Here is a 50,382-nt window from a genome sequence, read left to right on the forward strand (position 1 = left end):
CGGACTACTGGTCACGAAATGCGCGAGCGCCTGCCGGTTGCCGTCCTCGCCCAGCCGGGCCGCCATCGGCTCCACCGACTTGCGCCCGCCGTCCAACAGCAGCCCACGCACATAGACCTGTCCCCAACGGCGCTGATCGTTGCGGGTAAACGCCTCGAACAGCTCCGCCGTGAACGCCTCCAGGTCCTCCCGGACCTCAGCCATCTCCCCAGGTGTCACACACCCTCAACGACGCAACCCACCAACGGACACGCCATACCAAGACGAACCTGACCAAGCCCTACTAGCTCCGCATGGCAGAAGTCCAGTTACTCCGCCGCAAACGACAACTGCCTCGAAGCCCGCACGACCGACGGGCTGGTCGAACTCCGCGAGTCCGACGACGGCGACACAGTCGTCCGCACCACCTCCGCCTCCGAACTCCTCCAAGGCGTCAAAGCCGGTGAGTTCGACCACCACACCACCTGACCGGGCGGCCCTTCGCTCCGCAGAGCGAAGGCCGCCCTCGACGGCAAAGCCGGTGGCCCGACTGGTTGCCGGTCCCCCGTAGTCGATCTGCTGGGAACGCCGTGTCATGCTGACCGACACCAAGCGACCATGATCACCGTCGCTGCAAGCAGACAGGGGGATTGCCGATGCGGCTCCCATGGCGCCGTCGCCCCGTCGGGCGCTCCCAGCGGCTCCTCGACCTCGCGGGCGTCAAGCCCGGATCGGTGGACGACACCGACGATCTGGAGGTGTCCCGCCAGGTCGCCTTCCGGGCGGCCCGGCGGGATCACGGCGCGACCGCCGAGATCCTGGCGGCCGTCGAGGAACTCCTGGAGGACCAGGCCGAGTACGGATTCGTCGTCGCGTTCCTGGAGAACCTCCAGAACCTGGCGTCCCACCGCCTCGACACCTTCCGGCCGCTCGACGGCATACGCCCGCTGCTCGGCCCCCGCAGCGCGATCTGCTGGGACACCGTGGGCGACTTCTGGTCTGCGGTGGCCGACTGGCGCGCGGGCACCGGCGTACCGCTGGAGTCGTCCGCCCGGATCCTCGGCGTCGAGAACGAACAGCTGCGGATGCTTCTGTGGACGACGAACCGGACCCTCGCCACCGGCGAGAAGCTCGGGCTCGCCGACGCGGTGCGGTACGAGAAGGCCGTCGGGTCGCCCATCCCCGGGTACAGCCACATCGATGTCGCGCTGCGGATCGCGGCGCAGGGCCCAGCCTGACCGCAGAACGGTTTGACCTTGTCACCGTGACAAGGTGTCCACTGGGCGCAGGAGGTGGTCCCGATCAACACCACAGACGGAACCGAGCAGCACACCCGCATGGTCAAGGCCCTGGGCACCGAGGACTCGTCGGTGCGGCTCCAGGCGGCCCTGGCGGTCGGCTCGAACCCCGACCCCGGCCTCCTGGAGGCGCTGGTCGAACGGTGCGCGGTCGAACCGGACTTCTTCGTACGGGACATGCTGTCCTGGGCGCTGACCCGCCTCCCGTCCGAGGTCACCCTGCCCCGGATCCGCCGGGAACTCGACTCCGAGCACGCCCAGGCCCGCAGTCAGGCCCTGCACACGCTCTCCAAGATCGGCGACAAGAGCGCGTGGGCCTGGATCACCCGCGACATGCTGCGGGACGCCGACGACGAGGTCGCGCGGACGGCGTGGCGGGTCGCGGTCGTCCTCGTCCCCGAGGACGGGAAGGCGGACCTGGCCGACGAACTGGTACGGCAACTCGGCCGCGGCGACCGCAACGTCCAGCTCAGCCTGAGCCGGGCCTTCGTCGACCTCGGCCCCGTGACCGAGCCCGCCCTGGAGCAGGCCGCGGCCGACCCCGACCCGGCGGTGGCCGAGCACGCCCATGCCACCGTGCTGCTCCTTCGGGACCCGGAGACCGGGTTCGACGCGGCGCTCTTCGAGGCGAAGCGACTCGCCGCCCTCGGCCCGGAACGGGCAGCCGTCATCGCTTCCGCCGCCGAGGCCGCGGAGACCCCGGCGTGCTGATCGGTGACGTCGCCCGCCGCTCGGGGGTGAGCACGCGGATGCTCCGGCACTACGACGCCCTCGGCCTGGTGCGACCCACCGGCCGCACCGTCGGCGGCTACCGCGAGTACTCCGACGAGGACGTCCGCAGGATCTTCCACGTGGAGAGCCTGCGGTCCCTCGGGCTCTCGCTCAAGCAGGTCGCCCGTGCGCTGGAGGATCCGGCCTTCACGCCGTCCGAGCTGGTCAGCGACCTGATCCGGTGGGCGGAGGACCGTCTGGAGCGGGAACAGGAACTGCTCAGGCGGCTCCGCACGGTCGATGCGTCGGCGCCCACCGGCTGGCAGGACGTCCTGCGCATCGTGGAGCTCCTGCAAGGGCTCGACTCGACCAGCGCCGCGCGCCGGCAGCAGGCCGTCCTCACCCGGCCGGAGGGTGTGCCGGTACCCGCGGAGCTGCTGGCCGGGGCCGTGCTGTCCGAGTCCGACCCCAACGTCGCGGGCGCCCTGCGCTGGGCGCTCGCCCGCTCGGGCGGGGACGGCATGGCGGCCCTGGCCGCCGGCCTGCGGTCGGACGACGTCGACGTCCGGCGCCGCGCGGTGCGGGCGATCACCGAGATGCCCGAAGCCCCGGGCACGACCCCCGTACTCGCGGACGCCCTCGGGGACCGGGACCCGACCGTACGCAGGCACGCCGCGCTCGCCTTGGGCAGGCGCGGCGTGACCGCGGCCGTGCCGACGCTCGTCGCCATGGTGGTCGAGGGCTCCTACGACGTCGACGCGGCGGAGGTCCTGGGCACGCTGTCCCGGGACCCAGGCTCCCGGCACCCCGGCTCCCGGGACCGGATCACCACCGCACTGGCCGACGAACTCGCCTCCCCCGCCGCGGACTCCGCGACCCGGATCCGCCTCACCCAGGCCCTGGTCGAACTGCCGGGCACCGATGCGCAGGAGGTCCTGCGCCAACTGACCCACGACGAGGACCGCGCCGTCGCCCTCGTCGCCTCGGCCCTCCTCGGAGCCCTCGAAGAGCGGTCCTCCGACGAACCGTCCCCTGGGGCCCGAAGCGCCGACTGAGCCTCATGCCCGGAGGACGTGCCCCGCCGTCTCCCGGATCGCGGAGGCCAGCACGGCGGGAGCCACGACGTGGGCGACGTGCCCCTGGCCGACGAGCGTGACGACCCGCGCGTTGGGCAGGGTCGCCGCCAGGTCGGACAGGCGCTCGCGCAGGTGGGCGGGGCTCTGGTCCCCCTCGATCAGGGTCGCGGGGGTTTCGAGGCCCGCGAAGCGCTCGATACCGACGCCGAGCGCGTCGATCGCCTCGTCGTCCGCGATCTGCGCCGCCGCGAAGGCGGAGCACGCGGCTCGCGCACCCCGGTCGGCGAGCAGCGCGTCGACCATGCTCGCGGGCACCCGGACGATGTCGCGCAGGTGGATCCGCACCGCCTCGACGGGGTCACCCGCCTCCAGCGCGGCCCGGGCCCGCACTCCCGCCGCCCCGGCGACCAACTCCCGGGTGGGCAGCGGTGGTTCATAGAGAAACAGCCCCGCGAACGCCGACGGGTCGAGCAGGGCGGCCTCCAGCGCGGCGACGGCGCCCGAGGAGTGCCCCACCAGAAGCACCGGGGCGTCGAGGAGTCCGGCGACCCGGACGACGTCGGCCGCCTCGACGGCCATCGAGTGGGGTAGCGCGATATCCGCGCCGGGAGCGTAGATCCGTCGGTGGATCCTGACGACCCGGAAGCCGTCGGTCAGGTGACGGGTCACGGCGTCCCAGGCCGTCGCGTCTCCGCCCCCGGGGTGGACCACCAGCAGAGTGGGCCCGGATCCGTCGTCCAGGGCCGTGGTGACTCCTCCCCCGGCTGAAGCCGGGGGCTTCTCGCTAAGCCGGGTTGGCGTCGCGACGGACCAGCCCGGCCCGTAGAACGTTGGTGGCTCCCACCGTGTCAGCGTGCGCCTGGTGGCCACAGCCAACGCAGTGGAACTTCTCCTGAGTGGTCCGGTTTTCCGCGCTGGTGTGCCCGCATTCGGGGCATTGGCGGGACGTGTTGCGGGGGTCCACGGCGATCACTTCCCGTCCGGCGCTCTCAGCCTTGGCGTGCAGGATCGTCAGGAACACCCCCCATCCGGCATCCGAGATCGACTTGTTCAGTCCGGCCTTGGCGGCAGCGCCGTTGGGCAGGAAGACGCCCGGTTGTCCAGGGTCGGGCCTGGGCGCGGGGGTGCGCACCATGTTGCGGATCCTGAGGTCTTCGTGCGCGATGAGGTCGTGCCGGCGCACGAGGTCAAGGGCGGTCTTGTGGGCGTGGTCGAGCCGCTGGCGGCGGACCTTGCGGTGCAGGTCGGCGACGCGCTGAACCTGCTTGCGGCGGCGGTTGCCGCGCCGCTTGCACCGGGAGAGGGCCTGCTGCGCGGCTTCGAGCTTCGCGGCGGCCTTCCGGCCGTGGCGGGGGTTGGGTACAGACCCGCCGTCGGAGTCGGCGAGGAAGTTGGCTATGCCCATGTCGATGCCGACCACGCTGCCGGTCGCGGGCAGCGGATCGGGCTGCGCCTGTTCGGCGGTGAGGACGACGTACCAGCGCTGTCCTTCGTGCTTGACGCTGACGGTCTTGACCTTGCCGACCACGGGCCGGTGCTGGTTGACCTTGACGTGCCCGACGCCTTGGAAGCGGACGCGGGTGACCGGGTCGTGCGGGGTGGAGTCCCAGCGGCAGCCGTCGCCGTCCTTGGGGAAGTCCACCGTGTCGAACCAGTTGACGCCCCGAAAACGCGGGTAGCCAGGCTTCTCACCGGACTTGACACGCCGGAAGAACGCCGCGAACGCCTTGTCCAGGCGTCGCAAGGTGGCCTGCTGACTGGAGAACGACCAGCGGCCCTGCCGCTCCGGGTCGAACGCCCGGATCTCCTTGAGCTGCGCGGACTGCTCCCCGTACCGGACGGTGGTCCTGGAAACATGCCGGTAGGCGTCGCGGCGTTCCTGCAGGGCCCCGTTGTAGAGCGAGCAGTGATCCCGCAGCATCTCGGCGAGCGCCAGCGCCTGGCCCACGGTGGGCCGCATGAGGAACTTGTACGCACGGATCACCCGGCTCACCCCCTTACGGTCGACGTGATCAAGCTAGAACACGCCACTGACACTGATAGTGCTCATGGGTCCCCGATGGTCGTGGCTCTGCCACTGACTGACGCCCTACTGGGCTGTCTTCGCGTTGTTCTGTCCGGCTGCCGGGGCCCGTTCCCAAGGCCCCGGCCGGGCGGAGCAACGCAGCGAACTCCGCCGCTTCGCGGCTCCGGGCCAAGGATGCATTCCCTCCCCGGCTGAAGCCGGGGATACCCTGCAAGATCAGGGATGGAACAGACGCCATCGGATGATGCGATGAGCTCGGTCATGCGCACCATCGTCCACCCGGCCGCCGCCATCACACCGGCCGACCGCTGCCATCGCACCGTCAAGCGCCGTACCCTCCAGCGAGATCGCGGCCGTCGGCGGCACGGCTATCAGGGGTGAGACCGGTGTACTCGACGCCGGTGATCGATTGCGGTTTCGAATCTGCTAGCTTTTCGACCTCGGTGCCCCTGTGCGAGACGTGTGACCTGCTGTTGTACGACATCGGCCAGATCGTGGCGGGCACGTACGACGACGTGACGAAGCAGGGAGGGCCGATGAACAGTTCATCTCGGGGCACCCTCGGGCTGGGCACCGCGGTCGCCGCCCTGGCGCTCGCCCTGACCGCCTGCTCGTCCGGCGCCGGGGCGCCCAAGCAGCTCGTACCGCCCGAGCAGGCCCTCCAGCGGATGGACGCCCTCCTCGACGAGTCGCTGACCGACGTCCAGCCGGCCCTGCGGTACTGGGACGACAACCCTGACGCGGTCGAGCAGTACTCCAAGGGCCTCGACGAGCACTCGCTCGGCTACGCGAACGCCGACCGCCGGCGCCACATCACGACCAGGATCGCGCCGGCCAAGTACGGCGCCCTGCTGGACATGGTCGAGCGCGGCTGGAAAGCCAAGGGGTACACCGTCACCAGGACCGACTCCACACCGCCCGGCAGCGTCGCCAGTGCCCCGGGCGGTGCGAGCGTCGGGATCACCGTCCACTCTTCCGGGCTCATCGACATCACGGCGTGGGTCTCCCCCGTCCCAGTGGTCCACGGCGCCTTCGGGACCCCCACCCCCGTTCCGACCATGCCCAACGGCAACCCCGACGACGTCCCCACGTACGAGGACCCCTTCTGGTCCGCATGACCGGCTGATCCCCGGGCAGCCGCGTCACCACCGGCAGTACCGGTCCGGGTCCTTCCCCGTGGCGGAGCGGGCCCACCGGCACACGATCAAGCTGCCGGTCTGGCATCGTGAGCAGGATCTCGCGCTGGCCGAGCAGTACGTGCGCGCGGCCGCGAAAGTGAGCGAGCACCACGAGGAGCTACTGCCATGACCGATATCTCCGATGCCCTGCTGGCCGCCCTGGTCGATCAGGCCGAACAGGAGGGCGTCACGGGGTTCGTGGCCGCCGCCGTCGTCCGGGACGCCGGCGGCCGGGTCCTGCTGCTGCGTCGGAAGCCGGACGACTTCATGGGCGGGCTGTGGGAGGTCCCCTCCGGCAAGGTCGACCACGGCGAAGGTGTGCTGGACGCCCTGCACCGGGAGACCGCCGAGGAGACCGGGCTGACCGTCGAGGCGGTGAACGGGTACCTCGGGCACTTCGACTACGCCAACAGTCGTGGCGGGACGACCCGGCAGTTCAACTTCTCGGTCACCGTGGTCGAGCCTGAACCGGTCCTCGTCACCGAGCACGATGCCTATCAGTGGGCGCGTCTGGGCGACCTCCCGCCGGTCAGCGACGCGGTGCGGGAGCTGATCACCCGCTGAGCCGCCCTGAGACCGCCGCGCTCGGGGTCCGAGCGCGGCGGGCAGACGATCCGGGCGGTCAGATCTTGTACTGCTCGTGGTCGATGGCGCGGTCCCACACCGCCTCGAATGCGGAACCGCACAGCTTCAGGACGGCCGCATCGGCGGTCGTCTCCATGTCCGGGTCGGCGCACTGCCCATCGCCGGTGAAGTGGTTGAAGAGAACCACCTGCCCGTCGAAGAGCCAGAAGTCCACACCCGGCAATGCGAGGTCCTTCGCGTCCCGGCGGGGCAACCAGCGGACCTGTTCGCCGGCCACGATGTTCGGGAACGTGACGTCGTACTCGTACCGGATGTAGTCGTGCACCGGCTCCGAGACGATCCGGGCCCGGCGAAACTCCACCCCACGGCCGACGGCCTCGGCCACCGTGTCGCACCACGGCCGCCACCACGAGGCCCGGTCCTGGCGGTCAATCCGGAACCCCTCCTGCCAGCGGATGAACTGCGGGTCATCCAGCATGTAGGAATCGCGCATCTCCAGGTGCAGCGCGGAACGCTTCGCCCGGGCCAGGTGCTCAAGAAACATCGTCGTCCTTCGGGCGCGGGATGAACTGAATCATGTTGGCGGGGAGCCGCTGGCAGGACACGGTTTCGCGAAGCCGGTGCACCGTCAAGAGCACGTGACCCGAGGGGGTCGATCGTATGGTCGTCACTCGTCCAGCCGTTCCTACCGGCTGTCGCTCGGAGGACACCATGCCAAGGTCCATTGGCAACACCGCTCTCAAGGCCGCCCGACAGGCTCGCGGCCTCTCCAGCCAACAGGCACTCGCGGCCGCCCTGCACGACGCAGCCCGCCAACTCGGCCTGGGGGAAATCGTCGTCAGTCGCAAGCAGATCGGGCGGTGGGAATCCCCCACCCCGCCTTGGCCGCGCGATGATCACCAGCAGCTTCTCACCTACGTCCTGCGCCTGCCGATCGAGGACCTCGGATTCCGCGCGCCGTGGGATGACAGCATCCGACCGGCGCCGGACAAGGTCACGCCCACGGGCCGTCGCCCTTCGGCCACCCCTGCGCTGCCGAGGCCGGTAGTCGCATCCGCAACTCAACCACCGACTGTGGGCGCGGACTTCGCGACGGTCACAGAAGCCCATCGACGTCTCTACTGGAGCGTTCCGCCCGCGACGTTGCACCAGGCGGTCGTCGAGCACGCCAACCTGGGTGCGGCTCTGCTGGGCGAGACCGACGGAGTCGCCCGAAGGGTGCTCGCGTCCGCACTCGCGGAGAGCCTTCTTCTCGCGGGCCGGATCCAGTTCTTCGACCTCCGCCAACCAGAGGTCGCCGACGGCACGTTCGTGCGTGCCCTGCAAGCTGCAGGTGCAGCCGACGACCCGCTGCTCGGCGCCGCCATCCTCGGGCACTCCGCGTTCGTCCCGGGATGGGCGGGGCATCGCGAGGACACTGCCGAGCGGATGCGAGCCGCCCGCACGTACGCCCGGCGGGGGCCCGCCTCAGCAGAGCTGCCGGCGTGGCTCGACGCCGTGGAGGCGGAATGCCTGACCCGCTGCGGCGACCACCGGCAAGCGCTCACGCTCCTGCGTCGGGCAGAGGAGACCATGAGCGCTGGTGGCGAGCACCGCAGCCCCGAGTGGTTCACCTGGTTCTCGTCCACCCGACTCGCGGCCTTCAAGGGCAACACCGAACTGGCAGCCGGCCTGATCCCCCAGGCCCGAACCACCCGTGAGGCGGTGCTCGCCGATCTGCCCGAGACCGCCGGCAAGCAGCGAGTAGTGGTTCTCGGCGACCTCGCAGCCGTCGAGGCCGCCGCTCGACGGCCTGATACGGCGTGCGCTCTGCTGGAGCAAGCACTCGATCAGCTGGGCGCGACCTGGTACGCCACCGGCATGGATCGCATCCGAGAGGCCCGCCGGGCGCTCGCGAGCTGGCAGGACTCGGACTCGGTACGGCGCGTCGACGACCGCCTCTACTCCTGGTCGGCGACGCTCAGTTCGCTCCAGCGTTAGCCTTCGCGATCAGCTCCGCCAGCTCGCTGAGCGAGTCGATCCGGAAGGTCGCACGATCGGCTGCGGGGTCGTGCTGCTGGATCCAGCCCCACGGCCCCCGGCGGATCAGCGCGGTGCACATCCCGGCCCGGGCAGCGGGGAGTACGTCGTTGTCGAGGCGGTCGCCGACGTAGAGGATCTCATCCGGTCGAGCCGGGACCGCTTCCGCCACCCGCTCGAAGAACGCCGGATCCGGTTTGCTCGCGCCCCAATCGTCGGAGGTGCCAATGAGGTCGACGTCGTCCGTGAACAACTGGCGAAGGATCTCACCGGCCCGCACGGTCTGGTTGCCCGCGATCGCGAGCCAGAGCCCGTCCGCCCTCAACCGTACAAGGGCCGGGCGGACATCGGGATACAGGTCGTCCTCGCCGAATGCCTCGGGCTGACCGGCCGCCGCCCGCTTCTCGCGCTCCTCGTACAGGTCGAAACCCGGCCGAAAGACCTGGAACGTCTCGCGGTAGTCGCGGCCCTCCGCGATCACGGCACCGAACTGGGCCACGAAGGTGTGCCGAGGCACGCCCAGCCAGTCCGCCCAGGTGCCGTACTCCCGGGTCTCGTCCACCAAGCACTCACCGACGTCGAACACCACTGCACGAATCATGGTCGCAGCCTAACGAAGCCATCGGGCCCGCCGCGCTCGGGGCGAGCGCGGCGGGCCTGACCGGTGCCGCTCAGTGGCGGTGGTGGTTGTCGGGTTGGGCCGGGTCGCCGGGGTGTTCCAATCCCGGTACCAGGGTGAGGCGTTGGGCGCGTTGGTAGTCGAGCCAGCGGACGAACTCCGCTCGGCGGGCGGCTTCGCGGAGGGTGGGGGTGGGGTCGGGATTCTGCGGTATGGCGAGGGTGGCGAGGAGCATGGCCGTCCAGGGGCCGATGGTGACCCACTCGCCCGGCGGGGCGGTGCGGAGGGCTTCGGCGAGGGCGGTCGGGAGGGTGTCGGGGTCGGCTTCGAAGCTGCCGTCGGGGAGGGCGAGGTGCCAGCGGGTGGCCGGTGGGCGGGCGGTCATGCTCCGGTAGTGGGCCAGGTCGGCGGGTGAGGGGTCGATGCCGGCGGTGACGTCCTGGTAGACGGCCCGGACGGCGGCGCTGCCCTCGTAGGCGGCGGCGGTGATGGAGCCGAGTTCGACGGCGGCTTGTTGATCGAGCCGGGCGGGTCCGACCGGGGCGACCGGCAGGCCCCGCTCGGTGGCGACCGCCTCGCAGAGGGCCTCGGTCAGCAGCACCTGGGCGACCCACCGGACAAGCTGGCGGTCCTCCGAACTACCGGGCTGGGGCAGGGCGGTGGAGCGCGGGCCGGTCCGCAGGGCGGCGAGGCGCTCGTCCAGAGCCGCCCGGGAAAGGGGCTGTCCGTCGAGCAGGCCGAGACTCATGCCTCCACCACCAGGGCGACGGCCGGGGCGTACTGGCAGCGGCCGAACCACATGATCTTGGCGAGGGCCCAGTACGCGCCCGGGTCGATGGACTCGGGGGCGGTGACGGCGAAGTCGACGGTGACCGAGGAGTCCGCCGGGACGGTGAAGCCCCGGACGGGCTCGGCGATCGCCTCCCAGGTGCCCCACGGGGAGACCAGCTGCAGCTCGCCCCGGATCTCGCCTCGGGTGCGGTTGGTCAGCGTCAGGGTGAGGTCGGCCCGGCCGCCGGGGGCGACCCGCAGCGTCTCGGCGGAGACGTCGACGGACAGGCCGGTGTCCCGGCCGGTCGCCGCCTTGGTGCCCTGCGCCGCCGTCCAGTCCTCGGGGGCCTCGCCGGGGACGGGCAGCAGCTCGGGCAGGTCGCCGACCGCGATCGTCACCACGTCCTCGATCTGCTGCCCGTCGTGCTCGATCCGGACGGCGGCGAAGTGGAGGCCGGCCGGAACACCGGCCGGCGGGGTCAGGGTCACCGGGAAGCGCAGGTGTCCACCGGCCGGGAGCCGGTACGGTCGGCTGCCGACGCTGGTGGTCCACCCCTTGGGCGCCAGCACCGCCGCCGTACCCTCCACCGCCGCGTCCCGCAGCTGCGAGGAGAGGGCGACCGACAGCGTCACCGCCTCCCCCGCCGTCCGCAGCAGCCCCGGCGAGGCCCCGACCGACACCGGCAGGTAGCCGAGCGGCGCCGGGCCCCGGTTGTGCAGCCAGTAGCGGGCGTGGACGGGCTGGGCGGGTTCGGCGACCGGGCCGAGCACGGGGCTGCCGGCCCGGCCCGTCACCCCGGGTAGCGCCAGCAGGGTGGCGATCTGCGACCCGGCCAGGTCGAGAGCGTCAGCGGTGGCGGCGAGCGGCCGTTCGAGCAGGTCGGCGGGCCGTACGTCGTCCAGTCCGAGTGCGCCGCCGAGGCGCGCCGTCCGCCCGAGGCCGGTCGACTCGACCAGCCGGACGGTGAGTTCGCCCCCGGTCGGCGCGGCCGAGCCGTGGGCGATCGGGTTCCCGGCCGGCTTGAGCGCGCCCAGCAGCACCTCGCGCTGCGGTTCGACCCGCAGCCAGGACAGGGTCCGGGGCAGCGGCCCGTCCTGGGCGTCCAGGAGCCGCGCGTACAGCGGGTGGTTGAACTCCTGCCCTCGCGCGGGCAGGGTCTGGGTTCGCCAGTCACCGTCGCCACCGACCAGCGCGTAGCTGAACTCGTGCGTCCAGTGCTGGAGTTGGAAGGAGGCTCCGTCCGGCAGGGTGCGTCGGGGCGGGTCGATCCAGACGCCGGACGGCCAGCCGGTGCAGGAGCGCATCAGCGACAGGTGGAGCGCGCCGGTGGTGTCCACCGCGAAGCCGGGCAGACCGAAGCTGAGCAACGCCACGGTGTGGTCGGCGAGTTCATCCGTGACGGGCACCGGGCAGACGGCGGTGATCCGGGCGTCCGCGAGGTCGTCGACCAGGGCCGGCACGTCGGTGACCACCAGGGCCGGCAGCGCGCGCAGGTCCCGCAGGTCGGCGTCCGGCCGCCACACCTCGGCGAGCGGGGTGAGCGCGGGCACCCACACCGCGCCGTGCGCCTTCAGCGCGGCGGCGTACTCCTCACCGGCGCGTTCAATCAACTCCCGTGCGGCGTCGTTGACTTCCGGTCCACCGACGACGATCCGGAAGTCCGGCAGGTTGGAGTCCACGTCCAGCCAGCCGTACCGCGCCCAGTCCGCCCCCGAGGTGGTGGCGGTGACGCCGACCCGGGCCAGGGCGACCACCAGCGGGCGGGCGTCGGCGGCGTCGTCCAGCGTCGGAACGACCACCTCGGCCACGCCGAGTGCCCGTGCCCCGGTGACCTCGCCGGAGGCGGAGGTGAGGACGGCCCGCGCGGTGGCGCCCAGCCCGAACCAGGTGTTGGCCGGGTTGTCCAGCGTCCACGGCGCCTCCGCCGAGTCGACGTCGGGCAGCGCGAAGCCGCGCCCGACGACCGCCCCGGCGACCTCGCTGACCGGCAGTCCGCCGGGGACGTCCACCGGAAAGCGCAGTCGCAGCAGCCGGTCGGCGCCGGAGTAGTCGAGGACCCTGGTCCGGCAGTCGACGCGGTCCAGGCCGCGCCAGAGCGTCACCGTCTGCTCGTAGCGGACGTCGTCGACGGTGCCGGCGATCACCAGCCGCTCGCCGAGCGGGCCGGTCTCCCACCGGACGGACGCGGCGGTGCTCCCGGAGCCGACCACCGGCCCGCTCGGCACCAGGTGCCAGGGGCCCTCGCCGAAGTCGGGGTGCTGCGGGTACTCCTCGTACACCCGCAGCTCGTTGCCGATCCGGCCGTCCTGGATCAACTCCCGGTCGTGCAGCCGGTCGTAGACGGAGGACAGCCCGCCGCCACGCGCCGGGTCGGCCGTCACCCGGTACCGGCCGCCCTCGATGGTGCAGGCCCCGCTCGTGCCGCCCTGGATCGGCACGTCCTCCGCCGCCGTCCAGACCGGTTCGGCGGCGCCCTCCACCAGCCGCCAGGTGCGCCAGCCGAGCGCGGGTACGTCCTGCGCCAGGAACCGCAGCGTCCCCCGGTCGACGGCGCTCGGCACCGGCGCGCCCGTCTCGTCCAGCACCCGCACCGACCGGGCACCGTCCGGGAGTTCGAGGGCCACCAGGTCCGTCCGGTCGAAGGACAGCGTGTTGGTCACCACCACCGCCGCACCGAAGTCCGCCGGACCCGAGCCCGCCGCCCCGAAGTCCGCCGTGGAGATCCGGGCCGTCAGCGCGTCCAGCGCCGCGTCCCGGACGGCGGAGGCCAGGTCGTACGCCTCCCGCCAGCCGCCCAGCAGGTCCAGGTACACCTGGTCCGACTCGGAGCCGGTGATCGCGTCGTGGTGCGCGCCGTAGGCGAGTTGGCGCCACACCTTGTCGAGCGCGGCGGCCGGGTAGCTCCCGAGCCCGTTGACGACGGCCAGCGCGGCGAGCTTCTCCGCGTCCACCGCCGCGACCTCGCCCGCCCGCTGGGCCTGCTTGGTGTCGATGTAGGAGACGTCCTTGCCGGTGTACACCGGGTTCATGTCGCGGGTCTGCGGGCTGGGCCGGCGCCCGGTGGCGGCGAGTTCGGCCCGGACGGCGTCCAGGAAGTCGCGCGGAGTGGCGCAGACGAAGCGCGGCCACAGGTACTTGTCGGCCCAGGAGCGGTGGATCGCGGTGACCCACTTGTTCGGCGGGGTGTAGTCCGTCCCCACCGGCAGCAGCAGGTTCTTCGTCGCCCCGACCGGCTTGAGCTTGCGGTACAGCTCGTACACGGCCTGCTCGGCGGTGGCGAGGTCGGGCGAGGAGTCCATCCACCAGCCCGCCGAGTAGTGGTGCGGCATGTAGTGGGTGAGCACGCCCTCCCCACCGGGCGCGATCCACTCGAACTCGCTGGGGAACTGCATCACCCGGGCGTCGTCCTTGCCCTGGCGGAAGTTCTTCTGGATCGGGCCCCACTGGTGGAACGGCCCGCGGGCCCAGGCGCTACCGGTGAGGCCGGCCGCGGCGAGGTGACCGGGGAACTGCGGGTCGTGCCCGAACACGTCGAGCTGCCAGGCGGTTTGCGGGTCGCCGCCGAGGATGTCGCGCTGGTAGCCGATGCCGTAGACGAGGTTGCGGATGGTCGTCTCGGCGCCGGTGAGGTTGGTGTTCGGCTCGTTGTAGGTGCCGCCGACGAGTTCGACCTGTCCGCGCTCCATGAGCGCCCGAAGCACCGAGCGCCGCTCCGGGTGCTGGTCGAAGTACGGCTTGAGATAGTCGACTTCGGCGAGCACGAACTTGTACACCGGGTCCCGCAGGGCGAGGTCCAGATGGGCGTCGACCAGGGCGAAGCCGTTGCGCTCCCACAGCGGCCGGGTGGTGGCGTCGGCGGCCAGCAGCTCCCACGGGGAGGTGTAGGCGGCCTGGGTGTTCCACCAGACCGGGTCGTAGTGGAAGTGGGAGACCAGGAACATGGTCCAGCCGGGCTCCGCCACCTCCACCACGGCGGCGGCTTCACTTGACAACGCCCGGACGGTGACGGGAAGTCGGGTGCCGACGGCAGCTCCGGTGATCTCCAGGGGGACTTCGACCAGCCCCGTGCCGGTCGCCTCGCCGCGCACGCCCGTCCCGCTGACGGTGATCCGGGCGGCCGGCCCCTCGATCGTCACCCGCAGCAGCTGGCGCGGGGCGTCCTCGGGGCCGGTGAACAGGTCGGTGCTCTCGACGGCGGTGATGGTGGTGACCGGCACGGGGGTGATCCTTTCGGTACGGAGGCCTACTGACCCCAGGCCTCGAACTCGTAGATGCGGGCGGCCGGATCGCTGTTCTGGGTGGGCTTGGTGATGGCCAGCCGGACGTAGCGGGCGGTGGTGTCCACCGGGTGGGTGGTGGTGCCCGCCGTGTTGCCGGTGACGTTGGCGACCGTCGTCCACGGGTCGGTGGTCCTGGAGCGCACCTGGATGGTGAAGTCCCGGGTGTTGTACGCGGCGCTCTCGCCGCCCGCCTGGGCGTGCTGGACCACGAACCTGTTCAGCTTCTTGGCCGAACCGAGGTCCACCTCAAGCCACTTGGCGGCCGTCAGGGTGCACCACTTGTCGCTGGTCCCGCCGCTGACGCTGCCGTTGACGGCCTTGGCCGGGCCCTCGTCGGCGTTGCACTGGCCGGAGGCGGTGGCCGGGCGCCTCAGCGCCAGGTCGGTCGAGGTCGACGGCGGGGAGCCGTCCCAACTCACCGTGGTGGACGCGACATCGGAGCGGCCGTAGGTGGTCGACACCGCCTCGACGTCCAGGGTGGTGCCGGTCTCGGTGCCGGCCCGGTCGAGCCGCCCGACGAAGTACGCGTCGTTGGGCGTGGCCCCCAGGAAGGTGCGGCTGCCGTCCGCGTTGCGCCGGTACACCTCGTAGTGGTGGACGTTGCCGCCGGGCGCCGCCGTCCAGGAGAGCCGCAGCGACTGGCTGGCACCGGCCGTCACGTCGCTGGCGCCGAGGACGGTCAGTGCGCTCGGCGCGGCCGGGGCCTTCACCGACCCGTCGTAGAGGGCGACTTGACCGACCCGAAGGTCGTACGCCGGATCCGAACCGTCGACCTGAAGCGCGAGCTGGGAGATCGTCCGGCCCGCGTACCGGGAGAGGTCGAGGGTGTGCCGCTCCCAGCCGGTACCGGAGTTGCCCCCGACGTCCACGGTGGTGAAGCTGCCCGGGGTGTCGGTGAAGGAGACCGCGGCCTTGAGCTTGGTCGGGCCGGCGGCCGGGGTCTTGACCACCAGGTCCAGCTTGGTGTTCGCGGCGACCGGCAGGCTGGTCTGGTACAGCCGCACGGTGTTGGTGGAGTCCAGGGTGCCGGTCAGCCGCAGCGAGGAGCCGCCCTGGTAGGCGTCGGTGAAGTCGACCGACGGACTGAGCTTGCTGCCACTGGAGTCGACCACCCAGCGGTACGTCGGCGGGACGTCCTGCAACGAGAGGTTGTTCCAGCCGCCAGTGGCGACCCGGGTGCCGGCCGCGTTGTAGAAGTCGCCCTGGCCGGTGTCGAAGTTGGTGACGAAGGGCTTGGCGGTGATCGGCGAGGACTCGGCGACGTAGCCGGCCAGGCCGGGCCAGCTGCTGGAGAGGTCGGTGCGGGACGGGTCGTTGTCGGCGCCGACCCAGTAGCGGGCGTCCTTGGCGTAGAAGTCGGCCCGGTCGGTGGCGGACTTCCAGGTCCACTCGGGGCGGTAGAGGCCGAGCGAGGTGGTGTGCGGCTGCCCGGACGGGAAGAGGGTGTTCCAGTCGACGGAGGTGTTGTAGCCGTTCGCCTCGGTGTCGATGCCGGAGTACAACTCGTACTCGCTGCGGCCGAGTTGCCGGGCCAGGGTGCGGGAGGCGTCCAGACCGCCGGGCGTCCAGCCGAAGTTGAGGAACATCGAGTCCGCGGTGCGCTTCGGACCGTCCTGGAGGAACGGCGAGTTGGCGGAGGTGAGGGCGTTCTGCCAGTCGACCGCGCCGGAGGTGGTCATCGCGTCGTACCACATGAACTCGGTGTCGCTCTGCGCCTTGGTGTACTGCATCAGGTCGCGCACGTCGCCCGCGAGGGCCTGGTCGCCGCCGCCGGTCTCCTGGTTGATGAACCAGCCGTCGAATCCGTAGTACTTCGCGGCCTGGGCCAGCTTGTCGGCGACGGGGTAGCGGCCGCCGGACTTCTGGACGAAGTCGCGCACCCACTGGAGCCGGCCGCCGTACGCGGCGGGCGGGAAGAAGACGGTGCCGTAGACCTTGACGCCGTTGCGGTGGGCGGCGTCGATCACGGTCGGGTTCGGCGCGAGGATCAGGCCCTCGCCGGCCGAGCCGCCCCAGAACACCAGCTTGTCGACGTACTGCCAGTAGCCGAAGGCGTAGTAGTTGGGGTCGGCGGAGCCCTGGGAGGGGTTGTTGGAGGTGGGGCCGAAGGAGACCAGCGAGGCGATCTTCCCTTCGCCCGCGCGGGCGTTGGGGTTCGCGGCCAGGGCCGGGTCGCTGGTGCGCGGCTGGAGCGGGACGCGGGAGCGGTTGAACCGGGCGTCCGGGTCGGTGGCCGGGTCCCAGGTGAGGATCGAGCTGGGGTACCAGTACGAGGCGTACGGCTGGCTGCCCGAACCGGTGGGAGCGGCGGCGGGCGCCGGGGCCGGTCTCGGTGCGGCCCCGGCCGAGGGGGCGGCCGTCAGCGTGGCCGCCAGCGCGGCCGTCGCGAGCGCGGCGCTGAGCAGCAGGGGGAGGCGTCGTGACATGCGGTGGCTCCGATCGAGCGGAGGGGGTGGGGGCGGGCCCGCCGTCAGGGACGGGGGCCCGGCTGCATGCGGAGGTGCCGGTACCGAGCGGGGGAGGCGCAACGAGCAGCCGGGCGGGCGGGCGGGGCCGGTACGCGCCCAGGGCGGAGCCCGCTCGGCGCAGCGAGGCTAAACCGGTTCAGAACGACTGTCAACGGCCCGCGCAGCAACCACTCGACCGAGCTACCCGCCCTGGGACGCACCCGCCGGCGGCGAGGTCGACTCCCGTACCGTCAGCCGGGGCGTCGGCATCTGCAGGTCCCGCCCGGCCCCCGCGCCGTCCACCGCCTCCAGCAGGCTGCGGGCGACCTGCTCGCCGAGCGCGAAGGTGTCGCGGCTGAGCGCGGTCAGCGGCGGGTGGACGATCCGGGCGAGCACCGAGTCGTCGAACGAGACGATGGACAGCTCCCCGGGCACCGCGACGCCCATCTCTCCGGCCACGCCGAGCCCGGCGACGGCCATCACGTCGCTGTCGTAGACGATCGCGGTGGGCCGTCGGGGCCGGGAGAGCAGGGTGCGGGTGGCCGCCGCGCCCTCGGCGTCGCTGAAGTCGGTGGGCACCGACACGGCCTCCTCCAGGCCGAGCCGGCGCGAGGCGTCACGCAGCGCGCGGATCCGGCGCTGGGTGTGCTGGAAGTGCGGCAGCCCGGCGAGGTGGGCGATCCGGCGGTGCCCGATGGCGGCCAGGTAGTCGACGATGGAGAGCATCGCCTCCCGGTCGTCGGCCCAGATCCGCAGCTGGTTGCCGCCCTTGCCGGGCCCGCCCAGTACGACGGCGGGCAGCCCGAGTTCGTCCAGCACCGGCAGTCGCGGGTCCCTGACCTGGAGGTCCACCACGATGAAGCCGTCCACCCGGTGCTCGGAGGCCCACCGCCGGTAGACCTCGATCTCGGCGGCGGTGTCCTCGACCACCATCAGGTGCAGGGCGACCGAGCTGGCCGAGAGCACCGCCTGGAGGCCGGAGAGCAGTTGGCTGAAGAACGGCTCGACGCCGATGGTGCGGGCGGGGCGGGCGATCACCAGGCCGACCGCGTCGGACCGGGCCCCGCCGAGGGCCCGGGCGGCGCTGTGCGGGCGCCAGTTCATCTCCTCGGCGACCCGCAGGATGCGGTCCCTGGTCGCCTCGCTGACACCCGGGCGGCCGTTGAGCGCGAAGGAGACCGCGCCCTTGGAGACACCGGCCTGGCGCGCGATGTCGGCGATCGTCGGTCTGCCCACGGAACCCGACTCCTCTCTTGACAGCCAAGTTTAGGCGGGAGCATAGTCCCTGCCAGAGCTAGACCGGTTTAGTTAGTCAGGTTCCGAAACCCGACACAACCCAAGAACACGCAAACCCCGAGCTCGGCGCGGTCACCCACCCCGGACGCACCACCACCGGTACACCACGCCCGGTACACCACGCCCGGTGCACCACCCCCGGTGCACCACCCCCGGTGCACCACCCCCGGTGCACCACCCCCGGTGCACAGCCCCGAGCCCGGCGCGATCCCCCACCCACCCCCAGGACCGGGAGACCCTCATGCGAAGAATCTGGGCGGCACTGACCACGACGGCCCTCACCGCGGCGGCCCTCACCGGCTGCGGACTCGGCTCCGGAGACACCAAGAACAGCGACAGCGTGGCGAGTGCGGCCGCCACCGGCGAGGTCAAGGGCAAGGTCTCGATCCAGACCTGGTCGCTCAAGCCCAAGTTCACCGACTACATGCAGGGCGTGATCGACGGCTTCAAGAAGAAGTACCCGGGCGTCGAGGTCGACTGGCTGGACCAGCCCGGCGAGGGCTACGCCGACAAGGTGCTCAGCCAGGCCGCCTCCGGCACCCTGCCCGACGTGGTCAACCTCCCGCCGGACTTCGCCTTCCCGCTCGCCAGGAAGGACGTCCTGCTGGACGTGGCCAAGGCCGACCCCAAGCTCGCCGACGAGTACGTGGCCGGCGGCGTGGACGCCTACCGCTACCACGGGTACCAGGGCACCTTCGGCTACCCCTGGTACCTCAACACCGATGTGAACTACTGGAGTTCGGACCTCCTCGGCAAGAACGGGCTGGACCCGGCGAAGCCCCCGGCCAACCTGGACGAACTCATCGCCCAGGCCCGGGTGATGAAGGAGAAGTCCGGCGGCCAGACCTATCTGATGAGCCGCAAGCCGGGCCTCGGCGACCTCTACAACATCGGCGTGAAGATCCTGGCCGACGACGGCAAGTCCTTCACCTTCAACACCCCCGAGGCCGCCGCGCTGCTCGACAAGTACCGCGACGCCTTCAAGGACGGCCTGATGCCGAACGGGGTGCTCACCGACACCTACGCCGGCAACTCCAAGCTGTTCAGCGCCGGCACCGCGGCCTGGACCACCGGCGGCGGCAACTTCATCACCAGCCTCGCCACCGACAACCCCACCCTCGCGCCGAAGGTCGTCCCCTCCCCCGCGATGGGCACCCCGCCGCTGTACGTCCAGGGCCTGTCCATCCCCAAGAACACCAAGAACCCGGCCGCCGCGGTCGCCCTCGCCCGCTGGGTCACCAGCCCCGAGAACCAGGCCGCCTTCGCCCACCTGACCAGCGTCTTCCCGTCCACCAAGGCCTCCGCGAACGACCCGTTCTTCAGCAAGAGCGACGGCAGCAACGCGGGCGACGCCAAGGTGATGGCCTTCAACTCGCTCGCCAAGGCCCAGCTGATCCAGCCGGTCGAGGTGGACGACGCGATGGGCACCATCGTCAAGCAGCAGTTCGCCCTCGCCATCAGCGGCCAGACCAGCTCCAAGCAGGCGCTGGACACCGCCGTCGAGCAGTGCGACAAGCTGCTCAAGGGCTGACCCCACCACGCCCGGAGCCCGTAGCGAACCCGTACCGGCGAGGCGGCGGTCCCCCACCCGCCGCCCCCGGGAATCACCTGCACCGCCCCGGTCCCCGGAAGGCCAGGGCCCAGCCCCAGGAAGGCACCCGCATGACCCACCGGCGTTGGTTCACCCCCTGGCTGCTCGCCGGCCCCGCGATACTCTGGCTGGCCGTCTTCAACCTCTGGCCGGCCGTCAACACGGTGATCCTCTCCTTCACCAACGCCAAGCCCATCGGCGGCGGGCACTTCACCGGCCTGGAGAACTACGGCCGGCTGCTGGACGACGCCCAGCTCGCCGACGCCCTGCTCAACAGCATCGTCTTCATGCTGGTCTGCCTCCCCCTGCTGACCGTCCTGCCGCTGCTGCTCGCCCTGCTCGTCCAGCGCCGGATCCCCGGCATCACCTTCTTCCGCACCGCCTTCTACACCCCGGTGATCGCCTCCGCCGTCGTGGTGGCGCTGGTCTGGGGCTGGGTGCTGGACGACCGGGGCCTGGTCAACGGCCTGCTCCAGCAGAGCGGTCTGGCGGACTCCCCGGTCTCCTTCCTCACCGACCGCTGGCTGCTGCTGTTCAGCGCGATCGCCCTGACCGTCTGGAAGGGCCTGGGCTACTACATGGTCATCTACCTGTCCGCGCTCGCCAACGTCCCGCGCGAGCTGCACGAGGCGGCGGCCGTGGACGGCGCGAGCCCGCTGCGCCGCTTCTGGCACGTCACCCTGCCCGGGGTGCGTCCGACCATGGTGCTGATCTCCGCGCTGATCTCGGTGAGTTCCCTGCGCGTCTTCTCCGAGCTGTACGTACTCTCCAACGGACAGGGCGGCCCCGGTGGCCGCGACATGTCGGTGGTGATGCTGATCCAGATGTACAGCCGCGGCTTCAACGGCCACCTGGGCTACGCCTCCGCGCTGAGCCTGCTGCTGTTCGTCATCACCCTCGGCCCGATGCTGTTCCTGATGCGGCTGAACCGGAAGGCGGCCTGAGCCCGTGACCACCCTCCACCCGAAGCCGGCCCGCGGCTTCAACTCGCCGTCCCCCGCCCGGACCGCCGCCCGCTACCTGCTCCTGCTGCTCGTCCTGCTGCTGGTCATCGGCCCCTTCCTGTGGCAGCTGTCCACCGCCCTCAAGGGCCCCGCCGAGGACGTCTACACCCGCACCCCGGCCTTCCTGCCCGAGCAGCCGACCCTCGGCAACTTCGGCAAGGTCGCCGACACCATCCCGGTGTGGACGTACGCCCTCAACTCGCTGATCGTCGCCGCCGTCTGCATCACCGGCAACGTGGTCGGCTGCACCCTGGCCGGCTTCGCCCTGGCCCGGCTTCGCTTCCGCGGCGCCAGGCTCGTCCTCGGCCTCTTCCTGGCCACCCTGGTGCTGCCCGGCGAGGTCACCATCGTCTCCCAGTACGTGCTGGTGCGCGGCCTCGGCCTGGCCGACAGCCTGGCCGGCGTCGCCCTGCCCGGGGCGATCGCCATGCTCAACGTGCTGCTGATGCGCACCGCCTTCGCCGCCGTACCGCTCGAACTGGACCAGGCCGCGCTGGTGGACGGCGCCAACGTCTGGCAGCGGCTGTGGCACATCGGCCTGCCGAACGCGCGCGGCATGCTCAGCGTGATCGTCATCTTCACCTTCATCGGCGCCTGGGACGACTTCCTCTGGCCGCTGATCGTGCTCAACGACCCGCAGAAGTACACCCTGACCGTCGGGCTCCAGTACCTCAACGGCACCTTCTCCGCCAACCCCCGGCTGATCGCCGCCGGCACCATGATCGCCTTCCTGCCGATCGTCGTGGTGTTCGCCGTCTGCCAGCGCTTCTTCTTCAAGGGCGTCGAGGAGGGAGCCGTCAAGGGATAGCCCATTTCCCCTACGGCCCACACGAGTTGAGGAAGCCCACCGTGACCACCCCCGCGACCACCCCCGCGACCACCACCGCCACCACCCCTGCGACCGCCCCCGCGAGCACCGCCCCGCAGGCTCCGCGCTTCGGCGTCAACTACACCCCCAGCTCCGGCTGGTTCCACCACTGGCTCGACTTCGACCTGGACGCCGTGCGCGCCGACTTCGACTCCATCGCCGCCCTCGGCCTGGACCACGTCCGGGTCTTCCCGCTCTGGCCGCTGTTCCAGCCCAACCGCACCCTGATCCGCCCGCGCGCCGTCGAGCAGCTGACGGCCCTGGTGGACGCGGCCGGCGAACGCGGCCTGGACGTCGCGGTGGACGGCCTCCAGGGCCACCTGTCGAGCTTCGACTTCCTGCCGTCCTGGACCCAGACCTGGCACCGCCGCAACCTCTTCACCGACCCCGAGGTCCTCGACGGCCAGGCGGCCTACCTGCGCACCCTCGCCGGGGCGCTGCGCGAGCGGCCGAACTTCCTCGGGATGACGCTCGGCAACGAGATCAACCAGTTCTCCGGCGCCCCGCACCCCGACCCGGACCGCATCACCCCGGCCGAGGCCGAGGCCTGGCTGCGCCGGATGCTCGCCGCCTGCGAGCAGGGCGCGCCCGGCCGACTGCACCTGCACGCCTCCTACGACGCGGCCTGGTACCTGGACGGGCACCCGTTCACCCCCTGGCACTCGGCCCGCCTCGGCGCCGCCACCGCCGTGCACTCCTGGGTGTTCAACGGCACCGCCCAGCGCTACGGCGCCCACTCCACCGCCACCGCCCAGCACGCCGCGTACCTGGTCGAGCTGTCCAAGGCCTGGGCCGAGGACCCGGCCCGCCCGGTCTGGCTGCAGGAGGTCGGCGCGCCCGCCCCGCACATCACCGCCGGGGACGCGGCCCGGTTCACCGGCGCCACCGTCGAGGCCGTGCTGGACTGCCCGGACGTCTGGGGCGTCACCTGGTGGTGCTCCCACGACGTGGACCGCTCGCTCGCCGACTTCCCCGAACTGGAGTACAGCCTCGGCCTGTTGACGACCGACCGGAGCGTCAAACCGGCCGGCGCCCGGCTCGCCGAGGCCGCCGCCGAGGCCCGCCGCGGCTGGCAGCCGCCCAAACCGCGCAGCACCGCCGTGGTGGTCGGCACCGGCGACGAGGTCACCTCCCCCCGTCGCGCGGACTGCGGCCCCGGCGGCCCGGTGTACGAGGCCTTCATGCGCCTCGCCGAGGCCGGCGCCCGGCCGACCACCGTGCTCGCCGAACGCGCCGGGGACCGCGCGCACCTGGCCGCGCGCGGCATCACCGAGGTGGTCCACCCCTCCGACGTACGTTCTCTCTAGCCAGCGCTGTCCCTCGCCACGCAACGGAGCCTGCCGACATGCACGATGACCGCACCCTCGTCGAGTCCCGCCTCAAGCGCGTCCTGGAGGAGCGCATCCTCCCCGCCGTCTACCCCGAGTCCGTCCCGCTGGAGGTCGGCATCTGGACCGCCCCCGGCGAGCCCGTCCCGGTCGCCGAGGGCCTGGCCGCGCCGCGCACCCCGATCGCGGTCGGCGACGCCTGGGGCGCGCCCTGGGGCACCAGTTGGCTGACCGTGTCCGGCACCGTGCCCGAGGCCTGGGCCGGCCGGACGGTCGAGGCGCTGATCGACCTCGGCTTCGACGCCAACATGCCCGGCTTCCAGTGCGAGGGCCTGGTCTACCGCCCGGACGGCAGCCCGGTGAAGGGCCTCAACCCGCGCAACCAGTGGGTGCGGATCGCCACCCCGGCGGCCGGCGGCGAACAGGTGCTGCTGCACGTCGAGGCTGCCGCCAACCCGGTCATCCTGGACTACCACCCCTTCCTTCCCACCGAGTTGGGCGACAAGGAGACGGCCGGCGACCAGCCCCAGTACCAGCTGGCCCGGATGGACCTCGCGGTCTTCGACGACACCGTCTGGCAGCTGTCGCTGGACCTGGAGGTGCTCGGCGAGCTGATGGCCGAGCTGCCGGTGGACGGCGCCCGCCGTTGGGAGGTGCTGCGCGCGGTCGAGCGCTGCCTGGACGCGATCGACCTCCAGGACGTCAACGGGACGGCCGCCGAGGCCCGTTCGCAGCTGACGGCCGTCCTGGCAGCGCCCGCCGCGCCGTCCGCGCACCGGATCAGCGCGATCGGCCACGCCCACATCGACTCCGCCTGGCTGTGGCCGCTGCGCGAGACGGTGCGCAAGGTGGCCCGCACCACCGCCAACATGACCGCCCTGCTGGAGGACGAGCCGGAGTTCCGCTACACCATGTCCCAGGCGCAGCAGTACGCCTGGATCAAGGAGCACCGCCCCGAGGTGTACGCCCGGGTGCGCAAGGCGGTGGCCGAGGGGCGGTTCGTCCCGGCCGGCGGCATGTGGGTCGAGTCCGACACCAACATGCCCGGCTCGGAGGCGATGGCCCGTCAGTTCGTCCACGGCAAGCGCTTCTTCCTGGAGGAGTTCGGGATCGAGAACCACGAGGCCTGGCTGCCGGACACCTTCGGCTTCACCGGCGGCCTGCCGCAGATCATCCGCAACGCCGGCTCCAAGTGGCTGCTGACCCAGAAGATCTCCTGGAGCCAGGTCAACAAGTTCCCGCACCACACCTTCCTCTGGGAGGGCATCGACGGGACCCGCATCTTCACCCACTTCCCGCCCGTGGACACCTACAACTGCTCCATGAAGGGCAGCGAAATCGCCCACGCGGCACGGAACTTCAAGGACAAGGGGGTGGCCCGGCACTCGATCGCGCCGACCGGCTGGGGTGACGGCGGCGGCGGCACGACCCGCGAGATGGTCGCCAAGGCGGCCCGCCTGCGGGACTTGGAGGGCTCGGCCACCGTCCGCTGGGAGAACCCCGCCGAGTTCTTCGCCAAGGCCGAGGCCGAGTACCCGAACCCGCCGGTCTGGGTCGGCGAGCTGTACCTGGAGCTGCACCGGGCCACCCTGACCAGCCAGGCGAGGACCAAGCAGGGCAACCGGCGCAGCGAGAACCTGCTGCGCGAGGCCGAACTCTGGTGCGCCACCGCCGCGTTGCGCACCGGCGCCGAGTACCCGTACGAGCAGCTGGACCGGATCTGGAAGACGGTGCTGCTGCACCAGTTCCATGACATCCTTCCCGGCTCCTCGATCGCCTGGGTGCACCGCGAGGCCGAGGCCACCTACGCGGCGCTGGCCCAGGAGCTGGAGGCCCTGATCGGCGCGGCCCAGCAGGCGCTTGCCGGGGCGGCGGAGGGCGGGCGCGAGCTGGTGTTCAACGGCGCGCCGCACCCGCGTTCGGCCGTCCCGGCGGGCGGGGCGGCCGTCGCCGCCACGGACGGCCCGGCCTGCACGGTGACCCCGCTCGACGGCGGCGGCTTCACCCTGCGCAACGGCCTGCTGGAGGTGGTGGTCGACGCCGACGGCCTGATCGCCTCGGTGGTGGAGACGGCGAGCGGCCGGGAGAGCGTGGCCCCCGGCAGCCGGGCCAACCTGCTGCAGTTGCACCCGGACTTCCCCAACATGTGGGACGCCTGGGACGTCGACCAGTTCTACCGCAACACCGTCACCGACCTGACCGGCGTGGACTCGCTGACCGCCTCCGCCACCGACGACCGGGCCGAAGTCCGGATCGCCCGCTCCTTCGGCTCCTCCACCGTCGTCCAGACCCTCACCCTGGGCGCGGGCGAGCAGCGCCTCGACATCGACACCGAGGTCGACTGGCACGAGACCGAGAAGTTCCTCAAGGCCGCCTTCCCGCTGGACGTCCACACCGAGCGCTACGCCGCCGAGACCCAGTTCGGCCACCTCTACCGGCCCACCCACACCAACACCAGCTGGGACGCCGCCAAGTTCGAGGCCTGCAACCACCGCTTCGTCCACCTGGACGAGCCCGGCTGGGGCGTGGCCCTGGTCACCGCCTCCACCTACGGCCACGACGTCACCCGCACCGTGCGCCCGGCCGACGGCGGCACCACCACGACCGTCCGCTTCTCACTGCTGCGCGCCCCGCGCTTCCCCGACCCGAAGACCGACCAGGGCCTGCACCGCTTCCGGCACGCGCTCGTCCCGGGCGCGGCGATCGGCGACGCCGTCCGCGAGGGCTACCGGATCGGCCTGCCCGAGCGGCGGGTCACCGGCAGCGCCGAGCACGTCGCCCCGCTGGTCGAGGTCGACAACGACGCCCTGGTGGTCAGCGCCGTCAAGCTCGCCGACGACCGCAGCGGCGACCTGATCGTCCGGGTCTACGAGGCGGGCGGCGGCCGGGCCCGCGGCCGGCTCTCCACGTCCTTCCCGCTGGGCGGCGCCGTCCCCTGCGACCTGCTGGAACGGCCCTGGGACGGCACCCGTGGCGAGGTGACGGTGGCGGAGGGCGCGGTCCGGCTGGCGCTGCGGCCGTTCGAGCTGGTCACCCTGCGGCTCAGCGCGGCCCGCTGACCGACGTACCGTGAAGCCCCACAGGCGCCCTGGCCCCGCGCGGCCCGGGGCGCCGCCCCCGCGACCCCTGGAGCCCGCCATGCCGCCCACCGCCCCGCTGTTCGCCGCCGTCGACATCGGCGGCACCAAGATCGCCGGGGCGCTGGTCGACGACGACGGCCGGCTGCGGCACCGGCTCCAGCTGCCCACCCCGGCGCGGGAGCCGGGCGCGGCCGTACTCGCCGTCGTCCACAAGGTACTGGACCAGCTCGCCGGCACCCCCGAGTGGGCCGCCGTGACGGCCGTCGGCATCGGCAGCGCGGGACCGGTCGACCTCGCCGGCGGCACCGTCAGCCCGGTCAACATCCCCGGCTGGCGCGGCTTCCCGCTGGTCGCCGAGGTCGCCGCGCACCCGGCGGTGGCCGGCCGTCCGGTCCGGCTGGCGGGCGACGGCGTCGCGATGGCCGCCGCCGAGCACTGGCAGGGCGCGGCCCGGGGCGCCGACAACGCGCTCTGCCTGGTGGTGTCCACCGGCGTCGGCGCCGGGCTGGTGCTGGACGGCGCCGTCCGGCCCGGCCCCAGCGGCAACGCCGGACACCTCGGCCACATCACCGTCGAACTGGACGGCGAGCCCTGCCCGTGCGGCTCCCGCGGCTGCCTGGAGGGCCTGGCCAGCGGCACCGCGATCGCCCGCCGGGCGCTCGCCGACGGCTGGCGCCCGCCCGGCGAGGACCGCACCGCCCGCGCCGTGGCCACCTCCGCCGCCGCGGGCGACCCGGTCGCGCTGGCCGCCTTCGACCGGGGCGCCCAGGCGTTGGCCGCCGGGATCGCCGCCACCGCCGCCCTGGTCGACCTCCAGCGGGTGGTGGTCGGCGGCGGCGTCGCCACCGCCGGGGAGGTGCTGTTCGCCCCGCTCGCCCGCCACCTGGACCGCTACGCCGCCCTGTCCTACGTCCGCGGCCTGGACGTGCGCCGCGCCGAACTCGGCACCGACGCCGGGCTGATCGGCGCCGCCGCGCTCTGCCGCTGACCGCCCTGGCCCGCCCTGACCCGCCCTGACCCACCCTGACCGCCCAGACCGCCCTCCTCGGAGACCACGGCATGCCGCCCTACGCCCTGCTCCACAACCCGGTCCGCCACTACCCCTGGGGCTCCCCCACCGCCATCCCCGCCCTCACCGGCAGCGCACCCGACGGCACCCCGCAGGCCGAGCTGTGGATGGGCGCCCACCCCTGCGCCCCGTCCCGGGCGGCCGGCCGACCGCTCGACGCGCTGATCGCCGCCGACCCGGACGGCCTGCTCGGGCCCGCCACCGTACGGCGGTTCGGCCCGGCGCTGCCGTTCCTGTTCAAGGTGCTGGCCGCCGACCGGGCGCTCTCCCTCCAAGTCCACCCGACCCGCGCCCAGGCCGAGGCCGGGTACGCCGACGAGCAGGCCCGGGGCATCCCACCGGCCGCCCCGGAGCGGGTGTTCAAGGACCGCTCCCACAAACCCGAACTGCTCTGCGCACTCAGCGACTTCGAGGCCCTCTGCGGCTTCCGCCGGCCGGCCGGCACCGCCCGGCTGCTGGACGCCCTCGGCGTACTCGCCCCCTGGTCCGCCACCCTGCGCGAGCGGCCCGCCGCCGAGGCCCTGCCCGTCCTGCTCCGGGAGGCACTGACGGCCGAAGCTCCCCGACCCGCCAACGCTCCCGAACCCGCCGACGCTTCCCGACCCGCCGACCGGCGCCGGCTCTCCGAGGATCCCCAACTCGCCTCCGTCACCGAGGCCTTGCGCCGCACGGCGGCCTCCGACGGCCCCTACGCGCAGACCTGCGCCGCCTACGCCCGGCTGGCCGAGGAGTACCCCGGCGACCGCGGGCTGCTCGCCGCGCTGCTGCTCAACCACGTCCGACTCCGCGCCGGGCAGGCGCTGTACCTGGACGCCGGGGTGCCGCACGCCTATCTCCGGGGCACGGGCGTGGAGTTGATGGCCAACTCGGACAACGTGCTGCGCTGCGGACTCACCACCAAGCACGTCGACGTGGACGGACTGCTGGCCGTCACGTCCTTCCGCGCCGCCGAGCCGGTCCTCCTCACCGCCCGCCCACTGAGCGGCGTGGAAGCCGAATTCCCCTCCCCCGCCGAGGAGTTCCGCCTCTCCCGGCTCCGCCCGCCGGTCACCCCCGTCCGCGTCGAGCTGCCCACCCCGCAGATCCTGCTCTGCGTCGCGGGCCACGCCCGGCTGCACGCCCCCGGACACCCCGGCCTGGACCTGCCCCGGGGCGCCTCCGCCTACCTGCCCCCGGGCGCCGGACCGGTCGAACTCACCGGCTCGGGCGCGGAGCTGTTCCGGGCCACCACGGGCCGCTGAAGCCCGATGCGCCGCCCAGGCGGGCAGCGGGTGGCCGAAGCCCGATCCGCTGCTCAGGCGGGCAGCGGATGGCCGAACAGCAGGTCGTAGCCGTCCGGCAGCTGCTCGATCACCCGGTCGATCATTTCCCCGGGGACGAGGTCGGTCAGGGTGCTCAGCACCGCCCCGATGTCCCACTGCGCCGTCGCCGTGGTCGCGCCGTCGATCCAGCCCACCACGGCCTCCACGAAGCGCTCGGCGGTCAGCGGCTCGGCGGCCGGTCCGGTGTCCCGGAGCAGCGAGGCGTACGTCCCGGGCAGCGCGTCGGCGAGTTCCATCCGCTCCGCGCCCACCAGGTGCTCGCCCAGCAGGCCGAGCACGACCCGGGCGGCGTGGTCCGCCTCCGCCGCGCCCCGGTACTCGCCGCGCTCCACGACGCGGGCGAGGAAGTCCTCCCAGGAAATCGTCATCGCGTCCTCCTTCCGGCCTGCGGGACCGGGCCGGGCCGGCGGCGAGGCTCCGCGGGCCTGCCTCATCGCAGCCCGTGACCGCCGGGGGACGTACCGGTTCCCGTGCTGCTCAGGGTACTGCGGTCCGGCCGGGGCGATGCCCGTCGGTGCGGGCGGGGCCCGGTCCCGAACGGAACCTTGACGACGGATGCCGAGCGGGGAGGCGGGGGGAGGGGGTGCGGGAGGCTGGAGGCCGGACCGACGGATCGACGCCGTTGTCGATCACGCCGCCGGCCCGCGCCGTCACCGGCACGGGAGCCCACGCAGTCGGCGGGGGTCAGCCCGCCGAGGTACGGCACCGCCGGCGCGGGCCCCGCGGCGAGCCCAACCCGCCACCGAACCGGGCCGGCACCCGCTGCGCCGGCGCCGTCGACTTCGCGGCTGCGACGGCGGCGGAGGCCGCGGCAGCGGCCCGGCCGTCGCCACGCCCCGTGTCCGAGGCCGCTCCGGCCGCCGAGACCGACATAAACGCCGACAGAAAGCGCCGCTCGTTCTGGCTGAGTTTGCGCGAACGCCCGGATTCCCGGTCCCGCGCGACCACCACGGTCCGCGCCCGCATAAATGTGAGCGGATCGCGGCAGACATTCACCTCGACGTGCGCGGAACTCCGCCCGAGGTGCTCCACCGTCAGCCGCACCGACAAAGGCTCGGGGCGGTGGTGCAACTGTTCCAGGTAATCGATTTCATGCCGGGCGATAATGAATCCCGACGGGAACAGCGATTGCCGGACGGCGGTCACGTGGTGGCGGAACAGGTCGTGAATCCCCTCCTGGATGTAGCCGACCAGCCGGGCGTTGTTGATGTGCCCGTTCTCGTCGACGTCGCTCCACCTGGTGGGGCAGGACAGCACGTGCGCGCCCGAGTGCGGCGCGCTCACTGCTGCGTCAGCCCGGCGCCGGCGCCGGTGGGGAGCAGCGCCCGCTGCAACCTGGCATAGTAGCCGGACTGTTCGGCCGCCATCCGGGCCGCCGTCCAGCCCTCCTCGGCGGCCTCGGCGGCCGCCTGGACGACCAGGCTGTCGAGCATCATGTCGACCGACCGGCAGAGTTCGGCGACTGCGGCGAGCCGTTCGGTGACATCCGCCGCGCCGGCCGCGTTCCGGGCCGGAAAGGCCGCCAACGAGTCGACCGCGAGCTGCAGATCGTCGATGGCGTCCGACCGGATTTCCTCCGGGGAATTCCGCATGCTTTTCTCCAGGACCAATTCGGGCCGTTTACGGCCCGGTAGCTGACGTTCGAATACACCCTGATCGGTGTCGGCCCCCCGACGGCTTCGACGCTATCCCAGTCGGCGCGGGTCCGCAGATGGTTTCCGGACGGCGACGGGAAACTGACTTCCATCGGAGTAGTTTGCGGGGGTACACAATATGCCCCATCAGCCGAACGCGGTAAGCAGAACGGGTGGTATCGCCGACCCGCCGAGCAAGATCGACTACCGTCCGTCACAGATCTGCTACCAGCCACCGCCGCGCGGGGTGCTCAGCCAGAACCGGCCCGGCTCCGCCGGCACGGGCGCGAGGTCGATGGCCGCCGCGCCCCGGAGCCGCTCCCGTTCCAGCTCCCGGCCGCGGTCCCGGTCCCGGTCCCGGTCCCAATCCCGGTCCCGGTCCCGCGCGGAGCGTCAGTGCCGCCCGGACACCAGGTCCGCCACCCGGGCGATCGGCGAGGTGGTGGCCCGCCCGGCCGCCTCCTGCCGGTCGGCGGCGTGGTACGCGGCGTACATCGCCCGCACCCCCAGCCAGCGCAGCGGCTCCGGCTCCCAGCGCCGCACCGAGTGGCCCACCCAGGGCAGCCCGGTCAGCTCGGTGTCCCGCCCCAGCACCAGGTCACGCAGGGTGCGGCCGGCCAGGTTGGTGGTGGTCACCCCGCTGCCGACGTACCCGCCCGCCCAGCCGAGCCCGCTCGCCCGGTCCAGCTCGACCGTCGCGCACCAGTCCCGGGGGACGCCCAGCACACCGGCCCAGGCGTGGTCGATCCGGGCCCGCGCGGCGCCCGGGAAGAACCGGTCCAGGATCCGGCGCAGCTGGCGCACGGTCTCCACCTGGGTGCCGCCGTCCGAGTCCGTCCGCGAGCCGAAGCGGTACGGCACCCCGCGCCCGCCCAGCGCGATCCGGTCGTCGGCGGTCCGCTGGGCGTACATGTACGCGTGCGCGAAATCCCCCAGCACCTCCCGGCCCTGCCAGCCGACCTCCGCCCAGAACTCGGCGGGCAACGGCTCGGTGGCCACCATCGCCGAGTTCATCGGCAGCCAGGTGCGCCGCTCCCCGCGCAGCCCGGCGGTGAACCCCTCGGTGGCGCGCAGCACTTGCCCGGCGGTCACGGTGCCGTACGGGGTGACGGCACGCGGTCGGCGCCGGCCGCCGCCCGGCAGGATCGCGCCGACCGGAGTGGACTCGTACACCTCGACTCCCAAGCCCCGCACCACCCTGGCCAGGCCCCGGGCGAGCTTCGCCGGCTGGATCCGGGCACCGTACGGGGACCAGGCACCGCCGAGGGTGCCCGCGACGCCGATCCGCTCCGCCGCCTCCTTCGCGCCGAGCCGCTCCACCCGGCCGTCGCCGTAGCCGCGCTCGGCCTCCACGTACGCCCGCAGCCGCTCCAACTGCGGTCTGCTCCGCGCTACTTCGAGCACGCCGCCGGGCACGATGTCCGCGTCGATCCGCTCGGCGGCCGCCGTCTCGACGACCTCCCCGACCGACTCGTCCATCACCCGCTGCATCGCCACCGCGCTGCCGAGCCCGTACGTCCTCGCGAAGGCGCCACGCCCCGCGAAGCCGTTGTACAACCACCCGCCGTTGCGCCCCGAGGCGCCGTAGCCACAGAACCGGCGCTCCAACAGGGCGATCCGCAGGGAGGGTTCGGCCTTCTTCAGGTAGTAGGCCGTCCACAGCCCGGTGTACCCGCCGCCGACCACGCACACATCCACGTCCCGGTCCCCCGGCAGAGCGGGCCCCGGCTGCGGAACCCCGTCCGCCGCGTACCAGAACGACACCCCACCGTTGACCGCCACCACCGGAACCTCCCACACCGTCGCCGACCTGCCCGGACGCTACTCCGGGCCGCTCACCACAGAACACCCGCACACTGCCAGGATCCGGCCACCGGACCAGCCACCCTGTCAGACCTCCAGCAGCTCCAACACCCGCGCCCAGTCGTACGATCCGGGCACGAACTCCGCGACCCGCACACCCATCCGCCGCAGCCTGGTCAGGCTCTCCCCGTACGCCGGATGCGCCGCCTGCGCGGCGCTCAGGCACGGCTGCACGGCCACCGGAATCCCCCACCCGTACGACTCGCACAGGATCCCCAACGCGAGCGTGTCCGAGATCCCGGCACTCCACTTGTTGATCGTGTTGAACGTGGCGGGCGAGACCACGAGGGCATCCGGATCCGGCAACGGCCGAGGATCCCCCGGCCTCCGCCACGCGGAACGGATCGGATACCCCGTCTGCGCCTCGATCGCGCCGGCGTCGACGAACCCCATCGCCAGCGGAGTCGCCACCACCCCGACCTCCCACCCCCGCCCCTGCGCAGCGGAGATCAACTCCCCCACCCCACCCGCAACCCCCGCCGCACACACGACCACGTAGAGCATCGGCATTCCCCGAACTCCCCTCTCACCACCACCACGCCGACCATCAGGCCCTCCACGCTAGCCACCCCCGCACCGGACCGGTGATCCCGCATCCCTCACTCACGATCGAGGCACCACGAGATCCGCATGAACGGTCTTCCCGAAGGCTTCGACGGTGGCTCCCCACCGCCCGCCCGTCAGCTGGTCGATCAGAGCCATCCCCCGATGACACTCCTCATCCTCACGAGCCACCATCACCACGGGCAGCGCACGGGCCCCGTCCCGCACCGCCAACCGCACCGTCCGGTCCGTGACCCGCCGGATCGTGACGGTCATCCGAGTCAGACACCCCGTCCTCACCGCATTGGCGACCAGCTCGCTGATGATCAGCTCAGCGGCGTCAACGAGATCCAGCAGCCCCCACTCCTCCAGCTTCTCCCGCACCATCCGACGGGCCTTCCCGGCCGACTCCGGCCGGTACGGCAGCATCACGGTCGCCGGCCTCGACACCCGCTCGTCAATCAGAAGCCCACTCGTCATCGACAACAGCCCCTCGGCCATCGGAATCTCGAACCGAAGCGCTGCGGGAGACGGCCCTCAGACCACCGACCAAAGCAGCGCGTGACCAGTGAACGACAATGCGTTACCGTCGACCAGAGCAGACCTGCGGCACTTTCCAGGCGTTTCCCAGGCGTCGCAGGTGCACGGCTGGGAACGATGACGTTCGTGGAACGGGGACGGATGAGCAGCAAGCGCGATCTGTTCGCTCGAAGGCGCCGGGAGCTGGGCTACAGTCAGGAAAGGCTCGCTGCCGATCTCGGGGGCGCCACTTCCACTGTCACCCGCTGGGAGTGCGGCCACGCCGACCCCCAACCTCAACAGAGGCTGAAGCTTGCAGCGCTCCTCAAGGTCACCACCTCGGAGCTGGACGGATTCCTGAATCCGCTGCCCAAGGCACCAATTCGCCCGACGGTCCCCACGCCCATCGACGAGAGTGACGACATGAAGAGACGCGAGGTCCTCGGGCTACTTGCGGCGACGGGGGCCTTGATCACGCTCGCCTCTGGTGAGAGCACGACCGCATCAGCAGCTTCCGTTCCATCCCCCGACGCCGATGACCTGGTGAACGCACATCTTTGGCAGGTTTTCTCGGCATCCCGGAACAAGCAGGCGATCTACCCTCTGGTGCGACGCCAGCTGGGAGTTCTCGCAGCCGGGCTCCGCTCAGTCAGTTCCGGCGACGAGCGGAAGCAGCTCTGCGGGCTGGCGGGAGACCTCTATCAACTCGCCGGTGAGATCCTCTTCGACGCCAATCGGTACACGGACGCCGCGCAGTGCTACACCCTCGCCGCAGCCGCCGCCCGCGAAGCATCGAAGCACGACCTCTGGGCCTGCGCATTGACTCGTCACGCCTACATCGAACTCTCCGAGCGTCGATTCGCCATCGCCGAACCGATCCTCGCCGCAGCGTCGCGAATCGCTCGGCGAGGGGACGATCAACTCTCCACCCGTCACTGGGTCGCCGCCGTCCAAGCCCAGGCCTACGCCGGCCTCGGGCAACTGGAATCCTGCGACCGGGCGCTGGCAGAGGCAGAGCAGGTGCGCGATCTGACCGGCCCGATGCAGAACGGTGGCTGGTTGCGGTTCGACGGCACCCGGCTCGCCGAGGAACGCGGCACCTGCTACCTCGCCCTCGGCCGACCGGACCTTGCCGAGCAGTCCTTGCGTAGCGCGCTGGAGATCGGTCTCTCGCCGCGACGTCGCGGCGCCGTCCTGGCTGAACTCGCCGCCCTCAGCGCGCATTGCGGCGACATCGACCAGGTCGTCCACTTGAGTGCGGCGTCCATGGCTCTCGCCGACGAGACCGGATCCGGCTACATCGCAAAGAAGCTAGACGGGCTCAAGCCACATCTCGCACCTCTGATGAAGGACGCCCGGATCGCAGAGCTTCATGACCACATCTCAACGCTCCAGCAGGCTGCCTGACGAAAGGAATCCCACATGACCGAGGATGGCCGGATCTTCCGCGAGGCCTGGATCGCCGGGGTGCGCAAGCACTTCCCGGGCGAGCCCAAGCCCGGCTACGTCGCGCCCTGGGACGACACCCCCGCATGGGAACGGCAGTCCGCCGCAGCCGTGTTCGGGCAGGTCCGCGACTTCGTCACGGTCAGCGGCGGCGGCACCGCCAAGCTCAGCCGGGAGCAGAAGGGCCGCTTCGTCGCCCTCTGCTGGATCGCCCAGATCCACAGGCACATCGACGACCCCAAGCCCGGCTACACCGCCGACTGGGACGACCTGCCGAAGTGGCAGCAGCAGACCGACGCCGACATCTTCGAGGCCATCGAACGCCACCTCTGAGCTCCCGAGCCCGGCCCGCGCCTGCGGCATCCGCAGGCGCGGGCCCACGGCCAAGGTGTCCGTCCACCGGGCGCCGCCAGGACCACCCGGCGCACCGCAGGGGCCGCCCGTGAGGTCGACCGGGCGATGAGCGAGCATGGCGACCGTGGTGCGCCGTCCGTCAGCGACGGCCGTCGGCGGGATCGGGGAGGTCCGGGTGTACTCGGTGGTGCGGCGGCTCTCCGTCCGGATGCGGGCGGCGATCGCTTCCGCGCTGGCCTCGGTGCTGGCGTTCGGGCTGGCGACGGTCTGGGTGAGCGACGCGGTGCGCGCGCAGTGGCTGCCGGCTGCCGAGGCCCGTGCGGTGGGCGATGCGGCGCTGTTGCAGCAGGCCGTCACGGCGGGCCTGGGCTGGAAGGGGCCGCCACCGTTCGAGGGCTATCAGGACTCCGCGTACGTGGTGCTCTTCGAGGACGGCTCGTGGGCCAAGTCGCCTCCGGGTGGACCCGGCGGCCCGGCGCTGCACCGCGGGCGGCGAGCAGGTGCGGCTGACCGCCAAGGAGTTCGGTGTGCTGGAGTGCCTGGCCCGGCGGCCCGACCAGGCGATCCCGAAGGGGGAGATCCTGGACGCGGTCTGGGACAGCACCTTCCGGGGCGACCTCAACATCGTCGAGGTGTACGTCTCCGCGCTGCGCCGCAAGCTGGCCCGTACGGCGGCCCGGTGCGAGATCGAGACGGTCCGCGGCATCGGCTACCGCCTGGTCCCGCTGCGCGGCGCCGGCGCCGGTGCCGCGCATCCACCGCCGGCGGCGCCCGTCAGGAGGGCAGCCGCGCCGGGGTGACCACCGAGGGCGGTGAGCACTGCGGGGAGGTGCGGCAGACGGTCAGCGGCCGGGGGTTGACGCCGTCGAGGACCTGGACGGACCACAGCACCGGGTAGCTGCCGCCGCAGATGCCGCAGGTCGGGGACGGCGGCGCGGTGAAGCCTTCGGGCGGCGGGCCGAAGCCGGGCAGGGCGGTCGGCGGCGTCGTTACCGGGGCGGCGGCCGGCATCGGCGGGACGGCGGGCGGCGCGGGGAAGGCCGGGCGAGGTGGTGCCACCGGCGGCGGGGGCACCACCGGAGGCGCGGGCGGCACCGGAGGCGCGGGCGGCACCGGGGCCGGGGGCGGCGGCGCCCCCCATACCGCCAGCCCCGCCACCAGCGCCTCGAAGTCGTACCCGCACTCCCCGCAGGTGATCAGCGCCCCCTCCGTCCGCATGTCGCCGCACCCGGGGCAGAAGGTCACCGGGTGCTCGTCGGCCTCGGTGCTCTCGCAGCGCGAGCAGATGAAGTCGGGCTCGACCTTGCCCTGTTGGAAGAACGCCCCGAAAATCGCGAACGGATTGATCTCGCCGTCCTTGCCGTGGGCCGCGCGGACGACCGTCGTGATGAGCTTGAGCCGCCGTCGCCGTTCCCGCATCCGCTGGAGGTCCAGGTTGACGACCTTGGTCTGGCGGCAGTCCCGGCAGGTGCACAGGGTCCGGACCGGCAGCCGGGAGCGGATGCCGAACTGGCGGTACAGGAACTCGAAGGCCGCCCGCTGCTCGCTGCCGACCCGCACGTCCACCACGCCGACCCCGACCGCCGTCAGACTCCCCTCCACGGTGGCGGCCAACTGCGCTATTTCGGAGGCGAGTTGATCCGGTACGCCGTCCGGCCGGCTGCTCATCATCACCGGGATCGCCAGCAGGCCGGCCAGAGCGGCCCGGTCCAGGGCCAGGACGCCCTCCCGGGAGTGGAAGACGACGCCCTGGACGCCGCCCCACAGCGACGGCCCGGCGCTCCGGGGGGCGCCGGAGAGCCGCTCGTTGATGAGGGCGGTCACGCCGCCGACCACCCGCTGGCCGGTCTGGTGGTGCCGGGCCAGGGTCTCCGCCTGGGGTGCGCGGGCCCACCAGCGGGGCTGGGGGAAGCCGGCCGCCGCGTCGGGATCGAGGCCGGTCAGTGCCTGGTCGAGGGCGAACAGCGCGCCCTGGTAGGCCGTCACGTACGGGGACTGCACACCCAGGGCGACCACCGAGACGGCCCGGTCGGTCAGGTGCACGGACATCGTGGTGTGCGGGGCGGCGGCGGCCGGGCCGGCCGCGAACCGCAGACACGCCGCGAGCGGGACTTCGTCGGGCAGCAGCATCGCGGAACGGACGGCCGAGCCGCGCCGGGCCTCCACCACGGTGGCCAGCTCCGAGGTGACCTGGAAGCCGAGCGAGCGCAGCGCCTCCACGGCCGCCGCCCGGACGCGTCCGGCGTCGGCCCGGACGCGGCGCTCGGCGTCGAGGGTGATCGAGGCCAAGACTCCTCCGTGGGACTGGAATTCGGGACGCGACGACCGCGCGACGGTCCGGGAGTCTAGCCACGAACAGCCGTCCCGCGCAGGGCGAATCCTCAGATCGCCGCCCCGGCCCCGGGGCCCCGCCGAGCCGGCCTGAACGCCGCCGTGCCCACCCCCGTACGGACGCGAGTACGGACGCGAGTACGGGGGCGGGCACGCGGGCGGGCACGGCGGAAGGCGTGGGCCGCTCAGCCGATGGTCGAGCCGGCGACCGGCTCGGACAGCTCGACGGTCTTGCCGTTCGCCCCGGCCTTGACGAACTGCCAGGTGAGGCCGTTGATCACGCCCTTGCCCAGTGGGGCGAGCTTGGCGAAGGCGGGCTGACTGAGGTCGATGTGGGTGGAGTCGCAGGACGGACACTGGTCCCTCACCGGGACGGTGATGGTCTTGCCCTGGTAGGTCACCTTGACCGAAATGCCCTTGCACAGCTGGTCGTTGTTCGGGTTGGCGGAGGTCCACCAGGTGTGCGAGACGGCGACCAGCAGTTGGTCGGCGGCGTTGATCCGGGTGCCGCAGGCGCCGTAGCCGGCGTCGTTGTAGTAGGTGGCCTTGCCGGTCATCGGCTTGTTGACCGGTATCGCGGCACTGGCCGAGCCGGCGGTGAGGGCGATGAGGGCGGCGGCCGCGAGCGGGGCGCCCGCGAGGATCCTGAGGTTCGTGCCGATGGCGCGCATGGTTCGTTCCCTCCGGTTCGTCGATCCCGGGAAAGGTCATGGGCATGACAGGCAGAAGTCACCGAAGCCGCAGGGCAGTTCGGCGATCCGATCCGACCCGATGCCCACCCGGTGAAGGGAACGTATGCGTTCCGTCTCGGCGTGGTCCAGACCTCCGCAGTGTTGCCATGAACACAAGTCAAGAATCTTTACCAATGCGGCCGAAGGGGCGAAGATGCGTGACCACCCCGCCACGCAGAGTGTTGACAGGCCGTCACCCCCGCCCGCACCGGAGGCCCGTCCCATGCGCACCGCACTCGCCGCCCTGCTTCTCGGCGCCGTCCTGACCCCGGCCCTCGCCGCCGCGACGCCGGCCGCCGCGACCCCGCGCGAGGTGAACCAGGGCTACAGCATCCCGGTCGGCGGCGTCACCGATCTCGGCGCACTGCCCGTCCTCGGCAGCCTCGGACTGGACTTCGCCCACCTGCTCGGCCAGTAAGCTCTCGGGCCCGCTCGGCCGACAACCCCTCCCATCCACTCCGCCGACAACCCCTCCCACCCGCTCGGCCGGCGACCCCTCCCACCTGCTCAGTCGGCAGCCCCTCCCGGAGGCCCCGCCCCGGGTTGGCGAAGATCACGGACCAGGGCCGCCCACCCGGGTTACCCTCGACCCGCGCGGCCCGTCGGCCGCGCTGCCGACCGAGGGGGGAACACGTGATCGGGGACCTGCTGCCGGACTTCGTGGTGACCGAGGTGGCCTACGACGACCCGCCCGAGGCGCGGCTGGAGCCCGCCGAGGAGGCGGCCGTCGCCCGGGCCGTCGACAAGCGCCGCCGCGAGTTCACCACCGTCCGCCACTGCGCCCGCACCGCCCTGGCCCGCCTCGGCGTCCCGTACCGCCCGCTCGTCCCGGGCCTGCGCGGCGCACCCAGCTGGCCGGACGGCGTGGTCGGCAGCCTCACCCACTGCGAGGGCTTCCGCGCGGCCGCCGTCACCCGGACCGGCGCCCTGGCCTCCCTCGGCATCGACGCCGAGCCCGCGCTGCCGCTGCCGGAGGGCGTCCTGGAGTCCGTCGCCCTGCCCGTCGAGCAGCAGCGGCTGGCCGGGCTCGCCGCCGGGCGGCCGGACACACCGTGGGACCGCATCCTGTTCAGCGCCAAGGAGTCCGTCTACAAGGCCTGGTTCCCGCTCACCGAGCTGTGGCTGGACTTCCACGAGGCCGAACTCGACCTCTCCCCCGACGGCACCTTCACCGCCCGGCTGCTGGTCCCCGGCCCGGTCGTCGCCGGCCGCCGGCTGGACGGCTTCGACGGCCGCTGGGCGGTGCGCGACGGGCTGCTCGCCACCGCGATCGCCGTCCGGCCGTAACGGTCGTCAGCCGAGCCGTACCCGTGGACCGCCCCGAGTCGTGACCACCGACCGCCGAGCCGTAACCGCCCGTCACCCGGCGGTTCGCCGTCCGGGCATATCCTCGTCCCCGTGACGGTGACCTATGTGATCGACGGCGAGAAGATCGGCACCCTGGAGGACTTCTGGGACGTGGTCGGGCGGGAGATCGGCGTCGACGGCTACTTCGGCCGCAACCTGGACGCCTTCGCCGACTGCCTGAGCGGCGGCTTCGGCACGCCCGAGGACGACGACTACGTGATCGAGTGGCGCCACCACGAGGCCGCCCGCCGCAACCTCGGCTACCCGGAGACGGTCCGCCAGCTGGAGCGCCGGCTCACCCGGGTCCACCCCACCAACCGCGCGCAGGTCTCGGCCGAGCTGGCCGCCGCCCGCGCGGGCCGGGGGCCGACGGTCTTCGACTGGCTGGTCGACATCATCGAGGGCCGGCACCCGGGCGGCCTGCGCCTGCTCTGACCCTCCGCCTGCCGGGGATGCTCCGGCGGCTGTGACGCTCCGCCTGCCGGTACGCTCCGGCGGCTCACAGCACGTCGGACAGCCGGACGAAGCGCCGCCCCGCCGCCAGCAGCCCCGGCACCGCCGCCGCCACCCCGCGGGCGGTGCCGCGGCCCGGCTGGTTCATGTGCCCGATGACGATCGCCCCCGGCGGCGCCGACGCCACCTCCTGCTGCACCTCGGCGGCCGGGAGCGTCGCCCCGCCGTCGCCGTTCACGCTGAACCCGGCGATGCGTTCGCCCAGATCGGCGACCACCCGGGTGGCGACGTCGTCGTAGTACGCGGTGCCGGAGCGGAAGAACCGCGGCGGGTGCCCGAGCAGCTCGGTCAGCTTGTGGGCGTTGCCCGCCACCTCGTCGTACACCTCGCCGACCCCGCCCGTACCGGCGATCCCCTCCGCCGAACGGCCGGTCACCGAGAGCGGACGGTGGACGGTACCGTGGTTGCCGATCTCGAACAGCGGGTCGGCGGCGAGTTGCTCGAAGGTCTGCGGATTGGCGTCGATCCAGCGGGCGTTCAGGAACAGCGTGGCGGGGACGTCGTGCGCGCGCAGGAAGTCGATCAGGTCGGCGTCGTAGCGGCTCCCGCCGGGCCCCCCGCAGGCGTCGAATGTGAGCGCCATGGCGTGCTCGCCCTCCGGCAGCCCGGTGACCACCCCGGGGAGGTCCAGGCCCCACTCGGTCGGCGCCACGGCCCCGTAGCGCTGGACCAGCTCGGCCCGGCCGGGCTCCCGGGGGGCCCCGGACGCGGCGGCGGCGGAGGGCGCGGCCGACGGACCGGCCGAGGGAGTGACGGACGGCGTGACGGACGGCGTGACGGACGGCGTGCCCGAGACCGCCGGCGCGGACGGCGCGGACGGCGCGGACGGCGCAGCCGACGGACCTGAGGGAACGTCGGGCGCCAGCGCCGCCCCGCCCCCCTCCGCGCCCCGCCCCGCCCGGCACCCCGCCAGCGCGCCCCCGGCCACCAGCGTCGCCAGCAGCGTTCGCCGACTCAGTGCCACACCAGCCTCCCGACCGACCCATTGCCGTTTGTCATACCAACCGACCACATGACTATGAACCGACCGATCGTCACTCCCCGCAACTCGCCCCCGCCCCCACCCGGCCCCTTTCACCGGCCCGCCCCACCCCGGTGGGCCCCGCCTCACCCCCGCCTCACCCCCGGTTCACCCCCCGGGGTAGGCGTGCCGACGAACCCGCCCGCACCAGCCCGGAGGCCCCGATGCCCGCCGACCCCACCCCGCCCGCCCGCCCCGAGCACCCCGCCGAGCCACCGAACCCCGCCCGCCGCGACCTGCTCCGCACCGGCCTAGCCACCGGCGCCGCCACCGCCCTCGGCCTGGCCGCGAGCGGCGCCACCGCCGGCCCCGCCTCAGCCGCCCCGAGCCGCCCCGGCAACGCGAGCGACCAGACCCTCACCCTCACCGGCCACCTCCCCACCGGCGCCCCCGACTTCGTCTACCTCCCGGTCGAAGTCCCCGACGGCGTCCGCGAGATCGCCGTCTCCTACGGCTACGACAAGCCGCAGGTCCCGGCCGGCACCCCCGGCAACTCCTGCGACATCGGCATCTTCGACGAGCGCGGCACCGACCTCGGCGGGGACGGCTTCCGCGGCTGGTCCGGCGGCTTCCGCACCGAGTTCGCGCTCGCCCGCGACACCGCCACCCCCGGCTACCTCCCCGGCCCGATCAACCCCGGCACCTGGCACGTCGTACTGGGCCCCTACCAGGTCGCCCCGCAGGGCCTGGACTACCACGTCCAGGTCACCCTCCGGTTCGGCGAGCCGGGGCCGGAGTTCACCCCGCACTACCCGCCGGAGCGGGCCCGCGGCCGCGGCCGGGCCTGGTACCGCGGCGACTGCCACCTGCACACCGTGCACTCCGACGGGCGCCGCCTGCCCGAGGAGGTGGCCGCCGGAGCCCGCGCGGCCGGACTGGACTTCATCGTCTCCACCGACCACAACACCAGCTCCTCGCACGCCGTCTGGGGCCCGCTGGCCGGCCCCGACCTGCTGATCGTCCCCGGCGAGGAGGTCACCACCCGCAACGGCCACTGGCTGGCGCTCGGCCTGGAGGCCGGCCGGTTCGTCGACTGGCGCTACCGTTCCCGTGACGAGGAGTTCCCGCGCTTCGTCCGCCAGGTCCACCGCTCCGGCGGCCTGGTGGTGCCCGCCCACCCGTACTGCCCGTACGTCGCCTGCCAGTGGAAGTTCGGCTACCAGCAGGCCGACGCCGTCGAGGTGTGGAACGGGCCCTGGACGTACGACGACGAGTCGGCCGTCGACACCTGGGACTCCCAGCTCGCCACGGCCCTGCGCGGCAGCAGCTCCGGCGACCGCTCCTGGCGGCCCGCGATGGGCAACAGCGACGCCCACAGCGAGCCCCAGGTCATCGGCCTGCCGCACAACGTCGTCCTCGCCGAGGACCTCACCCGCGACGCCGTCCTCGACGGCCTGCGCGCCGGGCGCAGCTGGCTGGCCGAGTCCGCCGCCGTCCGGCTCGACCTCACCGCCACCGGCAACGGCCGCCAGGCGGGCATCGGCGAGGAGCTGACCGTCCCCGCCGACGCCCCGGTGGACGTCCGGCTCACCCTCTCCGGCGTGCCCGGCGGCACCGTCCGCCTGATCACCGACGAGGGCCAGCTGCACCAGGAGTCGCTGCCCGCCGACGGCTCCGGCACGGTCGTCTGGCGCACCACCGCCTCGCTCGCCGCCTACGTCCGCGCCGAGGTGCGCCACCCGAAGGCCGACGGGACGCCCGGCAAGGGCAACACCATGGGCGGGGACCTGCCCTGGGGCCCGATGGCGGCCCTCACCAACCCGATCGTGCTGCGGGTCGACGAGCGCTGAACGCGTGCGCCGACCCGCCCACGGACCGGGAGGGGGACGACTCGGGACACCCGTTTGGACTAGGTTGATCCCCGAAACGCATCAGTCGTAGGGATGAGGCGGTCGGCTGTCCGCATCCGGGCCGACCGGCTCCTTCGCACTCCCACCGCCTCGCCCCGGCTGCCCGTCCGTACTCGTCCAGACCCGTCCAGACCCGTCCCGTCCCCGGCCCGCGAAGGGATCAGCAGCTGTGAACCGTACGACCGTAGGTGGGCCGGAGCTCGGGGGTGGCCGGGGGGCCGGGGGCGTCCTCGTCCTCGTCGACCCCGCCGGGGCCGCCGGCGAAGGAGGGCACGGCAGCCCGGTCGCGGCGCTGCTCGCCCAGGAGCTGCACCCGAGCGCCCACCTGCGGACGGACGACTTCCTCCAGGTCATCCGCGACGGCCGGCTGCCGGACCGGCTCCCCGAGAACGACCGCCGGCACGCCACCGCCCTCGCGGCCGCCGCCCAGGCCGCCTTCGCCTACGCCACCGGCGGCTACCAGGTCGTCGTCGAGTGCCCCGAGCCCCCGGCCACCCTCGACACCTTCCGCCGCGAGAGCCGCGCCACCGGCGCCGCCCTCCACTACGTCGTCCTCACCACCACACCCCCCACCAGCCCGCACGAACTCGACACCACTCCCCTCACCCCCGAGACCACCGCCAAGTCCCTCCTCACCGCCCTCACCACCCGCACCCACCTCCTCGGTTGGTAGGCCCCTACACCCCCACCACGCCGTCGACGGCCTCGCGGAGGAAGTCCGCGTGCCCGTTGTGCCGGGCGTACTCGTGGATCAGGTGGAGCATCACCAGGCGCAGTGAGACCTCGGCCTCCCAGCGGGGCTGGTAGCCGGTCACGTCGAGCGAGGGGGCGGCCAGCTCGATGCGGCGGGAGTGCTCGACCTCGCTCTGCCAGGCGGCGAAGGCCTCGGCACGGGTGGCGCCGGCCGTGTCGTAGGCCACCTGGTAGTCGCCGTCCTCGGACCAGACCAGCGGGACGTCCTCGCCGTCGATCACCCGGCGGAACCAGGTGCGCTCCACCTCGGCCATGTGCCGCACCAGCCCGAGCAGGCTCAGCGTGGACGGCGGGCTGGAGCACTGTCGCAGTTGCTCGTCGGTCAGGCCCTCGCACTTCATGGCGAGGGTCGCCCGGTGGTAGTCCAGGAACTGGCGCAGCATCTCGCGCTCGCCGCCGGTCAACGACGGTACGGGCCGGTCGTCGGTGCTCATCGGTTCATCACTCCTCTGGGTCGGATACCCGGCGGACTGTAGCGAACCGGCGGCCCGGCCGGACACCGCGTTTCCGGCGCCGCCGCCGGCCGCCGCCCGATCGCGTCAACTCCGAACCGGCCCGTCACGTACCGTGTTCGGACCGCCACCGGTTTGGGTACGTACCTCGGCGCGCCCGACCGCCGGGCACCCACCGAGCAGGAGACCCGACCCCCCATGGACCACAACCACATCCCCCCGACGGTCCGCCGGACCTACGGCGCCGACGACCTCAGCACCGCCCCGTCGTTCGCCGGCGGGTTCATCAACTTCGGTGACTGGCACGGGATCGACCTCACCGCGCCGTCCCCCGAGGACCGGGTGCACAGCCAGGAGCAGCTCTACCGCCGGGTGCTGGCCACCTTCCCGGAGCCGCGCGAGCAACTGCGCCTCGCCGAGGTCGGCTGCGGCCGCGGGCTCGGCGCGGCCCTCGCGCTACGGGAGTTCCGCTTCGCCTCCGTCACCGGCGTCGACATCCACCCCGACCAGATCGAACGCGCCCGCGCCGTCAACGCCCGCGCCCTGGCCACCTACCCCGACCGGCTCGCCTTCACCCTCGGCTCGGCCGGCGAACTCCCCTTCGCCCACGCCTCCCTGGACGGCCTGTACTCCGTCGAAGCCGCCCAGCACTTCCGCGAACTCGCCACCTTCGCCCGCGAAGCCGCCCGCGTCCTGCGCCCCGGCGGCCGGCTCGCCGTCACCACCTTCTTCGCCGCCCCCGGCGCCGAGATCACCGAACGCCTCAAGATCCTCCTCGCCAGCTTCGCCGACGGCCTCGACGTCGCCCATCCGCTCGACGCCTTCACCACCGACCTCACCACCGCCGGCTTCACCGCCGTCTCCACCGAGTCCATCGGCGCCGACGTCTGGCCAGGCCTCGACCGCTACCTCACCGACACCGTCCCCGCCGACCACTGGACCCGCAACTTCCTCCCCGCCTGGCGCCACGGCCTCCTCGACTACCACCTTGTCACCGCCACCCGCACCTGACCCCCACCCCCGCACCACCCCCGACCCGGGCCTGTCCCCACCCCGTGCGGACAGGCCCCCCTCCTGCACCCGCTCTCCGCTCCGGACCGTAGGCAGTCTTGTGCGGACCGTGGCCAACGCACAGGCTGTGCACGGGAGTCCAGCGCCACGGGAGGCGCGGACGGGCCCCTGATCCCCGAAGGGAGCACGAAGTGGCGACAGTCACCCTGAAGAGGTACACCAGCCAGTCGGCCGCACAGGAGGATCTCAAGAAGCACGTCGAGGGAAGCCGGCTCACCAACCTGGGCCAGGCGCTCAACGCCGCCTACGACGGCAAGGGCAAGGACAGCGGCAAGCACACGGTCGACGGCACCGTGGTCCAGGTGCTTCACGCCAGTGCCGGCAAGGCCGGGGTGTCGAGCGTCACCCTCTTCTACTTCTTCCAGGGCTCGGAGTTCCGCCTGGTGGCGCTCGGAGAACACGCCTCCTCCGACCGCTACACGATCGACGCCGACCTCGGCCAGGAAGAGGCGCCGTTCCGCAGGAAGAAGACGGTGGGCCCGGGCGGCGAGTGAGCACCCGAAAACGTGTCAAGGCCGTTCCCGCCATCCGGCGGGAACGGCCTATGACGTAAGGCGCGGAGCAGGCTCGCCGGGCACCGTCAGCGGCCCGGCCCGGCCCGGCCCACGACCCGGCCTGGGTCAGGACAGGACGGCCCAGCTCTGTCCGGCCGCGGCCGAGTTGGCCGGTTCGGTCATCCCGGTCGAGCCGGCGGTTGTGCCGGCGACGTCCAGGACCAGGCCGTTACCGACGTTGGTGATGGTCAGCGCACCGCCGCTGTTCTGGGTGACCTTCCACTTCTGCCAGGGGTTGTCGGGCGACGGGTTGAGCAGGTAGGTGCTGCCGACCCCGCCACCCCCGGCCAGCACCGCGTGGGTCTGGGCGGCGGTGTTGCAGTTGTCCGCGATCGTCACCGTGCCGTCCGCGTTCGGGGTGAACAGCCACTGCTGGGCGGCGCTGCCGCTCTGGTAGGCGTTGATGCCGGAGTTGCCGCCGACGGCGGCGTAGCAGCCGCCCTGGACCTCGAGCGCCTGGCCGCCGGTACCGCCGGCGCTGATCGCGTGGTACTTGCCGTCGCCGACGACGCTCGCCCGGCCGCCACCGGTGCCGCTGCCGCCGCCCATGCCGACGCTGCCGCCGGTGATGCGGTAGAGCGCGACGCCGTGCGCGGGGATCCAGTTGCCGCCGAGGGTACCGGTGGTGGTGCCGGTGGCGCCGCTCCAGATCTCCCGGTAGCCGTAGCCGGAGCCAGTCAGGCCGAGGTCGGTGAAGCTCGCGCTGGGCATGGCCCAGTTGTTCGGGTCCTGGTTGACCAGGGCGACGGCCAGGTCGCCGTTGGCCAGCTGGCGCTTGAGGATCACCGGCGCGGTCGGGGAGGAGGGCGCGCTGCCGACCAGGGTGGCGGGCTTGGCGAGGCTGTCCTGGTCGATGGCGATCATGTCGGGGTTCTTCAGGAGCGCCAGCGCGGAGGAGTTGATGCCGGTGGACCAGGTCTGGCCGTTCGCGGTGTGCTGCGAGTCGGCCGCGGTGCGCAGGTCGGCGCCGGAGACGAGCGGGGCGGCCATCATCGACAGGACGGACAGCTCGGTGCGCGACTCGTCGTCGGTGAACGGCTTGTTGCCCTTGTAGGTGTCGGTGACGCCCCAGACGCCGTTGGGGTCCTGCCAGCCGGCGAACATCATGTCCAGGTCGTTCCAGCTGCCGGGGTGGACGTTGCCCGGGTACTTCAGCGCGGTCTGCAGCTGGCCGTTGTAGAGCACTCCGTCCAGTTCGCTGTCCCGGTCGCCGCCGATGCGGCACATGTTGGCGACCTGGCCGCACCACACACCGGTGGGTGAGTAGCCGGGTGCCTGGTGCGGCTGGGTGCCGGCGGCGACGATCAGCGGGTCGGTGCGGGCCGGGTCGTTGGCGTTCAGCAGGTAGGGGATGCCGGTGTGCGCGGGCTGCGCGGACAGGCTGAGGGTCACCTTCGGCCTGCCCGTGGCGGCGGTCGCCGTGTCGAGGGCGCGCTGGAAGGTCTGCGTCCGGGCGTAGATGGACTGGGTGAGCTCCTTGCCCTCGCCCTGCGGGTAGTAGCTGTAGCCGTCGGGGCCGACGATCGTGGGGCCGTAGGGGCAGTCGTCGTACTTGACGAAGTCGACGCCCCAGGAGACGAAGTCGTTGGCGTCGGTGCTCTCGTGACCGAGGCTTCCGGGGTGGCCCTGGCAGGTGGTGTAGGTGTCGGTGGCGTAGAGGCCGAACTTCATGCCCTTGCTGTGGGCGTACCAGGCCAGGTACTGGATGCCGTTGACGGTCCGGCCGTTGACGGTCTGCGAGGGGAAGGCGTCCGGGTCGGGCACCAGGTGTCCGCTGGTGCGGTCGTTGCCGGTGCCGTCGGCGCCGGAGACCGGATTGCCGTAGTTGTCGTACAGCTGCATCGCATAGTCGGCGGTCTTCGCGAAGTCCGTGGTCTGGCCGTCGCGGTGGCGCGTCGACCAGCCGTCGTCGATGGTGACGGTGTTGTAGCCGGCCTGGACCAGGCCGTTGGCGGACATGAAGTCGATGGTCTGCTTGAGCTGGCTCTCGTTGACCTGGGGGCCCAGGCTGTTCCAGGAGTTCCAACCCATGGGCGGGGTCAGGGCGTTGCCGTTGCCGAGGGCCGCGGCCGGAGCAGCGGTGGCGAGGGCGGTGGCGCTGATGCCGGAGGCGGCGAGGGCCATGACGGCCAGCATGCCGGCGACGCGCTGTGGCGATGTGCGCATGTGGGGGCTTCCCGAGGGGATGGGCCGGGGCGGGGCCGCCCGAAGGGCGGGCCTGAGCACGGCTGATGGGGGTGGGGTGCTCTGAGCTCTGGCGTTGCGATGAGCTGATCGGGACACGTCTGCGCCAGTGGCACCACGAAGGGGGCGTGACGACCGCTCAGACAGCCGGCATCGGCGCGGCGCTGACGTGTCGGAACCACTGGGCCGCCTGATGTTCAACGGTGTGACATATGATATTGCGCTGATCAGAAACCTACAAGAGTCAACACAACCGCCCGTCCGACGTTGGGCGCGGATGTGTGGTTCGGCTGGAGACGGACTCCCCGCCAGGGACGTCCGCGTCCGTGTCAGGACCGGGGTCGAGTCGCGCGGGCGAGCCAGCAGGCGGCGATGAGGCAGAGGGCGGAGAGCGCGGCCAGGAGCACGGGGACGGCGGTGATCCCGAGGTGGTCGATGGCCGTGCCGAGAGCGGGAGTTGCCGCGACTCCGCCGGCCATGGAGGCGGCGATGACCCAGGCGCCGGCCCGGCTCGCCCGGGGGGAGGCCTGGTTGAGCCAGGACAGTCCGGTGGGGAAGACCGGCGCGATGGAGAGGCCGGCTCCGGCGTACGCGTAGGGGGCGAGGGCGGGCACCGGGGCGAGGGCGAGGCAGACGGTCATGCCCGCGCAGCCGGCGGTGACGATGGCGGGTGCCGACCAGCGCGAGGCCAGCGGGGCGACGAGGAACCGGCCGGCCGTCATCATCAGCCAGTAGCCGGAGGTGGCGGCCACCGCGATCCCGGCCGGGTGGCCGACGGCCTCCAGGTGGGTGGGCTCCCATCCGCCGATCGCGCTCTCGACGCCGACGTGCAGGACGTAGAGGAGGACGAAAACGGCGAGGACGGCGGTGGCCCGGCGGCCGGTCGCGGGTGCGGCGCCCGGCCGGGCGGCCGGCTCGGGCCGGTCGTCGCGCACCCCGCGCACGGTGAGGACGAGCCCGGCGGACAGCGCGGCGAGCGCGGCGAACACCGCCGGGTGGCGGTCGCCGCCGAACACGCCGATCAGCGCCGGGCCCGCGATGGCTCCGACCCCGAAGTGCGCGTTGAGCAGGTTCAGCATGGCCGTGCCGCGCCGGCCGAACCCGACGGCGAACAGCAGGTTGAGGCCGTAGTCGATGCCTCCGAAGCCGAGCCCGGTGACCAGTGCCGCGGCCAGGGCGAGCGGCCAGCCGGGAGCGAGGGCGAAGCCCAGGGCGCCGACGGCCATCAGGGCGTAGGAGGTGCCGAGCGCGGTCCGGTTGCCGACGCGGCCGTGGAGCCGGTCGAAGAGGAGTACGCCGCTGACGCCGCCGACGAAGTGCGCGCCCAGGCCGAGCCCGGCGCCGGACTCGGTGAGCCCGAAGCGTGTTCGCAGGGCGGGGATCGAGGGCCCGTAGAGCGCCTGTAACGCTCCGATCAGGACGAAGCCCAGGCAGGAGGCGACGACCGCGTTCCGGCTGAAGAGCACCTGGTCGGAGCGGTCGGTCTTCGGGGTGGACACGTCTGCTCCAGTGGGTCGGGCGCGCCGTCCGGTGCGGCGCACGGGCGGCCCCGGGTCGCAGGTCGCCCCGGACGGCGCGGGCTCAGCGCAGTCGGCGGGCACCGGCGGCGGGGAGGGCGGGGAAGGTGTGGGGCTGCGCGTAGCCCGCCCGGTGGAAGGCCTCGGCGATGGCGGCGGACACCCGGTCCGCGTCCGGCTCGTCGACCAGCACGATGACCGAGCCGCCGAAGCCGCCGCCGGTCATCCGGGCCCCGCGGGCGCCGGCCGCCACGGCGGTCTCGACGACGAGGTCGGTCTCCGGGCAGGAGGTCCCGAAGTCGTCGCGCAGCGAGGCGTGTCCGGCGGTCAGCACGGCGCCCAGGGCGTCGAGCCGGCCCGCCGGCAGCAGCTTCACGGCCAGCCGGACGCGCTCGTTCTCGCTCACCACGTGCCGTACCAGCGGCCGCAGTTCGTCCGGGAGCCGGTCCAGGGCGGCGGCGAGGCCGTCCGGCCGGAGGTCGCGGAGGGCGGGGAGTCCGAGCAGGGTGGCGGCCCGTTCGCAGCCGGCCCGCAGGTCGGCGTAGGCGCCGTCGCCGAGGTCGTGCTTGACCCGGGTGTCGACGACCAGCAGCCGCATCCCCTGGGCGGCCGGATCAAAAGGGATCTGATGCTGCGTCAGGTCACGGGTGTCCAGGTGGAGGGCGTGGCCCTCGGTGCAGCAGAGCGAGGCCATCTGGTCCATCACGCCACAGGGCACGCCGGCGAACGCGTTCTCGGCCCGCTGGGTGATCAGCGCCAACTGCGGCCTGGAGACTGAGAGTTCATGCAGATCGTGGTAGGCCAGGGCGACCGCGGCCTCCAGCGCGGCGGAGGAGGACAGGCCGCCGCCGCTGGGCACGTCGCTGTCCACGTGGAGGTCGGCACCGCCGACCGGGTGACCGGCCTCGCGCAGCGCCCAGACCACGGCCGCCGGGTACCGGGCCCAGCCCGGCACCCGCTCGGGGGCCAGTTCGGCGACGGACAACTCGACCACGCCGTCGTCGCCCAGGGTGCTGTACAGCCGGAGCAGGCCGTCGGTGCGGCGGCGCGCGGTCACCCGGGCGGTGTGCGGGAGGGCGATCGGCAGCACGAACCCGTCGTTGTAGTCGGTGTGTTCGCCGATCAGGTTGACCCGGCCGGGGGCGGCCCAC

47 protein-coding genes and 1 pseudogene are annotated in these 50,382 nt (G+C 72.7%); 26 read left to right on the top strand and 22 right to left on the bottom strand.

Annotated elements, in window-relative coordinates; all coding sequences use genetic code 11:
• Positions 1-204: transposase (locus ACZ3YL_RS37830; RefSeq protein WP_465662013.1), on the bottom strand; the 204-nt coding region annotated here is incomplete at its 3' end.
• Between the two features lie 99 nt (positions 205-303).
• Here ACZ3YL_RS37830 and ACZ3YL_RS37835 point away from each other — a divergent pair.
• The 4 genes and pseudogenes from ACZ3YL_RS37835 to ACZ3YL_RS37850 form a co-directional block, all read left to right on the top strand.
• A pseudogene (locus ACZ3YL_RS37835) lies at positions 304-468 on the top strand (DUF397 domain-containing protein); the annotation flags it as partial.
• 167 nt (positions 469-635) lie between these two features.
• Positions 636-1,217 (top strand): hypothetical protein, encoded by a 582-nt coding sequence (locus ACZ3YL_RS37840; RefSeq protein ID WP_188309344.1) that lies wholly within the window; start codon positions 636-638, stop codon positions 1,215-1,217.
• 99 nt (positions 1,218-1,316) lie between these two features.
• Positions 1,317-1,988 carry a HEAT repeat domain-containing protein gene (locus tag ACZ3YL_RS37845; RefSeq protein ID WP_188309361.1) on the top strand — a complete coding sequence of 224 codons (672 nt, stop codon included), beginning with the start codon at positions 1,317-1,319 and terminating at the stop codon, positions 1,986-1,988.
• Entirely contained in the window at positions 1,982-3,043 is a 1,062-nt protein-coding gene (locus tag ACZ3YL_RS37850; protein WP_465662015.1) for a HEAT repeat domain-containing protein, read from the top strand. Before ACZ3YL_RS37845 ends, ACZ3YL_RS37850 begins: the two co-directional genes overlap by 7 nt.
• Before the next feature lie 3 nt (positions 3,044-3,046).
• On the opposite strand, the gene ACZ3YL_RS37855 is transcribed toward ACZ3YL_RS37850, so the two are convergent.
• Positions 3,047-3,733 (bottom strand): alpha/beta fold hydrolase, encoded by a 687-nt coding sequence (locus tag ACZ3YL_RS37855; protein ID WP_465662017.1) that lies wholly within the window; start codon positions 3,731-3,733, stop codon positions 3,047-3,049.
• 115 nt (positions 3,734-3,848) lie between these two features.
• Positions 3,849-5,048: an RNA-guided endonuclease InsQ/TnpB family protein gene (locus tag ACZ3YL_RS37860; protein ID WP_465662019.1), complete on the bottom strand. Its 1,200-nt coding sequence runs from the start codon at positions 5,046-5,048 to the stop codon at positions 3,849-3,851.
• A 291-nt stretch (positions 5,049-5,339) separates the two neighbouring features.
• On the opposite strand from ACZ3YL_RS37860, the gene ACZ3YL_RS37865 reads away from it, so the two are divergent.
• From ACZ3YL_RS37865 to ACZ3YL_RS37880, 4 genes are all read left to right on the top strand, one after another.
• The gene (locus tag ACZ3YL_RS37865; RefSeq protein WP_465662021.1) at positions 5,340-5,471 is read left to right on the top strand and encodes a hypothetical protein; all 132 of its coding nucleotides are present in this window, start codon (positions 5,340-5,342) and stop codon (positions 5,469-5,471) included.
• Between the two features lie 155 nt (positions 5,472-5,626).
• Positions 5,627-6,208: a hypothetical protein gene (locus tag ACZ3YL_RS37870; RefSeq protein WP_465662023.1), complete on the top strand. Its 582-nt coding sequence runs from the start codon at positions 5,627-5,629 to the stop codon at positions 6,206-6,208.
• A 58-nt stretch (positions 6,209-6,266) separates the two neighbouring features.
• Positions 6,267-6,398: a hypothetical protein gene (locus tag ACZ3YL_RS37875; protein ID WP_465662025.1), complete on the top strand. Its 132-nt coding sequence runs from the start codon at positions 6,267-6,269 to the stop codon at positions 6,396-6,398.
• The gene (locus ACZ3YL_RS37880; RefSeq protein ID WP_465662027.1) at positions 6,395-6,832 is read left to right on the top strand and encodes an NUDIX hydrolase; all 438 of its coding nucleotides are present in this window, start codon (positions 6,395-6,397) and stop codon (positions 6,830-6,832) included. Before ACZ3YL_RS37875 ends, ACZ3YL_RS37880 begins: the two co-directional genes overlap by 4 nt.
• A gap of 58 nt (positions 6,833-6,890) precedes the next feature.
• On the opposite strand, the gene ACZ3YL_RS37885 is transcribed toward ACZ3YL_RS37880, so the two are convergent.
• Positions 6,891-7,397 carry a DUF6879 family protein gene (locus tag ACZ3YL_RS37885; RefSeq protein WP_465662028.1) on the bottom strand — a complete coding sequence of 169 codons (507 nt, stop codon included), beginning with the start codon at positions 7,395-7,397 and terminating at the stop codon, positions 6,891-6,893.
• A 167-nt stretch (positions 7,398-7,564) separates the two neighbouring features.
• Here ACZ3YL_RS37885 and ACZ3YL_RS37890 point away from each other — a divergent pair, with 167 nt between their 5' ends.
• Positions 7,565-8,833 carry a transcriptional regulator gene (locus ACZ3YL_RS37890; protein ID WP_465662030.1) on the top strand — a complete coding sequence of 423 codons (1,269 nt, stop codon included), beginning with the start codon at positions 7,565-7,567 and terminating at the stop codon, positions 8,831-8,833.
• On the opposite strand, the gene ACZ3YL_RS37895 is transcribed toward ACZ3YL_RS37890, so the two are convergent.
• The 5 genes from ACZ3YL_RS37895 to ACZ3YL_RS37915 form a co-directional block, all read right to left on the bottom strand.
• Complete coding sequence (locus ACZ3YL_RS37895; RefSeq protein ID WP_465662032.1) at positions 8,814-9,473, bottom strand: HAD family hydrolase; 660 nt, start codon at positions 9,471-9,473, stop codon at positions 8,814-8,816. The two genes, ACZ3YL_RS37890 and ACZ3YL_RS37895, sit on opposite strands and share 20 nt — an antisense overlap.
• A 70-nt stretch (positions 9,474-9,543) precedes the next feature.
• Positions 9,544-10,239, bottom strand: a complete 696-nt coding sequence (locus tag ACZ3YL_RS37900) for a DUF7158 domain-containing protein (RefSeq protein ID WP_465662034.1) — start codon at positions 10,237-10,239, stop codon at positions 9,544-9,546.
• The gene (locus ACZ3YL_RS37905; RefSeq protein ID WP_465662036.1) at positions 10,236-14,480 is read right to left on the bottom strand and encodes a glycoside hydrolase family 38 N-terminal domain-containing protein; all 4,245 of its coding nucleotides are present in this window, start codon (positions 14,478-14,480) and stop codon (positions 10,236-10,238) included. The genes ACZ3YL_RS37900 and ACZ3YL_RS37905 overlap by 4 nt, the downstream gene beginning before the upstream one ends.
• Positions 14,481-14,506: 26 nt before the next feature.
• On the bottom strand, positions 14,507-16,969 hold the full coding sequence (locus ACZ3YL_RS37910) for an endo-beta-N-acetylglucosaminidase (protein WP_465662038.1): 2,463 nt from the start codon (positions 16,967-16,969) through the stop codon (positions 14,507-14,509).
• A gap of 222 nt (positions 16,970-17,191) precedes the next feature.
• Positions 17,192-18,226 (bottom strand): LacI family DNA-binding transcriptional regulator, encoded by a 1,035-nt coding sequence (locus tag ACZ3YL_RS37915; protein ID WP_188309339.1) that lies wholly within the window; start codon positions 18,224-18,226, stop codon positions 17,192-17,194.
• Between the two features lie 301 nt (positions 18,227-18,527).
• Here ACZ3YL_RS37915 and ACZ3YL_RS37920 point away from each other — a divergent pair, with 301 nt between their 5' ends.
• The 7 genes from ACZ3YL_RS37920 (at position 18,528) to manA (ending at position 28,467) form a co-directional block, all read left to right on the top strand.
• Positions 18,528-19,817, top strand: a complete 1,290-nt coding sequence (locus tag ACZ3YL_RS37920; RefSeq protein ID WP_188309338.1) for an ABC transporter substrate-binding protein — start codon at positions 18,528-18,530, stop codon at positions 19,815-19,817.
• Between the two features lie 131 nt (positions 19,818-19,948).
• On the top strand, positions 19,949-20,821 hold the full coding sequence (locus ACZ3YL_RS37925) for a carbohydrate ABC transporter permease (protein WP_188309337.1): 873 nt from the start codon (positions 19,949-19,951) through the stop codon (positions 20,819-20,821).
• Positions 20,822-20,825: 4 nt separating this feature from the next.
• Positions 20,826-21,689 carry a carbohydrate ABC transporter permease gene (locus ACZ3YL_RS37930; RefSeq protein ID WP_465662041.1) on the top strand — a complete coding sequence of 288 codons (864 nt, stop codon included), beginning with the start codon at positions 20,826-20,828 and terminating at the stop codon, positions 21,687-21,689.
• A 41-nt stretch (positions 21,690-21,730) separates the two neighbouring features.
• Entirely contained in the window at positions 21,731-23,056 is a 1,326-nt protein-coding gene (locus tag ACZ3YL_RS37935) for a glycoside hydrolase 5 family protein (protein ID WP_465662043.1), read from the top strand.
• 38 nt (positions 23,057-23,094) lie between these two features.
• Positions 23,095-26,136, top strand: a complete 3,042-nt coding sequence (locus ACZ3YL_RS37940) for an alpha-mannosidase (RefSeq protein ID WP_188309335.1) — start codon at positions 23,095-23,097, stop codon at positions 26,134-26,136.
• A 79-nt stretch (positions 26,137-26,215) separates the two neighbouring features.
• On the top strand, positions 26,216-27,145 hold the full coding sequence (locus ACZ3YL_RS37945) for an ROK family protein (RefSeq protein ID WP_465662044.1): 930 nt from the start codon (positions 26,216-26,218) through the stop codon (positions 27,143-27,145).
• A 71-nt stretch (positions 27,146-27,216) separates the two neighbouring features.
• Complete coding sequence (gene manA, locus ACZ3YL_RS37950; protein WP_465662045.1) at positions 27,217-28,467, top strand: mannose-6-phosphate isomerase, class I; 1,251 nt, start codon at positions 27,217-27,219, stop codon at positions 28,465-28,467.
• Between the two features lie 53 nt (positions 28,468-28,520).
• Here manA and ACZ3YL_RS37955 read toward each other — a convergent pair whose 3' ends face one another.
• The 6 genes from ACZ3YL_RS37955 to ACZ3YL_RS37980 all read right to left on the bottom strand — a co-directional run bounded on the left by ACZ3YL_RS37955 (position 28,521) and on the right by ACZ3YL_RS37980 (position 33,089).
• Positions 28,521-28,916 (bottom strand): DUF2267 domain-containing protein, encoded by a 396-nt coding sequence (locus ACZ3YL_RS37955; protein ID WP_188306198.1) that lies wholly within the window; start codon positions 28,914-28,916, stop codon positions 28,521-28,523.
• A 316-nt stretch (positions 28,917-29,232) separates the two neighbouring features.
• On the bottom strand, positions 29,233-29,832 hold the full coding sequence (locus tag ACZ3YL_RS37960; protein WP_465662046.1) for an acyl-CoA thioesterase: 600 nt from the start codon (positions 29,830-29,832) through the stop codon (positions 29,233-29,235).
• The gene (locus ACZ3YL_RS37965; protein WP_188306200.1) at positions 29,829-30,140 is read right to left on the bottom strand and encodes a hypothetical protein; all 312 of its coding nucleotides are present in this window, start codon (positions 30,138-30,140) and stop codon (positions 29,829-29,831) included. Before ACZ3YL_RS37965 ends, ACZ3YL_RS37960 begins: the two co-directional genes overlap by 4 nt.
• A gap of 435 nt (positions 30,141-30,575) precedes the next feature.
• Positions 30,576-31,967 carry an NAD(P)/FAD-dependent oxidoreductase gene (locus ACZ3YL_RS37970; RefSeq protein ID WP_465662047.1) on the bottom strand — a complete coding sequence of 464 codons (1,392 nt, stop codon included), beginning with the start codon at positions 31,965-31,967 and terminating at the stop codon, positions 30,576-30,578.
• Between the two features lie 105 nt (positions 31,968-32,072).
• Positions 32,073-32,555 (bottom strand): flavoprotein, encoded by a 483-nt coding sequence (locus ACZ3YL_RS37975; protein WP_188306202.1) that lies wholly within the window; start codon positions 32,553-32,555, stop codon positions 32,073-32,075.
• Positions 32,556-32,648: 93 nt separating this feature from the next.
• A complete protein-coding gene (locus ACZ3YL_RS37980; RefSeq protein ID WP_465662049.1) occupies positions 32,649-33,089 on the bottom strand; it encodes an ATP-binding protein in 441 nt (146 codons plus the stop codon).
• 180 nt (positions 33,090-33,269) lie between these two features.
• Between ACZ3YL_RS37980 and ACZ3YL_RS37985 the strand changes: the two genes are divergently transcribed.
• From ACZ3YL_RS37985 to ACZ3YL_RS37995, 3 genes are all read left to right on the top strand, one after another.
• On the top strand, positions 33,270-34,514 hold the full coding sequence (locus tag ACZ3YL_RS37985) for a helix-turn-helix domain-containing protein (protein WP_465662051.1): 1,245 nt from the start codon (positions 33,270-33,272) through the stop codon (positions 34,512-34,514).
• 15 nt (positions 34,515-34,529) lie between these two features.
• Positions 34,530-34,886 carry a hypothetical protein gene (locus tag ACZ3YL_RS37990; protein WP_188306205.1) on the top strand — a complete coding sequence of 119 codons (357 nt, stop codon included), beginning with the start codon at positions 34,530-34,532 and terminating at the stop codon, positions 34,884-34,886.
• 479 nt (positions 34,887-35,365) lie between these two features.
• A complete protein-coding gene (locus tag ACZ3YL_RS37995) occupies positions 35,366-35,707 on the top strand; it encodes a winged helix-turn-helix domain-containing protein (protein WP_465662054.1) in 342 nt (113 codons plus the stop codon).
• Here ACZ3YL_RS37995 and ACZ3YL_RS38000 read toward each other — a convergent pair.
• A complete protein-coding gene (locus ACZ3YL_RS38000; RefSeq protein ID WP_465662055.1) occupies positions 35,682-37,196 on the bottom strand; it encodes a hypothetical protein in 1,515 nt (504 codons plus the stop codon). The two genes, ACZ3YL_RS37995 and ACZ3YL_RS38000, sit on opposite strands and share 26 nt — an antisense overlap.
• Before the next feature lie 227 nt (positions 37,197-37,423).
• Complete coding sequence (locus ACZ3YL_RS38005) at positions 37,424-37,909, bottom strand: cysteine/serine endopeptidase inhibitor (RefSeq protein ID WP_465662057.1); 486 nt, start codon at positions 37,907-37,909, stop codon at positions 37,424-37,426.
• 283 nt (positions 37,910-38,192) lie between these two features.
• Here ACZ3YL_RS38005 and ACZ3YL_RS38010 point away from each other — a divergent pair, with 283 nt between their 5' ends.
• The 3 genes from ACZ3YL_RS38010 (at position 38,193) to ACZ3YL_RS38020 (ending at position 39,751) form a co-directional block, all read left to right on the top strand.
• Complete coding sequence (locus ACZ3YL_RS38010; protein WP_188307534.1) at positions 38,193-38,387, top strand: hypothetical protein; 195 nt, start codon at positions 38,193-38,195, stop codon at positions 38,385-38,387.
• Positions 38,388-38,602: 215 nt separating this feature from the next.
• Positions 38,603-39,256 (top strand): 4'-phosphopantetheinyl transferase family protein, encoded by a 654-nt coding sequence (locus ACZ3YL_RS38015; RefSeq protein WP_188307533.1) that lies wholly within the window; start codon positions 38,603-38,605, stop codon positions 39,254-39,256.
• 111 nt (positions 39,257-39,367) lie between these two features.
• Entirely contained in the window at positions 39,368-39,751 is a 384-nt protein-coding gene (locus ACZ3YL_RS38020) for a barstar family protein (protein WP_188307532.1), read from the top strand.
• A gap of 64 nt (positions 39,752-39,815) precedes the next feature.
• Here ACZ3YL_RS38020 and ACZ3YL_RS38025 read toward each other — a convergent pair whose 3' ends face one another.
• The gene (locus ACZ3YL_RS38025; protein WP_465662059.1) at positions 39,816-40,793 is read right to left on the bottom strand and encodes a polysaccharide deacetylase family protein; all 978 of its coding nucleotides are present in this window, start codon (positions 40,791-40,793) and stop codon (positions 39,816-39,818) included.
• Positions 40,794-41,014: 221 nt separating this feature from the next.
• Between ACZ3YL_RS38025 and ACZ3YL_RS38030 the strand changes: the two genes are divergently transcribed.
• Together ACZ3YL_RS38030 and ACZ3YL_RS38035 are read left to right on the top strand one after the other, a co-directional pair.
• On the top strand, positions 41,015-42,640 hold the full coding sequence (locus ACZ3YL_RS38030; RefSeq protein ID WP_465662061.1) for a CehA/McbA family metallohydrolase: 1,626 nt from the start codon (positions 41,015-41,017) through the stop codon (positions 42,638-42,640).
• A gap of 229 nt (positions 42,641-42,869) precedes the next feature.
• Complete coding sequence (locus tag ACZ3YL_RS38035) at positions 42,870-43,373, top strand: hypothetical protein (protein ID WP_465662063.1); 504 nt, start codon at positions 42,870-42,872, stop codon at positions 43,371-43,373.
• A gap of 4 nt (positions 43,374-43,377) precedes the next feature.
• Here the strand turns inward: ACZ3YL_RS38035 and ACZ3YL_RS38040 are convergent, their stop codons facing one another.
• Positions 43,378-43,887 carry a DinB family protein gene (locus tag ACZ3YL_RS38040; RefSeq protein WP_188306130.1) on the bottom strand — a complete coding sequence of 170 codons (510 nt, stop codon included), beginning with the start codon at positions 43,885-43,887 and terminating at the stop codon, positions 43,378-43,380.
• A 216-nt stretch (positions 43,888-44,103) separates the two neighbouring features.
• Here ACZ3YL_RS38040 and ACZ3YL_RS38045 point away from each other — a divergent pair, with 216 nt between their 5' ends.
• Entirely contained in the window at positions 44,104-44,916 is an 813-nt protein-coding gene (locus tag ACZ3YL_RS38045; RefSeq protein ID WP_188306131.1) for a class I SAM-dependent methyltransferase, read from the top strand.
• 191 nt (positions 44,917-45,107) lie between these two features.
• Positions 45,108-45,470 (top strand): hypothetical protein, encoded by a 363-nt coding sequence (locus ACZ3YL_RS38050; protein WP_188306132.1) that lies wholly within the window; start codon positions 45,108-45,110, stop codon positions 45,468-45,470.
• Positions 45,471-45,596: 126 nt separating this feature from the next.
• Here the strand turns inward: ACZ3YL_RS38050 and ACZ3YL_RS38055 are convergent, their stop codons facing one another.
• The 3 genes from ACZ3YL_RS38055 to galK all read right to left on the bottom strand — a co-directional run.
• Positions 45,597-47,696 carry an alpha-galactosidase gene (locus ACZ3YL_RS38055; RefSeq protein ID WP_465662064.1) on the bottom strand — a complete coding sequence of 700 codons (2,100 nt, stop codon included), beginning with the start codon at positions 47,694-47,696 and terminating at the stop codon, positions 45,597-45,599.
• Positions 47,697-48,043: 347 nt separating this feature from the next.
• Complete coding sequence (locus ACZ3YL_RS38060; protein ID WP_465662066.1) at positions 48,044-49,213, bottom strand: MFS transporter; 1,170 nt, start codon at positions 49,211-49,213, stop codon at positions 48,044-48,046.
• A gap of 82 nt (positions 49,214-49,295) precedes the next feature.
• The coding region (gene galK, locus ACZ3YL_RS38065; protein ID WP_465662068.1) for a galactokinase at positions 49,296-50,382 on the bottom strand (1,087 nt) is incomplete at its 5' end.

It is taken from the genome of Kitasatospora sp. NPDC023176 (genome assembly GCF_055560495.1).

Bases quoted from the DNA above. Each gene is read 5' to 3' on its own strand.
- ACZ3YL_RS37840 (WP_188309344.1), top strand. From the start codon at position 636: ATGCGGCTCCCATGGCGCCGTCGCCCCGTCGGGCGCTCCCAGCGGCTC.
- ACZ3YL_RS37845 (WP_188309361.1), top strand. From the start codon at position 1,317: ATGGTCAAGGCCCTGGGCACCGAGGACTCGTCGGTGCGGCTCCAGGCG.
- ACZ3YL_RS37865 (WP_465662021.1), top strand. From the start codon at position 5,340: ATGAGCTCGGTCATGCGCACCATCGTCCACCCGGCCGCCGCCATCACA.
- ACZ3YL_RS37870 (WP_465662023.1), top strand. From the start codon at position 5,627: ATGAACAGTTCATCTCGGGGCACCCTCGGGCTGGGCACCGCGGTCGCC.
- ACZ3YL_RS37880 (WP_465662027.1), top strand. From the start codon at position 6,395: ATGACCGATATCTCCGATGCCCTGCTGGCCGCCCTGGTCGATCAGGCC.
- ACZ3YL_RS37885 (WP_465662028.1), bottom strand. From the start codon at position 7,397: ATGTTTCTTGAGCACCTGGCCCGGGCGAAGCGTTCCGCGCTGCACCTG.
- ACZ3YL_RS37890 (WP_465662030.1), top strand. From the start codon at position 7,565: ATGCCAAGGTCCATTGGCAACACCGCTCTCAAGGCCGCCCGACAGGCT.
- ACZ3YL_RS37895 (WP_465662032.1), bottom strand. From the start codon at position 9,473: ATGATTCGTGCAGTGGTGTTCGACGTCGGTGAGTGCTTGGTGGACGAG.
- ACZ3YL_RS37900 (WP_465662034.1), bottom strand. From the start codon at position 10,239: ATGAGTCTCGGCCTGCTCGACGGACAGCCCCTTTCCCGGGCGGCTCTG.
- ACZ3YL_RS37910 (WP_465662038.1), bottom strand. From the start codon at position 16,969: ATGTCACGACGCCTCCCCCTGCTGCTCAGCGCCGCGCTCGCGACGGCC.
- ACZ3YL_RS37920 (WP_188309338.1), top strand. From the start codon at position 18,528: ATGCGAAGAATCTGGGCGGCACTGACCACGACGGCCCTCACCGCGGCG.
- ACZ3YL_RS37925 (WP_188309337.1), top strand. From the start codon at position 19,949: ATGACCCACCGGCGTTGGTTCACCCCCTGGCTGCTCGCCGGCCCCGCG.
- ACZ3YL_RS37940 (WP_188309335.1), top strand. From the start codon at position 23,095: ATGCACGATGACCGCACCCTCGTCGAGTCCCGCCTCAAGCGCGTCCTG.
- ACZ3YL_RS37945 (WP_465662044.1), top strand. From the start codon at position 26,216: ATGCCGCCCACCGCCCCGCTGTTCGCCGCCGTCGACATCGGCGGCACC.
- manA (WP_465662045.1), top strand. From the start codon at position 27,217: ATGCCGCCCTACGCCCTGCTCCACAACCCGGTCCGCCACTACCCCTGG.
- ACZ3YL_RS37955 (WP_188306198.1), bottom strand. From the start codon at position 28,916: ATGACGATTTCCTGGGAGGACTTCCTCGCCCGCGTCGTGGAGCGCGGC.
- ACZ3YL_RS37965 (WP_188306200.1), bottom strand. From the start codon at position 30,140: ATGCGGAATTCCCCGGAGGAAATCCGGTCGGACGCCATCGACGATCTG.
- ACZ3YL_RS37975 (WP_188306202.1), bottom strand. From the start codon at position 32,555: ATGCCGATGCTCTACGTGGTCGTGTGTGCGGCGGGGGTTGCGGGTGGG.
- ACZ3YL_RS37980 (WP_465662049.1), bottom strand. From the start codon at position 33,089: ATGGCCGAGGGGCTGTTGTCGATGACGAGTGGGCTTCTGATTGACGAG.
- ACZ3YL_RS37985 (WP_465662051.1), top strand. From the start codon at position 33,270: ATGAGCAGCAAGCGCGATCTGTTCGCTCGAAGGCGCCGGGAGCTGGGC.
- ACZ3YL_RS37990 (WP_188306205.1), top strand. From the start codon at position 34,530: ATGACCGAGGATGGCCGGATCTTCCGCGAGGCCTGGATCGCCGGGGTG.
- ACZ3YL_RS38005 (WP_465662057.1), bottom strand. From the start codon at position 37,909: ATGCGCGCCATCGGCACGAACCTCAGGATCCTCGCGGGCGCCCCGCTC.
- ACZ3YL_RS38010 (WP_188307534.1), top strand. From the start codon at position 38,193: ATGCGCACCGCACTCGCCGCCCTGCTTCTCGGCGCCGTCCTGACCCCG.
- ACZ3YL_RS38030 (WP_465662061.1), top strand. From the start codon at position 41,015: ATGCCCGCCGACCCCACCCCGCCCGCCCGCCCCGAGCACCCCGCCGAG.
- ACZ3YL_RS38040 (WP_188306130.1), bottom strand. From the start codon at position 43,887: ATGAGCACCGACGACCGGCCCGTACCGTCGTTGACCGGCGGCGAGCGC.
- ACZ3YL_RS38045 (WP_188306131.1), top strand. From the start codon at position 44,104: ATGGACCACAACCACATCCCCCCGACGGTCCGCCGGACCTACGGCGCC.
- ACZ3YL_RS38055 (WP_465662064.1), bottom strand. From the start codon at position 47,696: ATGCGCACATCGCCACAGCGCGTCGCCGGCATGCTGGCCGTCATGGCC.